The sequence below is a fragment of the Salidesulfovibrio brasiliensis JCM 12178 genome, assembly GCF_001311825.1.
GTDB lineage: Bacteria > Desulfobacterota > Desulfovibrionia > Desulfovibrionales > Desulfovibrionaceae > Pseudodesulfovibrio > Pseudodesulfovibrio brasiliensis.
Genome location: NZ_BBCB01000012.1, coordinates 1 through 55,064, shown reverse-complemented (window position 1 = coordinate 55,064; position 55,064 = coordinate 1). Strand labels below are relative to the sequence as shown.

The 55,064-nt window shown below is 59.9% G+C and carries 57 protein-coding genes, 5 tRNA genes and 10 pseudogenes; 59 read left to right on the top strand and 13 right to left on the bottom strand.

Annotated features, from left to right (window positions below):
• On the top strand, positions 1–370 hold a 370-nt coding region (bioD, locus tag JCM12178_RS05695), incomplete at its 5' end, for an ATP-dependent dethiobiotin synthetase BioD (protein ID WP_157054774.1).
• Here bioD and JCM12178_RS05690 read toward each other — a convergent pair.
• The 6 genes from JCM12178_RS05690 to JCM12178_RS05665 all read right to left on the bottom strand — a co-directional run bounded on the left by JCM12178_RS05690 (position 359) and on the right by JCM12178_RS05665 (position 5,827).
• Positions 359–1,684, bottom strand: coding sequence for a sodium:solute symporter family protein (locus JCM12178_RS05690; protein ID WP_054649521.1), 1,326 nt, complete (start codon positions 1,682–1,684; stop codon positions 359–361). The genes bioD and JCM12178_RS05690 overlap by 12 nt on opposite strands.
• Positions 1,685–1,753: 69 nt before the next feature.
• A complete protein-coding gene (locus tag JCM12178_RS05685) occupies positions 1,754–2,356 on the bottom strand; it encodes a CDP-alcohol phosphatidyltransferase family protein (protein ID WP_054649519.1) in 603 nt (200 codons plus the stop codon).
• Between the two features lie 12 nt (positions 2,357–2,368).
• On the bottom strand, positions 2,369–3,256 hold the full coding sequence (locus JCM12178_RS05680; RefSeq protein ID WP_054649517.1) for a PHP domain-containing protein: 888 nt from the start codon (positions 3,254–3,256) through the stop codon (positions 2,369–2,371).
• A gap of 79 nt (positions 3,257–3,335) precedes the next feature.
• Positions 3,336–4,391 carry an N-acetyl-gamma-glutamyl-phosphate reductase gene (gene argC / locus JCM12178_RS05675; RefSeq protein WP_054649515.1) on the bottom strand — a complete coding sequence of 352 codons (1,056 nt, stop codon included), beginning with the start codon at positions 4,389–4,391 and terminating at the stop codon, positions 3,336–3,338.
• 1 nt (position 4,392) lies between these two features.
• Positions 4,393–4,683, bottom strand: a complete 291-nt coding sequence (locus JCM12178_RS05670; protein ID WP_054649513.1) for a DUF1844 domain-containing protein — start codon at positions 4,681–4,683, stop codon at positions 4,393–4,395.
• A gap of 88 nt (positions 4,684–4,771) precedes the next feature.
• The gene (locus tag JCM12178_RS05665) at positions 4,772–5,827 is read right to left on the bottom strand and encodes an SGNH/GDSL hydrolase family protein (protein ID WP_054649511.1); all 1,056 of its coding nucleotides are present in this window, start codon (positions 5,825–5,827) and stop codon (positions 4,772–4,774) included.
• Positions 5,828–6,506: 679 nt separating this feature from the next.
• On the opposite strand from JCM12178_RS05665, the gene JCM12178_RS05660 reads away from it, so the two are divergent.
• Positions 6,507–7,190, top strand: a complete 684-nt coding sequence (locus JCM12178_RS05660) for an anaerobic ribonucleoside-triphosphate reductase activating protein (protein WP_054649509.1) — start codon at positions 6,507–6,509, stop codon at positions 7,188–7,190.
• Positions 7,138–9,190 (top strand): annotated as a pseudogene (locus tag JCM12178_RS05655) (ribonucleoside triphosphate reductase). Before JCM12178_RS05660 ends, JCM12178_RS05655 begins: the two are co-directional and overlap by 53 nt.
• 87 nt (positions 9,191–9,277) lie before the next feature.
• On the opposite strand, the gene JCM12178_RS05650 reads toward JCM12178_RS05655, so the two are convergent.
• The 3 genes and pseudogenes from JCM12178_RS05650 to JCM12178_RS05640 form a co-directional block, all read right to left on the bottom strand.
• On the bottom strand, positions 9,278–9,715 hold the full coding sequence (locus tag JCM12178_RS05650) for an RT0821/Lpp0805 family surface protein (protein ID WP_054649507.1): 438 nt from the start codon (positions 9,713–9,715) through the stop codon (positions 9,278–9,280).
• Positions 9,716–9,795: 80 nt separating this feature from the next.
• Positions 9,796–10,757 (bottom strand): annotated as a pseudogene (locus JCM12178_RS05645) (chemotaxis protein).
• Between the two features lie 87 nt (positions 10,758–10,844).
• Entirely contained in the window at positions 10,845–11,831 is a 987-nt protein-coding gene (locus JCM12178_RS05640) for a tRNA dihydrouridine synthase (RefSeq protein ID WP_054649505.1), read from the bottom strand.
• 285 nt (positions 11,832–12,116) lie between these two features.
• Between JCM12178_RS05640 and JCM12178_RS05635 the strand changes: the two genes are divergently transcribed.
• The 48 genes and pseudogenes from JCM12178_RS05635 (at position 12,117) to JCM12178_RS05405 (ending at position 44,181) form a co-directional block, all read left to right on the top strand.
• Positions 12,117–12,192: transfer RNA gene (locus JCM12178_RS05635), tRNA-Thr, on the top strand.
• Positions 12,193–12,201: 9 nt separating this feature from the next.
• Positions 12,202–12,287 (top strand) — tRNA-Tyr (locus tag JCM12178_RS05630).
• A 58-nt stretch (positions 12,288–12,345) separates the two neighbouring features.
• Positions 12,346–12,422 (top strand) — tRNA-Gly (locus JCM12178_RS05625).
• A gap of 48 nt (positions 12,423–12,470) precedes the next feature.
• Positions 12,471–12,546, top strand: a tRNA-Thr gene (locus tag JCM12178_RS05620).
• Positions 12,547–12,602: 56 nt separating this feature from the next.
• Positions 12,603–13,796 carry an elongation factor Tu gene (tuf, locus tag JCM12178_RS05615; protein ID WP_054649503.1) on the top strand — a complete coding sequence of 398 codons (1,194 nt, stop codon included), beginning with the start codon at positions 12,603–12,605 and terminating at the stop codon, positions 13,794–13,796.
• A gap of 3 nt (positions 13,797–13,799) precedes the next feature.
• A complete protein-coding gene (gene rpmG, locus JCM12178_RS05610) occupies positions 13,800–13,949 on the top strand; it encodes a 50S ribosomal protein L33 (protein ID WP_054649501.1) in 150 nt (49 codons plus the stop codon).
• A gap of 13 nt (positions 13,950–13,962) precedes the next feature.
• Positions 13,963–14,039: transfer RNA gene (locus JCM12178_RS05605), tRNA-Trp, on the top strand.
• Positions 14,040–14,065: 26 nt separating this feature from the next.
• On the top strand, positions 14,066–14,323 hold the full coding sequence (gene secE, locus JCM12178_RS05600; protein ID WP_054649499.1) for a preprotein translocase subunit SecE: 258 nt from the start codon (positions 14,066–14,068) through the stop codon (positions 14,321–14,323).
• A gap of 20 nt (positions 14,324–14,343) precedes the next feature.
• Positions 14,344–14,907, top strand: coding sequence for a transcription termination/antitermination protein NusG (gene nusG / locus JCM12178_RS05595; protein WP_054649497.1), 564 nt, complete (start codon positions 14,344–14,346; stop codon positions 14,905–14,907).
• A gap of 54 nt (positions 14,908–14,961) precedes the next feature.
• Positions 14,962–15,387, top strand: coding sequence for a 50S ribosomal protein L11 (gene rplK / locus JCM12178_RS05590; protein WP_054649494.1), 426 nt, complete (start codon positions 14,962–14,964; stop codon positions 15,385–15,387).
• Between the two features lie 14 nt (positions 15,388–15,401).
• Positions 15,402–16,109, top strand: coding sequence for a 50S ribosomal protein L1 (gene rplA / locus JCM12178_RS05585; RefSeq protein ID WP_054649492.1), 708 nt, complete (start codon positions 15,402–15,404; stop codon positions 16,107–16,109).
• Positions 16,110–16,256: 147 nt separating this feature from the next.
• Positions 16,257–16,777, top strand: a pseudogene (gene rplJ, locus JCM12178_RS05580) (50S ribosomal protein L10).
• Positions 16,778–16,819: 42 nt separating this feature from the next.
• The gene (gene rplL, locus JCM12178_RS05575) at positions 16,820–17,206 is read left to right on the top strand and encodes a 50S ribosomal protein L7/L12 (protein ID WP_054649490.1); all 387 of its coding nucleotides are present in this window, start codon (positions 16,820–16,822) and stop codon (positions 17,204–17,206) included.
• Between the two features lie 293 nt (positions 17,207–17,499).
• Entirely contained in the window at positions 17,500–21,618 is a 4,119-nt protein-coding gene (rpoB, locus tag JCM12178_RS05570) for a DNA-directed RNA polymerase subunit beta (RefSeq protein WP_054649488.1), read from the top strand.
• A gap of 69 nt (positions 21,619–21,687) precedes the next feature.
• A pseudogene (gene rpoC / locus JCM12178_RS20250) lies at positions 21,688–25,825 on the top strand (DNA-directed RNA polymerase subunit beta').
• Between the two features lie 167 nt (positions 25,826–25,992).
• Positions 25,993–26,364, top strand: a complete 372-nt coding sequence (gene rpsL, locus JCM12178_RS05560; RefSeq protein WP_054649486.1) for a 30S ribosomal protein S12 — start codon at positions 25,993–25,995, stop codon at positions 26,362–26,364.
• 93 nt (positions 26,365–26,457) lie between these two features.
• Positions 26,458–26,927, top strand: a pseudogene (rpsG, locus tag JCM12178_RS05555) (30S ribosomal protein S7).
• 18 nt (positions 26,928–26,945) lie between these two features.
• A pseudogene (fusA, locus tag JCM12178_RS05550) lies at positions 26,946–29,017 on the top strand (elongation factor G).
• 116 nt (positions 29,018–29,133) lie between these two features.
• Positions 29,134–29,451 (top strand): 30S ribosomal protein S10, encoded by a 318-nt coding sequence (rpsJ, locus tag JCM12178_RS05545; RefSeq protein ID WP_018124752.1) that lies wholly within the window; start codon positions 29,134–29,136, stop codon positions 29,449–29,451.
• A 10-nt stretch (positions 29,452–29,461) separates the two neighbouring features.
• Entirely contained in the window at positions 29,462–30,094 is a 633-nt protein-coding gene (rplC, locus tag JCM12178_RS05540) for a 50S ribosomal protein L3 (protein WP_054649482.1), read from the top strand.
• A 20-nt stretch (positions 30,095–30,114) separates the two neighbouring features.
• A complete protein-coding gene (gene rplD, locus JCM12178_RS05535) occupies positions 30,115–30,735 on the top strand; it encodes a 50S ribosomal protein L4 (RefSeq protein ID WP_054649527.1) in 621 nt (206 codons plus the stop codon).
• Complete coding sequence (gene rplW / locus JCM12178_RS05530; RefSeq protein ID WP_054649480.1) at positions 30,735–31,025, top strand: 50S ribosomal protein L23; 291 nt, start codon at positions 30,735–30,737, stop codon at positions 31,023–31,025. The genes rplD and rplW overlap by 1 nt, the downstream gene beginning before the upstream one ends.
• Before the next feature lie 3 nt (positions 31,026–31,028).
• A complete protein-coding gene (rplB, locus tag JCM12178_RS05525; protein WP_054649478.1) occupies positions 31,029–31,859 on the top strand; it encodes a 50S ribosomal protein L2 in 831 nt (276 codons plus the stop codon).
• Positions 31,860–31,869: 10 nt separating this feature from the next.
• A complete protein-coding gene (rpsS, locus tag JCM12178_RS05520) occupies positions 31,870–32,145 on the top strand; it encodes a 30S ribosomal protein S19 (protein ID WP_054649477.1) in 276 nt (91 codons plus the stop codon).
• Between the two features lie 10 nt (positions 32,146–32,155).
• A complete protein-coding gene (gene rplV / locus JCM12178_RS05515) occupies positions 32,156–32,488 on the top strand; it encodes a 50S ribosomal protein L22 (RefSeq protein WP_054649475.1) in 333 nt (110 codons plus the stop codon).
• A 2-nt stretch (positions 32,489–32,490) separates the two neighbouring features.
• Positions 32,491–33,132, top strand: coding sequence for a 30S ribosomal protein S3 (rpsC, locus tag JCM12178_RS05510; RefSeq protein WP_054649473.1), 642 nt, complete (start codon positions 32,491–32,493; stop codon positions 33,130–33,132).
• Complete coding sequence (gene rplP, locus JCM12178_RS05505) at positions 33,132–33,548, top strand: 50S ribosomal protein L16 (RefSeq protein ID WP_054649471.1); 417 nt, start codon at positions 33,132–33,134, stop codon at positions 33,546–33,548. The genes rpsC and rplP overlap by 1 nt, the downstream gene beginning before the upstream one ends.
• Positions 33,548–33,739, top strand: a complete 192-nt coding sequence (gene rpmC / locus JCM12178_RS05500; RefSeq protein WP_054649470.1) for a 50S ribosomal protein L29 — start codon at positions 33,548–33,550, stop codon at positions 33,737–33,739. Before rplP ends, rpmC begins: the two co-directional genes overlap by 1 nt.
• 35 nt (positions 33,740–33,774) lie before the next feature.
• Positions 33,775–34,008, top strand: a complete 234-nt coding sequence (gene rpsQ / locus JCM12178_RS05495) for a 30S ribosomal protein S17 (protein WP_054649468.1) — start codon at positions 33,775–33,777, stop codon at positions 34,006–34,008.
• Between the two features lie 9 nt (positions 34,009–34,017).
• Entirely contained in the window at positions 34,018–34,386 is a 369-nt protein-coding gene (gene rplN, locus JCM12178_RS05490) for a 50S ribosomal protein L14 (RefSeq protein WP_054649466.1), read from the top strand.
• A 9-nt stretch (positions 34,387–34,395) separates the two neighbouring features.
• Positions 34,396–34,710 (top strand): 50S ribosomal protein L24, encoded by a 315-nt coding sequence (gene rplX, locus JCM12178_RS05485; RefSeq protein WP_054649464.1) that lies wholly within the window; start codon positions 34,396–34,398, stop codon positions 34,708–34,710.
• 9 nt (positions 34,711–34,719) lie between these two features.
• Positions 34,720–35,259, top strand: coding sequence for a 50S ribosomal protein L5 (rplE, locus tag JCM12178_RS05480; protein ID WP_054649462.1), 540 nt, complete (start codon positions 34,720–34,722; stop codon positions 35,257–35,259).
• Positions 35,260–35,269: 10 nt separating this feature from the next.
• Positions 35,270–35,455: a type Z 30S ribosomal protein S14 gene (locus JCM12178_RS05475; RefSeq protein ID WP_054649460.1), complete on the top strand. Its 186-nt coding sequence runs from the start codon at positions 35,270–35,272 to the stop codon at positions 35,453–35,455.
• 17 nt (positions 35,456–35,472) lie between these two features.
• Entirely contained in the window at positions 35,473–35,856 is a 384-nt protein-coding gene (gene rpsH, locus JCM12178_RS05470; protein WP_054649458.1) for a 30S ribosomal protein S8, read from the top strand.
• Positions 35,857–35,866: 10 nt separating this feature from the next.
• On the top strand, positions 35,867–36,403 hold the full coding sequence (gene rplF, locus JCM12178_RS05465; RefSeq protein ID WP_054649456.1) for a 50S ribosomal protein L6: 537 nt from the start codon (positions 35,867–35,869) through the stop codon (positions 36,401–36,403).
• Between the two features lie 13 nt (positions 36,404–36,416).
• Positions 36,417–36,770: a 50S ribosomal protein L18 gene (gene rplR, locus JCM12178_RS05460; RefSeq protein ID WP_054649454.1), complete on the top strand. Its 354-nt coding sequence runs from the start codon at positions 36,417–36,419 to the stop codon at positions 36,768–36,770.
• 14 nt (positions 36,771–36,784) lie between these two features.
• Positions 36,785–37,276: a 30S ribosomal protein S5 gene (gene rpsE / locus JCM12178_RS05455; RefSeq protein WP_083465754.1), complete on the top strand. Its 492-nt coding sequence runs from the start codon at positions 36,785–36,787 to the stop codon at positions 37,274–37,276.
• A gap of 10 nt (positions 37,277–37,286) precedes the next feature.
• Entirely contained in the window at positions 37,287–37,460 is a 174-nt protein-coding gene (rpmD, locus tag JCM12178_RS05450) for a 50S ribosomal protein L30 (protein ID WP_054649450.1), read from the top strand.
• The gene (gene rplO / locus JCM12178_RS05445; RefSeq protein ID WP_054649448.1) at positions 37,457–37,918 is read left to right on the top strand and encodes a 50S ribosomal protein L15; all 462 of its coding nucleotides are present in this window, start codon (positions 37,457–37,459) and stop codon (positions 37,916–37,918) included. The genes rpmD and rplO overlap by 4 nt, the downstream gene beginning before the upstream one ends.
• 20 nt (positions 37,919–37,938) lie before the next feature.
• Positions 37,939–39,254: pseudogene (gene secY, locus JCM12178_RS05440) on the top strand (preprotein translocase subunit SecY).
• A gap of 1 nt (position 39,255) precedes the next feature.
• Positions 39,256–40,026, top strand: coding sequence for a type I methionyl aminopeptidase (gene map / locus JCM12178_RS05435; RefSeq protein ID WP_054649446.1), 771 nt, complete (start codon positions 39,256–39,258; stop codon positions 40,024–40,026).
• 114 nt (positions 40,027–40,140) lie between these two features.
• Positions 40,141–40,255, top strand: a pseudogene (gene rpmJ / locus JCM12178_RS17615) (50S ribosomal protein L36).
• 12 nt (positions 40,256–40,267) lie between these two features.
• Positions 40,268–40,642 (top strand): 30S ribosomal protein S13, encoded by a 375-nt coding sequence (gene rpsM, locus JCM12178_RS05430; RefSeq protein WP_054649444.1) that lies wholly within the window; start codon positions 40,268–40,270, stop codon positions 40,640–40,642.
• Positions 40,643–40,686: 44 nt separating this feature from the next.
• Entirely contained in the window at positions 40,687–41,073 is a 387-nt protein-coding gene (gene rpsK, locus JCM12178_RS05425) for a 30S ribosomal protein S11 (protein ID WP_054649442.1), read from the top strand.
• Positions 41,074–41,090: 17 nt separating this feature from the next.
• The gene (rpsD, locus tag JCM12178_RS05420; protein WP_054649441.1) at positions 41,091–41,717 is read left to right on the top strand and encodes a 30S ribosomal protein S4; all 627 of its coding nucleotides are present in this window, start codon (positions 41,091–41,093) and stop codon (positions 41,715–41,717) included.
• 12 nt (positions 41,718–41,729) lie between these two features.
• Positions 41,730–42,770, top strand: a complete 1,041-nt coding sequence (locus JCM12178_RS05415; RefSeq protein WP_054649439.1) for a DNA-directed RNA polymerase subunit alpha — start codon at positions 41,730–41,732, stop codon at positions 42,768–42,770.
• A pseudogene (gene rplQ / locus JCM12178_RS05410) lies at positions 42,760–43,163 on the top strand (50S ribosomal protein L17). Before JCM12178_RS05415 ends, rplQ begins: the two are co-directional and overlap by 11 nt.
• Before the next feature lie 100 nt (positions 43,164–43,263).
• A complete protein-coding gene (locus JCM12178_RS05405) occupies positions 43,264–44,181 on the top strand; it encodes a selenium metabolism-associated LysR family transcriptional regulator (protein WP_054649437.1) in 918 nt (305 codons plus the stop codon).
• Here JCM12178_RS05405 and JCM12178_RS05400 read toward each other — a convergent pair.
• The 4 genes and pseudogenes from JCM12178_RS05400 to JCM12178_RS05385 form a co-directional block, all read right to left on the bottom strand.
• Entirely contained in the window at positions 44,165–44,998 is an 834-nt protein-coding gene (locus tag JCM12178_RS05400) for a menaquinone biosynthetic enzyme MqnA/MqnD family protein (protein WP_054649435.1), read from the bottom strand. The genes JCM12178_RS05405 and JCM12178_RS05400 overlap by 17 nt on opposite strands.
• Positions 44,995–46,061 (bottom strand): annotated as a pseudogene (gene mqnC / locus JCM12178_RS05395) (cyclic dehypoxanthinyl futalosine synthase). The gene JCM12178_RS05400 and the pseudogene mqnC overlap by 4 nt, the downstream one beginning before the upstream one ends.
• 1 nt (position 46,062) lies before the next feature.
• Positions 46,063–47,163 (bottom strand): aminofutalosine synthase MqnE, encoded by a 1,101-nt coding sequence (mqnE, locus tag JCM12178_RS05390; protein WP_054649433.1) that lies wholly within the window; start codon positions 47,161–47,163, stop codon positions 46,063–46,065.
• Positions 47,160–47,822 (bottom strand): TetR/AcrR family transcriptional regulator, encoded by a 663-nt coding sequence (locus JCM12178_RS05385; RefSeq protein ID WP_054649431.1) that lies wholly within the window; start codon positions 47,820–47,822, stop codon positions 47,160–47,162. Before JCM12178_RS05385 ends, mqnE begins: the two co-directional genes overlap by 4 nt.
• Positions 47,823–48,007: 185 nt before the next feature.
• Between JCM12178_RS05385 and JCM12178_RS05380 the strand changes: the two genes are divergently transcribed.
• From JCM12178_RS05380 to JCM12178_RS05345, 8 genes are all read left to right on the top strand, one after another.
• Positions 48,008–48,775: a 1,4-dihydroxy-6-naphtoate synthase gene (locus JCM12178_RS05380; RefSeq protein ID WP_369404465.1), complete on the top strand. Its 768-nt coding sequence runs from the start codon at positions 48,008–48,010 to the stop codon at positions 48,773–48,775.
• Between the two features lie 100 nt (positions 48,776–48,875).
• Positions 48,876–49,625 carry a tetratricopeptide repeat protein gene (locus JCM12178_RS05375; protein WP_054649429.1) on the top strand — a complete coding sequence of 250 codons (750 nt, stop codon included), beginning with the start codon at positions 48,876–48,878 and terminating at the stop codon, positions 49,623–49,625.
• 13 nt (positions 49,626–49,638) lie between these two features.
• Positions 49,639–50,988, top strand: a complete 1,350-nt coding sequence (locus JCM12178_RS05370) for a cobyrinic acid a,c-diamide synthase CobB (protein WP_054649427.1) — start codon at positions 49,639–49,641, stop codon at positions 50,986–50,988.
• 6 nt (positions 50,989–50,994) lie between these two features.
• The gene (gene dinB / locus JCM12178_RS05365; protein ID WP_157054772.1) at positions 50,995–52,170 is read left to right on the top strand and encodes a DNA polymerase IV; all 1,176 of its coding nucleotides are present in this window, start codon (positions 50,995–50,997) and stop codon (positions 52,168–52,170) included.
• Between the two features lie 131 nt (positions 52,171–52,301).
• Positions 52,302–53,609: a hypothetical protein gene (locus JCM12178_RS05360; protein WP_054649425.1), complete on the top strand. Its 1,308-nt coding sequence runs from the start codon at positions 52,302–52,304 to the stop codon at positions 53,607–53,609.
• Positions 53,610–53,681: 72 nt separating this feature from the next.
• Positions 53,682–53,861: a hypothetical protein gene (locus JCM12178_RS05355; RefSeq protein ID WP_054649423.1), complete on the top strand. Its 180-nt coding sequence runs from the start codon at positions 53,682–53,684 to the stop codon at positions 53,859–53,861.
• A 6-nt stretch (positions 53,862–53,867) separates the two neighbouring features.
• Positions 53,868–54,320, top strand: a complete 453-nt coding sequence (gene fliJ, locus JCM12178_RS05350) for a flagellar export protein FliJ (RefSeq protein ID WP_054649422.1) — start codon at positions 53,868–53,870, stop codon at positions 54,318–54,320.
• A complete protein-coding gene (locus JCM12178_RS05345; protein WP_245628639.1) occupies positions 54,265–54,912 on the top strand; it encodes a MotE family protein in 648 nt (215 codons plus the stop codon). Before fliJ ends, JCM12178_RS05345 begins: the two co-directional genes overlap by 56 nt.
• Positions 54,913–55,064 lie beyond the last annotated feature (152 nt).

Here is a 55,064-nt window from a genome sequence, read left to right as displayed (position 1 = left end):
CGCCGCGGTGGAGACGCTGCTGGTGGAAGGGGCCGGAGGGCTTGCGGTTCCGCTGACGCCGCAGTCCACCGTGCTGGATCTGCTTGAGCGCACTCGTTGGCCCGTGGTGCTGGTGACGAGCGCCCGGCTTGGCGGCATCAACCACACCCTGCTGTCGCTGGAAGCGCTGGCGGGCAGGGGTGCCCCGCTTGCCGGATTGGTCTTCAACGAGCAGCCTGCCGCAGATGACTGCATGCGTGACCATGCGCTCGAAACCTTTCGGCGCGGCCTGCGGCGTTTCGGTTTTCCAGAGCTCATAACGACAATGCCCGCCCTCAATGAGGACGGGCACGGTGTCGTGTCCTGCGATTTCGCGTCGCTATTTCGTTGAGAAGGCCGAACTGCGCGCCGTGGCGAAGCATGCGGCAACGCTCAGGATCGTGGAGCCGCCAAGCCCCGCCAGTGATATCCACGATGTCTCGGTGGCGCTTCCAATCAGGGCCATGGTCCCGCCGAGGATCGCGCCCGCCAGCAACATGGAGTGGTTGGGGCTGAAGCGGCCACGGCCGAGTAGTCCTGCTGACAGCGGCGGGACGAGTCCTGCCGTGAATATCGAATATGCCTGCAGAAGGATGTCGATGATGTCCTGTCGCTTCAGGGCCACGCCCGTGGCCGCGAGGCCGGTGAGCACCACGATTGCGCGTACGGTCTTGACGCTGCGGCTGCCCATGAGGTCCAGCGAGACGATGGATCCGACAGCCAGCAGGCAGGTGTCGGCAGAAGAGACGATGGCTGACAGTATGGCAAGAAAGAAAATGGGTGCTGCCACGCCGCTCAGGTGCGTGTTCGCGATGGTGGTCAATATGTTGCCTTCAATGCCCGGCATGGTTTGGCCTGCCCAGAGGCCGATGGCGGTGATAAGCAGGGCAATCGGGATGAGCAGGATCCCCGCTGCATGGGAAGCCCGCCTCGCTGCCTGTTCGTCCTTTGCCGTAAACAGGCGGCTGAAGATGATCGGGCAGATGAAGTACGAGCCGCCCACCACAAGAAGAAATTCCATGAGGTGGGCCGACGTGAAGAGCTCGTTGAGCATGACCGGTGTAAAGGTTTCGGGAGGCACCGGAGTGTCGGTTACAATGGTGAACAGCAGCCAGAGCAGGCCACCCGCGAGGAAGCCGAACTGAATCATGTCGGTTCTGATCACTGAATGCTGGCCGCCCAGTACCGCGTATCCGGTAATGACTGCGGCCGTGGCGAGCGTCATGGTGAGGGCGTCGAAGCCGGACATGGCCACGCCGATCTCGGCGGCGGCCACGAATTGTGCGGCCACGATGCCGGTCCAGCCAACGGCCACGACCACGGCTGCCACTTTGCGCATCCACGGTCCGGCAACGCGCTCGGCGAGGTCGGGCAGGGTGCTCGTTCCGAGAGAGCGAACCCGTCCGGAAAGCAGCGCCCCTTGCAGGATCAGTCCCACTGCCCCCGCTCCCAGCCACCAAAAGGCAGGAAAGCCTACGGAGTAGGCCAAACTTATCACGCCCATGGTGGAGCTTGCACCCACCACCGAAGCGAGAATGGAGAGCGTGACCACGGTGGCGGACTTGTCCCTGCCTGCCAACACGTATCCGTCCCAGTCCTTGGAGCGTCGCCAGTCGAAGAGGCCGATTGCCGCCAGAATCGCGAGGTAGATGATGAGCGTTTCCATGCAGGGGGGCTTAGCGGAATAGCCCCGGTACTGCAAGATGAAAACAGTTGTTACAGGCGGTTGCGGGGGTTAATCCCGGCTGTCGTCGTGGTGTCGGTAGATGCGAAGGAGGATGTTCTGTGCCTCGGCCACGTAGTAGAGAGTGATCGCCGCGCATGGCCATGAGACGAAGTCCCGGTTCAGGTGCAGCGAGAGCAGGTACAGGAGAAAGAAGAGGTACTTGAGGCGCACGAATACGCGCAGCCGGACCTGCAACTCGTTGGCGTAAAGTACCAGCGCGATGAAGATGAGGTAGGAGCTGGCGAAAAGGACCATTCCCGGTCCCCAGGCGTTCAGGTGCTGCACGGCTGCGGCAGGCAGCACGGCCACGCCCAGCTGGTCGGCCACGATGTCCATGAGCGATCCGCCGGAATGGTCGCGTCCGGTCCTTCGGGCCAGCGGACCGTCCAGACCGTCGCACAGCACGTAGAGCGCCATGAGCCCGGTGGCCGTCCATGCGTAGTCGGCAGGGGCCAGCGCGGTTGCCAGCAGAAAAAGGACGCCGACGAACGTCACCTGATTCGGCGTGACCCCGATGCGGGCGAGCAGCGAGACCACCGGCCCGAAGGCGGCGTCGCGGAAGGACGTGAAGAGCTGTCTCGAGGACCGTTCCTGAAGGTTGAAATAGTCCATTGCCGACAAATACTAGAAAAGCCGGTGCAGTGCAAAGCAGCCGAGCGTGGCCTGCGCAAGCGCGGGCGCGTGGCGGTGGGCTTTGCGGTAGCGCTTGATGGCGCCTTCCTTCAGGGTGCTGCACAGTGAGCGCAGCAGGGTGTAGTTGATGGCCATGGAGGTGGACTCCACGGGCATGAGCGGGACCTGTTCGAAACGCACGCGGCGGGCGAGGAAGTCGAAGACATCCTCGCCGGAGCGGACCACGGCGTCGGTCTTGCCTACGATGTACTGTTCGCCGGGGAAGTGGGCGTCGGACCCGACAGACCAGCCGAGGCGCTTGCCGCGCTGGTGCATAGGCAGGTCGAGGGTCCACTGCATCTTGCGGATGGTGCGCGGGAAGAGCGGCTTGGTGCAGCTTTTCTTGAGGCGCTTGTCGAGGTTCAGGGCCGAGCCGTTGTGTACCTCGATGTAGTCCGTGTTGTTCAAAAGGAGCTTGTAGGCGCGGGCGGACAGGTTGCTGCCCGCTGCGGTGACGCTGATGTGAAAGGGGTGCGGCACCACGGCCAGCGCCCCGGTGTTGCGGCGGATGTTTTTCACGTCGCGCACCGACCATGCAAAGCTCTTCACGTCGCCGAGGCCGCGTTTGAGGGCGGCTTCGTCGCGGTACAGGAAGATGATGTCGATGCCTTCGGAGGAGACGGATTCCACGCCCGGAATGATGGTGGTCCCAAGGGCGTCGGTGCTGTCGGCCAGCCGTTGGTAGGCTTCGAGCGGATTCTTGTAGGAATGCTCGGTGGAAGCGAGGTAGTCCAACTGGTGCGCTTTCAGAAATTCCACGTGCTTGAGCATGCGGCGAGCCTTGGAGCTCCGCTTCAGGCCATGCACGTTGGCGTGAAAATGCAGGTCGAACGTGGTCATTTTCTCGTTCCCCCGGGGTGCGGGTTTTGCCGCGTGGGCAAGGCGGCTATGCACCACCCGGCCTGTCTTGTCAAACCCTTTAGGGCATGAGCGGCGTTGCGGGAAGCCCGGCTTCCAGCGGCAGGCCGCAGATGAGGTTCGCGTTTGCCAGCGCCTGCCCGGAAGCGCCCCGGCACAGGTTGTCGATGGCCGAAAGGATCACCAGCCGATTGGTGCGCGGGTCCACCACGAGGCCGATGTCGCAGAACATGGTGCCGCGCACGAAGCGGGTTTCCGGCAGCTTGCCCTCGGGCAGCACCCGCACGTAGGGCTTGTCGGCGTAGAAGCTGTCGTAGGCTTCGCGCACGGCTTCGGCGGTGACGCCGTCCTTGAGCTGCGTGTAGATGGTGGCGAGGATGCCGCGGTCGATGGGCAGCAGGTGCGTGTTGAACGAGAGGGTGATGTCTGTCCCGGCCAGCGCCGAGACTTCCTGTTCGATTTCAGGGGTGTGGCGGTGCGAGGGTAGCCCGTAGGCGCGGAAGGAGTCATGCACTTCGCAGAAAAGCGAGGGGACCTTGGCGCCGCGTCCCGCGCCCGAGGTCCCGGATTTGGCGTCGATCACCACGCCGTCGGTGTGGACCAGTCCCTGTTTCATGGCCGGGGCCAGCCCGAGGATGGACGCCGTGGGGTAGCAGCCGGGGTTGGCGATGAGCGAGGCCAGCGGGATGCGGTCAGCGTAGAGTTCCGGCAGGCCGTAGACCGCGCTTTCGAGCAGTTCGGCCTGCGTGTGCTCCACGTCATACCATTGTTCGTAGACGCAGCGGTCCCTGAGGCGGAAGTCGGCGGAGAGGTCCACGACCTTGACGCCTTCGGCCAGCAGGGTGGCGGCGATCTCCATGGCCGCCTTGTGGGGTACGGCCAGAAAAACGATGTCGCAGGTGGTGGCAAGGTCTCGGGCATCGGGCTGCGTGATTTCCAGTTCGCCCAGTTCCAGCCCCTGCAGGAACGGATACAGCTCCACCAACTGCTTGCCCGCATCCGAGCGGGACGTCACGCGCACCAGTTCCATTGACGGATGCGCGGGCATGAGGCGTGCCAGTTCCATCCCGGCATAGCCGGTAACGCCGACGAGGCCGGCTGCGATCTTCTTGTTCATCCTATTCTCCGGACTTGTTCACGTATGCCATGCGCAGGTTGTAGAGCAGGTCGCACAGGAGCTTGCGTTCATCCTGCTCAAGTCCGTTGTCGAACTTGCTCTGGAGCATGCCGAGAATATCTATGGTGTGCTTGGCCAGATGCGGCTGGAACTCGACTTTTCCGCTGGCCGGGTCCGGGGCTTCGCCCAGCGCGACCATGGCCGAGGAACTCAGCGAGTATATGAAGGTGGTGAAGGACATTTCGGGCAGGGACATGCCCTTCATGGGGTTTTCTTTGCAAGTGTCGGTCATCCCTCGACTCCTTGTGGCGTTGTTGCAGTGGTGATCGGCCACAAAAAGGTAAGGTCATGCGGCGGCGGAGTCAACTCCGGGACGGCTCTTAAAGCAGACGATGCACGGTTTCGGCAATGAGCCTGCACCCTTTGGGCGAAGGGTTTCCGTCGCGGGAGTCCTGCGGGAAGATGCGTCGGGGCAGGGCGGCTGCCAGCGCGTCCGTCAATTCGTAGTGCTCGGCGCGGATGTTGTCGCATGCGTATTTGAGGCGGTTCATGGTGCGCGCCTCGGTCTGGCCGAGGGCGCGAAGCGTTTCGGGCGAGCGCACCACGGCCTCGTGCATGCGGGTGAAGGCGACGTACTCCCGGCTCGGGGCCAGAAGGATTGTCAGCTCCGCCCCGGCATCCTGCGTCATGCGGGCTATGTGCTCCAGGCAGTATTTCAGAACGGCGTGTCCGGCCTCCACGGCGTGGGTGCCGTGGGCCTGTGCCGCGCGGCAGACGTTATCCGCAAGGTAGAGGCGGGCTCCGCCGAGTTCGAAGCGGTTGAAGTCTGGGACGCCGCGATCCGCGATGACCGCCAGCAGCTCGCCGGGGTCGGCGTCGGGATTGGCCTGACGTTCCAGCCGGTAGGCTTTGGCGGCCATGTCCTTGATGAGGAGGGTGGGGACTTCGACGTTTTCATATTCCGGTTTCCAGACCGTGCGGGCAAGCTCGTGGCGCGATCGGGCCGCGCCAAGGAAGGCCCGGCGGGCATCGCACGAGTGCAGGGTCAGGATGACACGAGACGGGTTGCGCTGAAGCATTTCCTCTATGACGATGGCAGCCTGCATCGGGCCCCAGCCGCGAAACGCGGCGTTGAAGACCGTTGTGTCGCCTATCCAGCCGAGCAGCTTCGGCCAGCATTGTTCGTCCCCGACGCCCGCGCCGTAGGCGAAGGATCCGCCGAGGACGCAGATATCGGCCTCGCGCAGGGGTTGCGCATTGCGGAAGCCTTGCGGGTCATGGCCGGGATGGCGCGGGTTGCCCCTGAGGATGCAGTCGGGATCGGCCACGGCGCGCGGTGGCGACCATGCGGTACGAATGGGTTCTGCGGGAGCGGTCTCAGTCCTTCCGGGAAGGCCGAGCCGTTTCATGGCACGAGTGAAGGTGTTATTCAGCATGGGTATTGTTTCCTGCGTTTGGAACCAAAGGCATTGCCACCGAATTGGTCGGGCGTCAATAGAAGCAACCTGATCGATACGTTTTCCCGTTATTCACTCAAGGAAACTATCGAAGGTTTTTTTTAGATATAAGCAAAGGGCGTGCCCGGTTTCTTGTCCATTCAAGGGGGAATTGCCCTTCGGGATTGAATCAATCATGCAATGTCAAGGGGTTCCCGGTTTTCGGTCTTCAAACCGGGAAAATACCCTATTTTTTCTTGTGGATTTCTGGCTGAAAATTGTTTCCAGCCGAAGTGCCTTGTGATAGAAGGATTTCTCTTCGACGGCGACCGGCGATGTTACCTTTCTGTCACTGGAACCTGTCGAAATCACCTCCCGGACCCATCCAAAAAAAAAAGTTTCTAAAGTTATTCTAAAAAAAGACAAGGAATTTCACGCTCCTCTGTCTGATACGACTGTGGAAAAGTTTTCACCAGAAGCTGTAATCTGCCGTAATTGCTTTAAACGAGCTGTCAAGGGCGAAGTTTTGCAGGAGAGCGGCCGTACCCCCTGTACAAAAACCGAGGGAGCGGGTATACCAATTTGCGGTGGCCGCGTCCTTCTTCAGGAGGCTTTTTGGTCGCCGACGGCCGGGGTCGCCCGGCCCAACTTCATTATGATACGCCAAGGACAGACGAGCATGAGTGAAACGAAGAATGTATGGAACGCAGTCCGGGGATTTGAACAGTACAGCCTCTGCGACTGGCCCGGCAGGCCGTGTTCCGTCATTTTTCTCGGCGGTTGCAACCTGCGCTGCCCCACTTGCCACAACGCCACGCTCGCATGGAGCATGTCCAAGCTTCCGCCCATTTCCGGCAGCGCGGTAAAGGCCTACTTCCGGAGCCGCGCCTCCTGGCTCGACGGTGTGACCATCACCGGCGGAGAGCCGACCTGCACGCCGTACCTCGGCGAGCTTCTCTACGAACTCAAGAAGTTCAAACTGCCCGTCAAGGTGGACTCCAACGGCATGCGTCCGGAAGTCATCGAAGACATCCTCGAGTACAACCTCGCGGACGTGTTCGCCGTGGACGTCAAGGGTCCGTACAATAAATATCCCGAGCTGACCGGCATGGCCGTTTCCGAGCTGGCCGCACAGGCCAACCTCGAAAAGGTTTTCGCCATCGCCGAAAAAAGCCCCGCATCCTTCTACTTCCGGCTCACGAAGGTTCCGGGGCTCACTCAGGAAGATATCGACGTCGCCCGCAGCTATCTGCCCGCGGGCTTTTCATTGAAACTGCAGGATTACGTTGAACCGAGGAGGGAGAAGGAGAATGCCCAGCCAGATTATGAAACGAGACGGCCGGCTGGAAACGTGGTCAACTGACCGCATTGCCCAGGCCATCTTCAAGGCCCTCAAGGCCAGCGGCGTCAAGGATCCGCTCCTGGCCAAGCGACTGGGAAAAAAGGTCGAGCAGAAACTTGCCGACAAGGATATCCCCGAACAGGAACATGTTCAGGATATGGTCGAGCAGGTGCTCATGGAAGCCCGCCAGTTCGACGTAGCCAAAAAATACATCACCTACCGCGAGAAGCGTCGCGGCATCCGCTCCCAGAAGGCGGCGTTCCTGGACATCAAGGACGTCATTGACGACTATCTGGGCAAGGCTGACTGGCGCGTGAGCGAAAACGCCAACATGACCCACTCCTTTCAGGGGCTCATGCTGCATCTCTCCGGAACGGTTCAGGCCCGCTACGCCCTGGAAAAATATCCCGAGGAAATCCGGCTGGCCCATGAGCACGGCTACTTCCACATCCACGACCTCTCCTTCGGTCTGGCCGGGTACTGCGCCGGCTGGAGTCTGCGCGACCTGCTGTTGGAAGGCTTCTCCCTCGAAGGCCGCGCGTCTGCCGGACCCGCAAAGCACTTCGACACCGCCCTCGGGCAGATGAACAATTTCCTCGGCACCCTCCAGAACGAGTGGGCCGGTGCGCAGGCCTTCAACAACGTGGACACCTATCTGGCCCCGTTCGTCCGCAAGGACGGCCTGAGCTACGATCAGGTGCGGCAGGCCATGCAGAAGTTCGTGTTCAACCTGAACACCACCTCCCGCTGGGGCGGGCAGAGCCCGTTCACCAACCTGACCTTCGACCTTGTGCCGCCCAAGCACATAGCCAAGGAAGCGGTCATCGTCGGGGGCGAGTTGCAGGACGACACCTACGACGACTACCGCGAGGAAATGCTGATGATCAACAAGGCATTCCTCGAAGTCATGCTCGGCGGCGACTACCATGGCCGCATTTTCTCCTTCCCGATCCCCACCTACAACATTACCGAAGACTTTCCGTGGGATTCCGAGATAGGAGAATTGCTCCTCAAGCTCACTGCCAAGTACGGTGTTCCGTACTTCCAGAACTTCATCAACTCCGATCTTTCGCCGGAAGACGTCCGCTCCATGTGCTGCCGTTTGCAGATGGACCTGCGCGAACTGCGCAAGAAGACCGGCGGTCTCTTCGGCGCGGGCGACCTGACCGGCTCCATCGGCGTTGTCACGTTGAACCTGCCCAAGCTCGCCTACCTCGCCAACTCCGAGGACGATTTCCTCGATCTGATCAGCGAGTATGCGACCATGGCCAAGAACTCCCTCGAGTACAAGCGCAAGCTCATCAGCGACAACCTCGAGAACGGCATGTTCCCGTGGTCCAAGCGGTACCTGAAGAACGGCTACAAGGGCCACTTCTCCACCATCGGGATTCTCGGCGGCCATGAGGCCTGCATGAACCTGATCGGCAAGGGAATTCACACCGATTCCGGCATCCGGCTCATGCGCCGCACCCTGAATCACCTGCGACGCCTGACCTCCGACTTTCAGGAGGAGACCGGCAACATGTACAACCTCGAGGCCACCCCGGCGGAAGGCACCAGCTACCGTCTGGCCAAGATCGACAAGTCGCTCTACGCGGACATTCAGGCGCAGGGCAACGGCACCCCGTATTACACCAACTCCACCGCGCTGCCGGTCGGCCTGTCCGATGACGTGCTCTTCGCGCTGGAGCATCAGGATCAGTTGCAGCCCCTTTATACGGGCGCACGGTGTTCCACACCTATCTCGCGAAGCCGTGGCCGACATTGATTCCCTCAAGCGGTTCATCGTCACGGCCTTTACCAAGACCAAGATGCCCTATATCTCCATCACGCCGACCTTCTCGGTGTGCAAGGAGCACGGCTACCTGCACGGCGAGCACTTCGAGTGCCCGCAGTGCGGCGAGGAAGCCGAAGTCTATACCCGCATCGTCGGCTACTACCGCCCGGTTTCCCGCTGGAACAAGGGCAAACAGGCCGAGTACACCGATCGCGTCGTGTTCTCCGAATGCGGCTGCGATTAGGGTTACCTCGGGAATGAGGATATGGGAAAGCCCCCGTCCCGGGCAGGGACGGGGGCTTTCTCTCGTCTTGCAATCTCTTGAAAAGCGTTACTGCTTCAGGTGCCAGACCCCGTTTTCGTCGCGCCAGGCCTTGGCAACGATGCTCTTTCCGGTCTTTTCGTCCTTGATGGTGACGTCGCGGTACAGCCTGTTGTCCTGCATGTACGGCGGAGTGGGGGTTGCGGAATAGGCGTTGCCGGTATCCGGATTGGTCCAGGTGTTGGTCTGGTCAGAGCGGGTGTGCTCCAGCGTCTGCTGGACGCGCTGTTCGTCGGCCTTGTCCCATTCGTTACCCACGATGTAACCCATCATCATGCCGACACCTGCCCCGACCGCGGCACCGAGGGCTTTGTCCTTGAAGGTCAGCGCGCCGATGGTGGAGCCGGCCAGTGCGCCTATGCCCGCACCCTGCTGGGCACGGTTGGCGCAGCCGGTGGCTGTCATCAGTGAGACGATAAGAAATGTCGTGATGGCAAAACGGTTCATGAGGGCCTCCGTTGGTAGGGGGGCATGAAATGTGTCTGGTCATGCCGTGTTTGTGGCATGCCGGATGCTGACCACGGCCTCTAGATGGGGTCGCGGCCCTGAATCAGGTTGGCTGCGCGGATGGCCAACTGGGTGATCTCCGGTTTGGAAATCTGGTCGTCGGCACCCACGGACTCACCCTTGTGGCGCAGCTTCTCCGTGATGAGCGAGGAGAAGAGGATGACCGGCAGTTCGCGCAGAACGGGGTCCTCCTTGACGCGTTTGGTCAGGCTGTGGCCATCCATCATGGGCATCTCGATGTCCGAAATGATGACCTGAACATAGTCCGTGATGGGCCGCTCCTCTTCCTGTGCGCGCTGTTTGAGCTCCACGAGACGGTCCCAGCACTCGCGACCATTGTTGGTCTTTTCCACCTGAAATCCGGCCTGACGAAGCAGGTCGCGGATCATCTCGCGGATGAGCGGCGAGTCGTCGGTGATGAGGCGCGGTATCCGGAGTGCTCGTCGAAGGTCACGTTGTCGTCGAACTTGAGCTTCAGCGCCGGGTTCAGCTCGGCCACGATGCGTTCGAGGTCGAGAATGAAGACCATGCGGTCCGAGAACTTGACCACGCCGGTGATGGAGTCGCTCGACAGGGCCGAGACATACTTGTTCGGCGCCTCGACGTCTTCCCAGCTGATGCGGTGGATGCGGGTCACGCCCGAAACCATGAAGGCCGAGGTCACGTTGTTGAACTCGGTGACGATGACCTTGGGCGGTTCCTTCTCGATGCGTTTTTTCTTCAGCCAGAGGGCGAGATCCAAAAGCGGGATGATGCGGGAGCGCAGGTTGAACGCGCCGAGCACTGCCGGATGAGAAACCTCAGGCATTTCAGTGACTTCCGGCATCCGGATGATCTCGAGAACCTTGGCGACGTTGACGCCGTAGAACGCCTTGTAGGACTTGCTCTCGCCTTCCTCGCGGGGTTCTTCCTCAAGGTAGAACTCCACGATTTCGAGTTCGTTGGTACCGGCCTCGAGCAGGATGTCGGTGGTTTTGACCATGTCGGCGCTTCCTTGTTCAAATGATGAGCGATATTCAGAGTGTGCCTTATACCTAAACGCAGTGGCAGAGGTTCGTCAATACGAGGGTTACTCCCGTTCTGCCGACTTCATGTCGGCGATCTCGGCGACCGCCTCGTCCAGTTCTTCCCAGGTCTCGCATCGGGTGACGCGATTGCGAAAGTTCCTGATGCCTTCCAGCCCCTTGGCGTAGCGCGGAAGAATTGAACGTACCTTACGGAAAGATCGGCTGCTTCCGTCATACTCTTTAGTAATGGTAATATGTTCGCGAACCAGTGCCGCGAGGCGTTCGCCGTCCATGGGCTCCGGTGTCTTCCCGGCCATGAGCGTGCGGAAGCGGTTGAAGATGGCGGGATCGTGCATGGCGCCGCGTGCGAACATGATCGCGTCGATGCCCGTTTCCTGCAAACATCGAACGCCATCGGCTGCCGTGTAGAGGTCGCCTGAGCCTATCACCGGAATGGTGACGGCCTGTTTCAGTTCGGCCAGTCTGGACCAGTCCGCGCTGCCGGTGAAAACCTGTTTGCCGTATCGAGGGTGCATCGTCACCCAGTCAACACCGATGTCTTCCAACCGTCTGGCAAGGTCCACGAACGTATCCTCGCCGCGTTCGAAGCCGAGGCGGAATTTGACGCCGACGCGGCCGCCCAGAGGATGGGCCGAAGCCTTCTCCACCATGACGCGGGCGATGGACACAAGCCGGTCGGGATCTTTCATGAGCGCAACCCCGGAGCCGGACTTCAGGACCTTGCGCACGGGGCAGCCTGCGTTGAGGTCGTAGTTTCTGTACCCCTTCTCCACAAGCGATTCCATGACCGGGCGGTACAGCTCCGGCTCGGAGCCGAAGAGCTGGAGCACCATGGGGTCGTCCTCGGGGCAGGTGTCCATGAGTCGGACAGTCCCGGGGCTTTCGTAATAGAGGCCTTTGACGCTGACCATCTCGGAGCAGGCCACGGAGCATCCGTGCCGTTTGCTGAGCAGACGGAAGGGCAGGTCCGAGTAACCGGCCAGTGGGGCGAGCCACGGCTCCGCGGGGGTGATGCTGAACGTGTTCATGACGCAATGCTCATAAGCGGGAACGGCGCGGGAGTAAAGCATTCCTTTCGGATCAGGTTTGTCATGGGGCCGTTTATTGTATAAGGAATATGGTCGGCAGAACCTGCAGTCCGGGCTGCGCAGTTTTTTTGATCGATTCGCAAGAAAAGCCCGAAAGGGGGTTGACAATCGGAAGCAGTTACCAGTAAACAGCCCCGTTCTCTGGCGAAAGAGACACCCGCAGCGAGAATTTTCAGAAAGTTCTTGCGTTCTACCAAGCGAGTGGGTATAGGTCATCGCTCGCGAGCTGGCGTAGCTCAACTGGTAGAGCAGCTGACTTGTAATCAGCAGGTTGCGGGTTCAAGTCCCATCGCCAGCTCCAAAGTACAGTGGTGGGGTTCCCGAGTGGCCAAAGGGAACAGACTGTAAATCTGTCGGCATATGCCTTCGGAGGTTCGAATCCTCCCCCCACCACCACTTTTTTGAAAGCCACGCTGTAGGAGGCAGGTAGCCTGCTGACGGACTACAGGAGTGAGCGGGAATAGCTCAATTGGCTAGAGCATCAGCCTTCCAAGCTGAGGGTTGCGAGTTCGAGTCTCGTTTCCCGCTCCACCCCAGATCTACCCGTCACCCCAACCTCCCTATTAGCGAAGCTGGTGGGCCCACATAGCTCAGTAGGTAGAGCGCGTCCTTGGTAAGGACGAGGTCAGCAGTTCAATTCTGCTTGTGGGCTCCATAATTTTATAACTTTACTGAGAGAAACCTTAACGAGACTTTCAGGGGGAAACTACCATGGGAAAGGCTAAATTTGAGCGGACTAAGCCGCATGTCAACATTGGCACCGTCGGCCACATCGACCACGGCAAGACCACTCTGACCGCAGCCATCACCAAGCTGGCCGCCATGGCCGGTCACGGTGAGTTCGTGGCCTTCGACGAAATCGACAAGGCTCCGGAAGAAAAAGAGCGCGGCATCACCATCGCCACCGCTCACGTTGAGTACGAGACTGCAAACCGTCACTACGCTCACGTTGACTGCCCGGGTCACGCCGACTACATCAAGAACATGATCACTGGTGCTGCCCAGATGGACGGCGCTATCCTCGTTGTGGCCGCCACCGACGGTCCGATGCCGCAGACCCGTGAGCACATCCTGCTCGGTCGTCAGGTCGGCGTTCCGGCCATCGTCGTGTTCCTGAACAAGTGCGACATGGTCGACGACGAAGAGCTGCTCGAACTCGTTGAACTCGAAGTTCGCGAACTGCTCTCCAAATACGAATTCCCCGGCGACGACTGCCCGGTCATTCTGGGTTCCGCCCTGAAGGCCCTTGAGTGCGAGTCCGTCGACGACGAAGCTGCCAAGCCGATCTTCGAACTGCTGGAAGCCTGTGACTCCTACATCCCGGCTCCCGAGCGCGACGTCGACAAGCCGTTCCTGATGCCCATCGAAGACGTCTTCTCCATCTCCGGTCGCGGCACCGTCGTCACCGGTCGTGTCGAGCGCGGCATGATCAATGTTGGTGAAGAAATCGAAATCATCGGCATCAAGGACACCCAGAAGACTACCTGCACCGGTGTCGAAATGTTCCGCAAGATCCTCGACCAGGGTCAGGCTGGCGACAACGTCGGTCTCCTGCTTCGCGGCATCAAGCGTGACGAAGTCGAACGCGGTCAGGTTGCTGCCAAGCCGGGTTCCATCACCCCGCACACCAGATTCAAGGCAGAAGTGTTCGTCCTGTCCAAGGATGAAGGCGGACGTCACACTCCGTTCTTCTCCGGCTACCGTCCGCAGTTCTACTTCCGTACGACCGACGTCACCGGCGTCGTGACTCTGGAAGAAGGCGTCGAGATGGTCATGCCCGGCGACAGCGCGACCTTCCTGGTCGAACTGATTGCACCGATCGCCATGGAACAGGGCCTGCGCTTCGCAATTCGCGAAGGCGGCCGTACCGTCGGCGCCGGTGTCGTCACCGAAATCGTGGAGTAAGGCATGCGCGTCAACATTCAGTTGCAGTGCACCGAGTGCAAGCGTAAGAACTACGCCACTCGGAAGAACAAGAAGAACACTACTGGACGTATCGAACTGAAGAAGTACTGCCCTTGGGACAGGAAACACACGGTTCACAAAGAGTCCAAGTAGTCTTCGATAGAGCAGGGGTGTAACTCGAACGGCTAGAGTGCCGGTCTCCAAAACCGGAGGTTGGGGGTTCGAATCCCTCCACCCCTGCCACTCAATTTCACTGGGATAGAATCGCTATGGCCAAAAAAAAGGGCAGACATTCCGCCGCTCAGCAGGCTGATAAGCAGGCTGGCGGCGGTCTTGCACAAAAGGTTCGTGAGTTTGCGACCTTTTTCGAGGAATCCAAGGTCGAGATCAAGAAGGTTGTGTGGCCTTCCCGCAAGGAAACCGTCACCACCTGCATTGCCGTCCTCGTTGTGACCCTGGTCATATCGTTGTACCTGGGCATCGTTGACTTCGGCCTCACCAAGCTGGTCGAAGCAATCCTGTCCTAAAGTCCCACAGGAAGGCTGAAGTGAGCAATACAGAAGGCAGGACCGAATCCGCCGGGAAAGGACGCTGGTATATCGTCCACACCTATTCGGGATTCGAACAGCGCGTCGAGCAGACCATCCGCGAAATGATGCGGACCGGGCAGGACAAGGGCCTCATTGAGCAGGTCGTCATGCCCACCGAAAAGGTCGTGGAGATGGTCAAGGGCGAGAAGCGCACGTCTACCCGGAAATTCTATCCGGGCTACGTCATGATCAAGATGATCCTGACGGACGATTCCTGGCATCTGATTCAGTCCATTCCCCGGGTTACCGGCTTTGTGGGTGGGAAAAACAGACCCACCCCGATGCGGGACAGCGAGGCCAAGAACATTCTCAGCATGATGGAATCCCGTCAGGAGAAGCCTCGTCCCAAATACAATTTTGAACGCGGCGACGAAGTTCGCGTCATTGACGGACCGTTCAGCGGCTTCAATGGCGTGGTTGAAGAGGTCAACTACGATAAAGGCAAACTTCGCGTCTCCGTGTCCATATTCGGTCGTCAGACTCCCGTTGAGCTGGATTTCATCCAGGTCGACAAGGGATAGCGGCCGTTCCAATCGCTAAATCACTAGCGAATTTCTTCATTAAGGAACGATACGATGGCCAAGAAAGAAATCGGAAAGATCAAGCTGCAGATTCCCGCCGGCGGAGCGAACCCTTCGCCTCCGGTTGGTCCGGCTCTGGGCCAGCATGGCGTGAACATAATGGAGTTCTGCAAGGCATTCAACGCCAAGACGCAGGATCAGAAGGGTATGATCATCCCGGTGATCATCACCGTTTTTGCTGACCGCTCCTTCACTTTCATCACCAAGACCCCTCCGGCGTCCGTGCTGCTGCGCAAGGCCGCCAAGATCGAGAAGGGATCCGGTGAGCCCAACAAGAACAAGGTCGGAAAGGTCACCAAGGCTCAGATTCGCGAAATCGCCGAGCTGAAGATGCCCGATCTGAACGCCCGCGACATTGAAGCCGCCATGATTACCATCGAGGGCACTGCCCGCAGCATGGGCCTCGATGTCAAGGGTTAGTGGGGATACACGCAATGCCTAAGCACGGAAAGAACTATCGCAAAGTCGTCGAGTCCGCGGATCTCACCGCGAAGCACGAAGTCGAAGCGGGCCTCAAGCTCGCGGTCGAGGGTGCGTTTGCAAAATTCGACGAAACTGTTGACGTCGCCATCAACCTTGGTGTCGACCCCAAGTACTCCGACCAGATGGTCCGTGGTGCCGTGAGCCTGCCTCACGGTCTCGGCAAGGAAATCCGCGTCGCTGCCTTCTGTAAGGGCGACAAGGAAGCCGAAGCCAAGGACGCCGGTGCCGATATCGTCGGTGCCGAGGATCTGCTCGAGAAAATTCAGGGCGGCTGGCTCGAGTTCGACAAGGCTGTCGCAACTCCGGACATGATGGCGCTCGTGGGCCGCATCGGTAAGGTGCTCGGTCCCCGCGGCATGATGCCCAACGCCAAGACCGGCACTGTCACCTTCGAGATCGGCAACGCCATCTCCGAACTCAAGGCCGGTAAGGTCGAGTTCAAGGTCGACAAGGCCGGTGTGCTCCACGCCCCCATCGGCAAGGTCTCCTTCGGTGTCGACAAGCTGAAGGACAACCTGCGCACGCTTCTTGAAATCGTGAACCGCATGAAGCCGTCTTCCGCAAAGGGTACCTACATGAAGGCCGTGGCCATCGCCACGACCATGGGCCCCGGCGTGAAGATCGACCCCCTGACGGTTCGCCGCTTCCTGGAAGCGTAACACAAGTGGACCCTCCCGGCCGGACCTTCCGGCGGGAATCAATATAGCACGGGAAGTTGTGTCAGAGAAAGCAGGTAGGGAAACCTTTAAATCGCCTGCCGAGACAAAGCTGACTCGCTTTCCGGGCCGAACGACGAGGAGTGGTGGATGAATAGGCAAGAAAAAGCTCAGATCATCGAAAATCTCAAAGAGAGAGCTTCGAAGGCGAGCATTGCCGTCGTCACCGACTTCAAGGGCCTGAGCGTGGAAGAGATGGATTCTCTCCGCGACAAGCTCTTCGAGGTCGACGTCGACTACCAAGTCGTCAAGAATACCCTGGCCCGGTTGGCTCTGGAAGGTACCGATCACGAAAACCTCTCGGAGCATTTCAAGGAGAACTGCGCCATTGCGCTCGGGTACGACGATCCTGTCGCCTGTGCCAAGCGCTCGCCGACTATCAGAAGACTTCCAAGAAGTTCGCCCTGAAGTTCGGCTCCCTTGAAGGCAAGTTTCTTGACGAAACGGCAGTGAAAGAGCTCGCCAAGATGCCCAGCAAGCCGGAGCTTCTCAGCTCCATGCTCGGCACCATGCAGGCTGTCCCGAGAAACTTCGTGTGCCTGTTTGCCAATGTGCAGCGCAAGCTCCTGTGGGCCCTTACCGCGATTAAGGACCAGCAGGAAGCCGCGTAACCGGAACCAACTAAAAGCGAATCATTTCCCAGGAGGAAAAAAATGGCTGACATCACCAAAGAACAAGTTGTCGATTTCATCGGCAACATGACCGTTCTGGAACTCTCCGAATTCATTTCGGAACTGGAAGAAAAGTTCGGCGTTGAAGCCGCTGCCCCGGCCGCTGCCGTCATGGCTGCCCCGGCTGCTGGTGGCGACGCTCCGGCCGAAGAAGAAAAGACCGAGTTCGACGTCATCCTGAAGGGTGCCGGCGGCAACAAGATCGCCGTCATCAAGGCTGTCCGCGCCATCACCGGTCTCGGTCTCAAGGAAGCCAAGGCTCTGGTCGACGAAGCTCCGAAGCCGCTCAAGGAAGGCGCTTCCAAGGACGAAGCTGAAGAAGCCAAAAAGCAGCTTGAAGAAGCTGGCGCTGAAGTTGAAGTCAAGTAAGCTCAGCACTTTACGATATCAAGAACAAAGAGCGCGAGCCTTTGTAAAGGGGTTGCGCTCTTTGTCCTGTATCGGTATATACTGTCAGAATTCGCTTTGACTTTTGGTTTGGGAGAGACCGGTCACCGGGTGGCCGGGGCTTTTCCTTTTCGTGCCGTTTGTTCGGCATGAAAAAAACATTTGCCACCCGATTTCCATAAGTCGTTTCGGCGTCCATGGCTGAAACCGGCCGCAGAGGGCCAGCGTCCAAGCCGAGCATCCATCCCAACAGCAACCGTACGCATGAGGGTACAATGGGTCAGCTCAGAAAATATTTCGGTAAGATCGCCAATACCTTGCCTTTCCCCCACCTGCTTGAATTGCAGGTGGACTCCTACAAACGATTCCTTCAAGATGAAGTTCCTCCCGCAAGCCGGGGGGATATTGGTCTTGAGGGCGTCTTCCGTTCGGTATTTCCCATCGAGGATTTCAACCGCACGGCAAGCCTTGAGTTCGTCAGCTACGAGATTGGCGAACCCAAGTACGATGTCGATGAGTGCATCTCCAAGGGTCTCACCTACGAGACGCCCATCCGGATCAAGGTCCGGCTGGTCGTTTTCGACGTGGATGAGGAAACCGAGAACCGCACCATCCGTGACATCAAGGAGCAGGACATCTACTTCGGCACTCTGCCGTTGATGACCGAGAAGGGCACTTTTGTCATAAACGGCACCGAGCGTGTCATCGTCAACCAGCTGCAGCGCAGCCCCGGTATCATCTTCGAGCATGATTCCGGCAAGTCGCACTCCAGCCGCAAGATCCTGTACTCGGCCCGCATCATCCCGATGCGTGGTTCCTGGCTGGATTTCGACTTCGACCACAAGGACATCCTGCACGTGCGTATCGACCGCCGCCGCAAGATGCCCTGCACCGTGCTGCTCAAGGCCATGGGCATGACCAATGCCGACGTCCTGAGCACGTTCTACAAGGTCGAGGAATACAGCATCGAGAACGGCAAGGTCGAGCGCCGGGTCATCGAGGACCAGTACCGTAAGGAACCGGCCTATGTTGACCTGCAGGCTGGCGACAAAGTCGTCACCAAGAAGGGCGCGCTCATCACCAAGGGTGCATGGCGCAAGCTCGTCCGTGCCGGCGTGGAGTGGATCGAAGTCGATCCCGACGCGCCCATCGGCCTGTTTGCCGCGCGTGACATCGCCGACAACAACGGTGAGGTGATCATTCAGGCCGCAGAGGAAATCACTGCGGAAATCCTGACCAAGCTCATCGAAGCAGGCGTCACCGATCTGCCGGTTCTGCATACCAAGGGCAGTGGGGTCTCCTCCTCCATCCGCGACACGCTGATGCTGGACAAGACCACGGACGAGGAAACCGCGCAGATCGAAATCTACCGCCGCCTTCGTCCCAGCTCGCCCCCGACTGCCGAGATCGCGTCCAGCTTCTTCGAGAACCTGTTCCGCAGCTCGGATTACTACGACCTCTCCACGGTCGGCCGCTACAAGCTGAACTCCCGCCTCGGCGTCAGCGAGGACAAGGACTTCCGCACGCTGAGCAACAACGACATCATTGAGGCCATCCTTGAGCTTGTCCGTCTCAAGGACGAGCACGGCCCGGCCGATGATATCGACCACCTCGGCAACCGTCGTGTCCGCCCCGTGGGCGAACTGGTGGAAAACCAGTATCGCATCGGTCTCGTGCGCATGGAGCGCGCCATCAAGGAGCGCATGAGCCTCCAGGAAGTGGCCACCCTCATGCCGCACGACCTGATCAACCCGAAGCCCGTGGCCGCGGTGCTCAAGGAGTTCTTCGGAACCTCCCAGCTCTCGCAGTTCATGGACCAGACCAACCCGCTCTCCGAAGTGACGCACAAACGCCGTTTGTCCGCACTCGGTCCCGGCGGTCTGACCCGTGAGCGCGCAGGCTTCGAAGTCCGTGACGTGCACACCTCGCACTACGGACGCATCTGCCCGATCGAAACGCCGGAAGGCCCGAACATCGGTCTGATCGTCTCCCTGACCTGCTACGCAAAGGTCAACGACTACGGATTCATTGAAACCCCGTACCGCGTGGTCAAGGACCACAAGGTCACGGATGAAGTGATATACATGGACGCGTCCCGCGAGGCGGGTGAAGTCGTGGCACAGGCCAACTCGGTCATTGCAGACGATCGCACCTTCTCCAACCAGCGCGTCCAGACCCGCATCACCGGCGACGTCCAGATGTCGCTTCGCGAAGACGTCACGCTCATGGACATCAGCCCTTCCCAGATCGTCTCGATCTCGGCCGCGCTGATTCCCTTCCTCGAGCATGACGATGCGAACCGCGCACTCATGGGCTCCAACATGCAGCGTCAGGCAGTGCCCCTGCTTCGCGCCGAGGAGCCGCTGGTCGGAACCGGCATGGAAGGCATCGTTGCCCGCGACTCGGGTGCGTGCATCCTCGCCGAGGAGGACGGTATCGTTCACTACGTGGACGCCGAACGCCTGATCATGCGTTATGAGAACGGCTTCTCCCCGGCCACAGGCGGTACCAAGCACTACGAGCTGCAGAAGTGGCACAAGTCCAACCAGAACTCCTGCTTCGGCCAGCGCCCCCGCGTTTCCGTCGGACAGGTGGTCAAGAAGGGCGCAGTGCTCGCAGACGGTCCCGGCATCGAGGACGGCGAGCTGGCGCTCGGCAAGAACCTGCTGGTCGCCTTCATGCCCTGGTGCGGTTACAACTTCGAGGACTCCATCCTCATCTCCGAGCGCATGGTCAAGGAAGACGTGTACACCTCGATCCACATCGAGGAGTTCGAAGTCGTCGCCCGTGACACCAAGCTCGGACCCGAAGAAATAACCCGCGACATCTCGAACGTTTCCGAAGAGATGCTGCGTAACCTCGACGACTGCGGCATCATCCGCATCGGCGCTCGCGTCAAGCCCGACGACATCATGGTCGGTAAGATCACGCCCAAGGGCGAGACGCAGCTTACCCCCGAGGAAAAGCTCCTTCGCGCCATCTTTGGCGACAAGGCCCGCGACGTGAAAAACACCTCGCTGAAGGTTCCGCCGGGAATCGACGGCACCGTGGTCGACGTCAAGGTCTTCAACCGCCGCTCCGGCGAGAAGGACGAGCGCACCAAGTCCATCGAGGAATGGGAACTGGCCCGGTTCGACGCCAAGGAAGGCAAGCACATTGCCGCCCTGACCGACGAGACCCGCGACAAGATCTGGCGTGCCGCCGAAGGCACCAGCTTTGTCAAGGAACTCGTGGGTGCCCGCAAGACCGAGATCGCCAAGGCCGGTGACGCAGTGACCCGCGAAGCGGTGTTCGCCGTTCCGGTCAAGAAGCTGATCGGCGTGTTCGATACGGACGTCAACGACCAGGTCAAGCAACTCATTGCCGATTACGAAAACCAGGTCCGCGCCATCAAGAACATCTATGACGTCAAGCGCGAGAAAGTCACCGAAGGTGACGATCTGCCTCCGGGCGTCATCAAGATGGTCAAGGTCTATGTCGCCGTGAAGCGCAAGCTGAACGTGGGTGACAAAATGGCCGGCCGCCACGGGAACAAGGGCGTCGTCTCCTGCATTCTGCCGGAGGAGGACATGCCGTTCTTTGCTGACGGCACGCCCGTGGACATCGTGCTCAACCCGCTCGGCGTTCCCTCGCGTATGAACATCGGCCAGATCATGGAAACGCACCTCGGCTGGGCCGGATACGAACTCGGTCGCCAGATCAACAAGTATCTGGACGAGCACGATCAGCTTGCCGAAGTCCGTGCAGAGGTGAAAACCGTCTTCTCCTCCGATGAAATCTCTTCCCTCGTGGATGAGATGGACGACGAGGAGTTCGTCAAGGCCGTGCGCCGCGTCAAGCGCGGCATCGTCGCCAAGACCCCGGTCTTCGACGGCGCTCTTGAAGAGGAAATCTGGGGCTGGCTCGACCGCGCCGGAGTTCCCAACGACGGCAAGATGATCCTCTACGATGGACGCACCGGCGAACCGTTCCACAACAGGGTCACCGTGGGCATCATGTACATCCTGAAGCTCCACCACCTTGTTGATGAAAAGATACACGCCCGTTCCACCGGCCCCTACTCGCTGGTTACCCAGCAGCCTCTGGGCGGTAAGGCCCAGTTCGGCGGTCAGCGGCTCGGTGAAATGGAAGTCTGGGCCCTCGAGGCCTACGGCGCGGCCTATCTCCTTCAGGAGTTCCTCACCGTCAAATCCGACGATGTGCAGGGCCGCGTGAAGATGTACGAGAAGATCGTCAAGGGTGACAACTTCCTCGAGGCGGGACTCCCCGAGTCCTTCAACGTTTTGGTCAAGGAACTCATGTCCCTCGGCCTCGACGTGACCCTCATGCACGAGGAAAAGCCCGCCAAGCAGTCGGATCGCAAGCGTCCCGCTGTGGAAGTGCTGCACGACTAACAGAGAGATTCACCCGGCCCCGCGTCGCGGGGCCGGGTTTGAGATAACTTTTAGATAAGGGGTTATCAGATGACGTTGGACGACCTGTTCACCCTGCGCGGAGCTCCCAACGCCGCACTGGACGGCAAGGGACTCAAGGCGATCCAGATATCCATCGCCTCCCCTGAAAAGATCAGGGAGTGGTCCTTCGGCGAGGTCAAGAAGCCGGAGACCATCAACTACCGTACCTTCAAGCCCGAGCGTGACGGCCTCTTCTGCGCCAAGATCTTCGGGCCGGTGAAGGACTACGAATGCAACTGCGGTAAGTACAAGCGCATGAAGCACCGCGGCATCGTCTGTGAAAAGTGCGGTGTCGAAGTCATCGCCTCCAAAGTGCGTCGCGAACGCATGGGCCACATCGAGCTGGCCGCACCCGTCGCGCACATCTGGTTCCTGAAGACGCTGCCCTCCAAGATCGGCACCCTGTTGGACATCACCATGGCCGACCTTGAGAAGGTGCTGTACTTCGATTCCTATATCGTGCTGGACCCCGGCGAGACCCCGCTCAAGAAGCTGCAGGTCATCTCCGAGGATCAGTACCTTCAGGTGCTGGACCACTTCGGCGAGTACGCCGTGGAAGTGGGCATGGGCGCGGAGACCATCCGCACGCTGCTCGAGCAGATTCATCTCGAATCTCTGCGCGTGGAGTTGCGCGAGGAATCCCGCAACACCCGTTCCCAGACCAAGAAGAAGAAACTCACCAAGCGGCTCAAGATCGTCGAGGCGTTCCTGGAGTCCGGCAACAAGGCCGAGTGGATGATCATGGAAGTGATTCCGGTCATTCCGCCCGAGCTGCGCCCGCTCGTCCCTCTGGACGGCGGCCGCTTTGCCACCTCCGACCTCAACGACCTGTATCGCCGTGTCATCAACCGCAACAACCGCCTTCGCAGGCTGCTTGAGCTCGGCGCGCCCGAGATCATCATCCGCAACGAGAAGCGCATGTTGCAGGAGTCCGTCGACGCCTGTTCGACAACGGGCGCCGCGGCCGCGCCATCACCGGCACCAACGGCCGCCCGCTCAAGTCCCTCTCCGACATGATCAAGGGGAAACAGGGCCGCTTCCGTCAGAACCTGCTCGGAAAGCGCGTCGACTACTCCGGCCGTTCCGTCATCGTCGTGGGGCCGAAGCTCAAGCTGCACCAGTGCGGGCTGCCCAAGAAGATGGCGCTGGAGCTGTTCAAGCCGTTCATCTACTCCGAGCTTGAAAAGCGCGAAATAGCCACCACCATCAAGAGCGCCAAGAAGATGGTCGAACGCGAAGACCTCGTTGTCTGGGATATCCTGGAAGACGTGGTCCGCGAGTACCCGATCATGCTCAACCGCGCGCCCACGCTGCACCGCCTCGGCATTCAGGCCTTTGAGCCGCTGCTCGTCGAGGGCAAGGCCATTCAGCTGCACCCGCTCGTGTGCTCCGCATACAACGCGGACTTTGACGGTGACCAGATGGCCGTGCACGTTCCGCTCTCCGTGGAAGCGCAGATCGAGTGTCGCGTGCTGATGATGAGCTCCAACAACATCCTGAGCCCCTCCAACGGTTCGCCGGTCATCAACCCGTCGCAGGACATCGTCCTCGGGTTGTACTACCTGACCAGCCGCGTTCCTTCGAGCCGGGCGAGGGCATGGTGTTCTCCGACTCCATCGAGGTCATCCGCGCCTATGATTCCGGTATCATCGGCCTGCATTCCCGCATCAAGGTGCGTGTGGAAGGCAAGCTCGAAGACACCACCTGCGGCCGGATTCTCGTGCATGAGATCATTCCGAAAAAGCTTCCGTTCGAGCTTGTCAACTGCACGCTCAACAAGAAGAACATCGGTCGACTGGTTTCCGGCGCCTACCGTCTGGCAGGCACCAAGGCAACGGTCATCCTCTGCGACAGGCTCAAGGACCTCGGTTACGAGTTCGCCACCCGCGCAGGCGTGACCATCGCGGTCAAGGATCTCAAGATCCCCGACAACAAGCCGAAGCTCATCGGCACCGCGACCGCCGAGGTGGAAACCATCGAAAACCAGTTCCGCGACGGTATCATTACCCGCACGGAAAAATACAACAAGGTCGTCGACGTCTGGACCAAGACGACCAATGACGTCTCCAACGAAATGATGCAGGAGATGTCCATAGACATCATCACCGATCCGGTCACCGGCAAGACCGAAGAGAACCCGAGCTTCAACCCCATCTACATGATGGCCACCTCGGGCGCTCGAGGCAACCAGGACCAGATGCGTCAGCTCGCAGGCATGCGCGGCCTCATGGCCAAGCCCTCCGGCGAGATCATCGAGACCCCGATCACCGCGTCGTTCCGTGAAGGTCTGTCCATTCTGCAGTACTTCATCTCGACTCACGGCGCTCGTAAGGGTCTTGCCGACACCGCGCTCAAGACCGCAAACTCCGGGTATCTTACCCGCCGCCTCGTTGACGTCGTTCAGGACGTGACCATCGCGGAAAAGGATTGCGGAACCGTGGACGGCCTTGAGCTCACTCACTACATCAAGGGTGGTGAGATCAAGCAGCGTCTGGCGGAGCGTGTGCTCGGCCGCGTGACCATGTTCGACGTCTACGACGAAGGCACCGGGGAACTCGTGGTTCCCGCGAACCAGCTGATCGACGAAGAGTACGCCGCCAAGATCGATGCGGCGGGCATCAACTCCATCGTGATCCGCTCGGCCCTGACCTGCCGCAGCAAGCGCGGCGTCTGCGCCTACTGCTACGGCCGCGACCTTGCTCGCGGACACCTGGTCAACGTGGGTGAGACCGTCGGCATCATCGCCGCACAGTCCATCGGCGAGCCCGGCACCCAGCTGACCATGCGTACCTTCCACATCGGCGGTACCGCATCCAAGGAAATCGAGCAGTCCACCATCGAGGCGCAGCATCAGGGTCGCGTGACCTTCTCCCGCATGCGCACCGTCGCCAACTCCGAAGGGCACGTCATGGTGCTCGGTAAGAGTTGTCAGGTGGGCATCGTGGACGAACAGGGCCGCGAACGTGAAAAGTACGTGCTGCCCTCGGGCGCGCGCCTCATGGTCGAGGAAGGACAGGACGTCAAGAAGGGCACCATGCTCGCCGAGTGGGAACCGTTCATCGAACCGTTCATCACCGACGTCGCCGGTTACATTCGCTTCCACGACATCATCGAAGGCAAGACCGTGCAGGAAGACCGCACCTCGCGTTCCTCCTACACGATCACTGAATACCGCACCACCGGCCTGCGTCCCGCGATCTCCATCGTGGACAAGGACGGCAAGGTGCTTACCCGTCCCGGATCCGCTACACAGGCGCATTTCTCCATGCCCGTGGGCGCGATCCTCATGGCCAAGGACGGCGACGAAGTCCGCGCCGGTGACGTCATTGCGCGTAAGCCGCGTGAATCGTCCAAGACCAAGGACATCGTCGGCGGTCTGCCGCGCGTCGCGGAACTCTTCGAGGTCCGCAAGCCCAAGGACATGGGCGTGGTTTCCGAAATCGACGGTGTCGTCACTTTCGGTCCGGACACCAAGGGCAAGCGCAAGATCATCGTCACCCCGGAAACGGGCGAGCCCCGCGAATACCTCATTCCCAAGGGCAAGCACATCACCGTTACCGACGGCGACTTTGTCGAGGCAGGCGACCTCATGACCGAAGGCAGCCCCGAGCTGCACGACATCCTGAAGATCAAGGGCGAAAAATTCCTCGCCCGCTACCTCGTCGAGGAAATTCAGGACGTGTACCGCTTCCAGGGCGTCAACATAAACGACAAGCACATCGAGATCATCGTCCGTCAGATGCTGAAGAAGATCAGCATCGTGGATCCTGGCGAGACCAGTTTCCTGATGGGCGAACAGGTGGACAAGCAGCGGTTCCAGGACGAGAACCTGAAGGCTGTGGCCGAAGGCCGCCAGCCCGCCGTTGCCCAGAACCTCGTTCTCGGTATCACGCAGGCGTCCCTGTCCACGGACTCCTTCATCTCCGCAGCATCCTTCCAGGAAACCACCAAGGTCCTGACCGAGGCGGCGCTGCGGGGCAAGGCGGACTACCTGCGCGGTCTCAAGGAAAACGTCATCGTCGGCCGTCTGGTTCCTGCAGGAACCGGCTACCGCCGTTACGCCAATTCCGAGATCATGGTGCCCGACCAGCCCGAGCGGCCGGACAAGTTCCTCGAGGAACTCGAAGAAAGCCCGCTGCTTGTGTAACGGCACCCCATAGCGGAAATGTCGACCGGGGAAGTTCTGCTTCCCCGGTCCTTTTTTGCGGTCGGAGGGCAGGGAGAAAATCCTTGACAACGGGGACAATTTGAGAATACAGACGGTCCTCTTTGCCCTTCACGGCGAAGATGTAAGGAAACTTAACTGGAGGAAGAATGCCTACCATCAACCAACTGATCAACAAGAGTCGGAAGAAGGTGGCCAAGCGCAAGAAGACCCCTGCACTGCAGGAATGCCCGCAGCGTCGCGGCGTTTGCACCAGGGTCTACACCACGACTCCGAAGAAGCCGAACTCCGCGCTTCGCAAGGTCGCTCGTGTGCGCCTGACCAACGGTATCGAAGTGACCGCCTACATCGGCGGCGAAGGCCACAACCTGCAGGAACACTCCGTTGTTCTGATCCGTGGTGGTCGTGTCAAGGACCTTCCCGGAGTCCGTTACCACATCGTTCGCGGTTCCCTCGACACTTCCGGTGTTGCGGATCGTCGCCGCGGTCGTTCCAAGTACGGCGCCAAGCGTCCTAAGTAAGGCCCCTTTTTTTCACTGCCCGGGGTGCGATGCCAAAGTAGGACGAGGCATCCGAAATAACGTCCCCCCGGCCACAAACCTCAGGAGAAGGCTATGCCTCGTAAAGGCCCAGTACAGAAACGGCAGATTCTGCCGGACCCGGTTTACGGCAGCAAGCTCATCACGCGCTTCATCAACCGCCTGATGCTCAACGGCAAGAAGAGCACTGCCGAACGAATTTTCTATCAGCCGTCGACGCCCTGGCGGAAAAGACCAATGAAGATCCGGTCAAGGCGTTCGAAAAGGCCATGGACAACGTCAAGCCCGCGCTTGAAGTCAAGTCCCGCCGCGTAGGCGGTGCCACATACCAGGTTCCCATGGAGGTGCGTCCCGACCGTCAGGTCGCGCTCGCCATACGCTGGCTGATCGGGTACGCCCGCGGCCGCGGTGAAAAGGGCATGGTCGCCCGCCTCTCTGGTGAACTGCTGGATGCTTTCAACAATCGTGGTGGCGCCGTCAAAAAGCGCGAAGACACGCACAAGATGGCCGAAGCCAACAAGGCTTTCGCCCACTACCGCTGGTAAAGCGAGAGGAAGAGAACAGTGCCCAGACAGGTTCCCAGAGAAAGACAGCGTAATATCGGTATTATGGCCCACATTGACGCGGGCAAGACTACCACGACTGAACGCATCCTTTTCTACACCGGTGTCTCTCACAAGATCGGTGAAGTGCATGACGGCGACGCCACCATGGACTGGATGGTTCAGGAACAGGAACGCGGAATCACCATCACTTCCGCCGCCACCACGTGCTTCTGGCGTGACCACCGTGTCAACATCATTGACACCCCGGGTCACGTCGACTTCACCATGGAAGTCGAACGCGCCCTGCGCGTCCTCGACGGCGCGGTCGCGGTGTTCGACTCCGTTGCCGGCGTCGAGCCCCAGTCCGAAACCGTGTGGCGCCAGGCTGACAGGTACAAGGTTCCCCGCATCGCGTTCGTCAACAAGATGGACCGCATCGGTGCGAACTTCTTCCGCGCCTGCGACATGATCAAGAACCGCCTGGGCTCCAAGGCAGTGCCCCTGCAGATCCCCATGGGTTCCGAAGACGAGTTCTACGGTGTCGTCGACCTCATCGAAGGCAAGGCCTTCATCTATGAGGAGACCCGCGGTCTCGGCAAGGAATACCGCACCGAGGCGATCCCTGAAGAGTTCATGGAGCAGTACGAAGAGCTTCGCGGCGAAATGGTGGAAGCCATCGCCGAAGAAGACGAGTCCCTGCTCGAAAAATACCTCGGCGGCGAAGAGCTTTCCGCTGATGAGATCAAGGATGGTATCCGCAAGGCTACCAACTCCCTGGCCATCTGCCCGGTTCTTTGCGGCAGCGCATTCAAGAACAAGGGCGTGCAGATGCTGCTCGACGCCATCGTCGACTTCCTGCCGTCCCCGCTGGACATCGCACAGATGGTTGGTATCAACCCGGACAACGGTGAAGATGTCGAATGCCCCTGCGACGACGACAAGCCGCTCTCCGCTCTCGCATTCAAGCTCATGACCGACCCGTTCGTCGGCCACCTGAGCTTCCTGCGTGTCTACTCCGGCAAGCTCGTTTCCGGCGATACCGTGATCAACGGCGCTCCGGCAAGAAAGAGCGCATCGGCCGACTGCTGAAGATGCACGCCAACAAGCGTGAGGAAATAAAAGAAGCCTACGCCGGTGACATTGTCGCCGCCGTCGGCCTGAAGCACGCCGCAACCGGTGACACGCTTTGCGACCTCAAGAATCCCATCGTTCTGGAATCCCTTGACGTTCCCGAGCCGGTCATCGAAGTGGCAATCGAGCCCAAGACCAAGGCTGACCGCGATCAGCTGACCAGCGCGCTGGTCAAGCTGGCCAAGGAAGACCCCAGCTTCCGCGTCAAGACAGACGAGGAAACCGGCCAGACCCTGATCGCAGGCATGGGTGAGCTTCATCTCGAAATCATCGTCGACCGCCTGCTGCGCGAGTTCAATGTCAACGCCAACGTGGGCGCCCCGCAGGTTGCCTACCGCGAGACCATCACCAAGGCGGTGAAGGTGGACATGAAGCACGCCAAGCAGTCCGGTGGTCGTGGTCAGTACGGCCACGTTGTTCTCGAAGTCGAGCCCAACTCCGAACAGGGGTACGAGTTCTCCGACGAGATCAAAGGCGGCGTGATTCCCAAGGAATACATCCCCGCTGTTGACAAGGGTATCCAGGATGCCCTGAAGAACGGTGTTGCCGCCGGTTTCCCGGTGGTGGATGTCAAGGTAAAGCTGGTGTTCGGTTCCTACCACGAAGTCGACTCCAGCGAGCAGGCCTTCTACGTCGCCGGTTCCATGGCGATCAAGGATGCCTGTTCCAAGGCTGCTCCGGCACTTCTCGAGCCGATCATGTCTGTTGAAGTTGTCACCCCCGAGGAATACCTCGGCGATGTCATGGGTGACCTGAACGGCCGCCGCGGCCGTGTGGGCGAAATGGAAGCCCGCCCGGGCGTGCAGGTCGTCAGGTCCTATGTGCCGCTGTCCGAAATGTTCGGATACGCCACGGACCTCCGGTCCAAGACCCAGGGCAGGGCAACGTTCACCATGCAGTTCGACCACTACGAGAAGGTTCCGAACAGCTTGGCTGAGGAAATAATGAAGAAGAACTGATCGCTGAGTCTTCAAGCACCAGTCGGGCCCCTTGACAAAGGCACCCATCCGCGGATAGGGTGCCCGACCGCTTTGACTCCAGCAGTCATTCGGAGACCAACATTAGGAGAAAAGTTATGGCTTCCATGACAAGCGATCGCATCAGGATCAAACTGAAGGCGTACGATTACCGCATTCTCGACAAAGCGGTGACTGAGATCGTCGATACCGCCCGGAATACCGGGGCGGCCATCGCCGGTCCCATTCCGCTTCCGACCGAGATTCACCGCACCACTGTTCAGAAGTCGGTGCACGTTGACAAGAAGTCCCGCGAACAGTTCGAGATGCGGATTCACAAACGCCTGCTGGACATCCTTGAGCCGACCCAGCAGACCGTCGATTCTCTTGGCAAGCTTTCCCTGCCTGCCGGTGTCGACGTGGAAATCAAGCTTTAGAGAGGATATCATGCCGAAAACGCTTGGAATTCTCGGAAAGAAGCTGGGTATGACCCGCCTGTTCGCGGATGATGGCAGCATTTGCCCCGTCACCGTCATTGAGGCTGGTCCGTGCCCCGTGATGCAGATCAAGACCAACGATAAGGAAGGATACAACGCACTCCAGCTCGGCTACGACGAGCTGAAGGAACGTCTCGCCAACAAGCCGCAGAAGGGCCATCAGGCCAAGGCTGGCAAGGGTGTGCATCGGCACCTCAAAGAGTTCCGCGTTGAGAATCCTGAAGAATATGAACTCGGTCAGGAACTCACTGTCGATCTTTTTGCCCCGGGCGAAAAGGTCAAAGTGTCCGGCCGCAGCAAGGGTAAAGGCTTCCAGGGCGCGATGAAGCGCTGGAACTTTGCTGGACAGCGCGCCTCTCACGGCGCTGAAAAGGTTCACCGCGCCACCGGTTCCGTGGGTAACGCCACGTTCCCGGGCCGCATCTGGAAAGGCAAGAAGATGCCGGGCCAGATGGGTAACAAGCAGGTGACCGCTCCCAGCGTTGAAATCGTGGACGTCCGTCCCGAAGAAAACATCCTTGTGGTGAAGGGTCAGATTCCGGGGCCGAAGAACGGCTTGGTTGTGATCCGCAAAAACGGCTAGCGAGCTAGAGGTATATGATCATGGCAAACGTAAAAGTTTTCGATCAGAGTAAGAAAGAAGTGGGCGCCATCGAACTGGCTCCGGAAATCTTCGAGGTGGAAGTCCGCCCCGAGATTCTGCAGTTCGTTGTCCGTTCGCAGCTCGCCGCCCGTCGGAGTGGAACACATTCTACCAAGACCCGCTCCACGGTCCGCGGCGGCGGACGCAAGCCTTGGCGCCAGAAGGGCACCGGTCGTGCCCGTGCAGGCTCCATGCGCTCCCCGATCTGGCGTGGCGGTGCGATCACTTTTGGTCCCCTGCCCCGCGAGTACGGATTCAAGGTCAACAAGAAGGTCCGCAAGCTGGCCATGTGCATGGCCCTGTCTTCCCGCCTGAGCGAGGAGAAGCTGACGGTCCTCAACACCATCGACCTTCCGGAAATCAAGACAAAGGGTTTCGTCGAAGTCGTCAAGAGCCTTGGACTTGAAAAGGCCTTGATTGTCGTCAAGGAAGCTGATAAGAATCTCGTCCTTTCTGCCCGGAATATTCCCGGCATCAAGGTTCTCGAAGCCGAGAAACTCAATGTCTATGACGTGCTGCGCTACCCCGAGCTGGTTATGTTCGAGGGCGCGGCCAAAGACGTGCAGGAGAGGTTGAAGTAATGGATTACACCCAGATTCTTATCAAGCCCGTCATTTCCGAAAAGGCAACTGATGCCAAGGACTTCGGAAATCGCGTCTCCTTCTACGTCCACCCCGATTCCAACAAGATCGAGGTGAAAAAGGCCGTTGAAGAAGCGTTTAGCGTCAAGGTCGAATCCGTGAACATCGTCAAGAAGCGCCCTGCGGAACGCAAGCGCCACGGCCGCGTCGTCGGACATCTCAGCGGCTACAAGAAGGCGTACGTGAAGCTGGCCGAAGGCGAAAAAATCGATTTCTTCGAGGGAGTGTAACAGATGGCTACCCGTAAGCTGAAGCCGACTTCTCCGGGCCGCCGGTTCCAGACCATCTCCGATTACGCGGAGGTGACCAGGACCACTCCCGAGAAGTCCCTGACTCGCGGCCTCACCAAGAAGGCCGGTAGGAACAACAACGGTCGCATGACCTCCCGCCGTCGCGGCGGAGGCCACAAGCGTCTGTATCGTATAATCGACTTCAAGCGCGGCAAGCAGGGCATTCCGGCCAAGGTTTCCGAGATCGAATACGATCCGAACCGCAGCGCCCGCATCGCTCTGCTCACCTACGCCGATGGCGAGAAGCGCTACATCATCGCACCGGTCGGCCTGAAACAGGGCGACACGGTCATTGCCGGCCAGGGAGCCGATATCAAGCCCGGTAACGCGCTTGCCATCGCCAACATCCCGACCGGTACCGTGCTGCACAACATTGAACTGCGCCCCGGTCGCGGCGGCCAGTTCTGCCGTGCCGCTGGAACGTACGCGCAGCTCATCGCAAAGGAAGGCAAATACGGCCTCCTGCGCATGCCGTCCGGTGAAGTCCGCAAGGTGCTCGTTACCTGCATGGCCACTGTTGGCCAGGTCGGCAACGTCCACCATGAAAATATCTCCCTGGGCAAGGCCGGTCGCAATCGCTGGCTCGGTCGCCGTCCCAAGGTTCGCGGCGTGGCAATGAACCCGATCGATCACCCGCTCGGTGGTGGTGAGGGTCGTAGCTCTGGTGGTCGCCACCCGGTTTCCCCGTGGGGCATGCCGACCAAGGGCTACCGTACTCGCAACAAGAAGAAGGCCTCTTCCAAGCTTATCGTTAAGCGCCGCGGCCAGAAGTAGGAGTTGAATCATGCCTAGGTCTCTTAAAAAAGGTCCCTTCGTCGACGATCATCTGATCAAGAAGGTTGAAAGGGCATCCGAGTCCGGTGACCGCCGTGTCATCAAGACCTGGTCCCGCCGTTCCATGATCGTCCCCGATATGGTCGGTATGACTTTCGCCGTGCACAACGGCCGCAAGTTCATTCCGGTGTTCGTCACTGAAAACATGGTCGGTCATAAGCTTGGTGAGTTCTCCCCGACCCGCACTTACTACGGCCACGTCGCCGACAAGAAGAAGGGCAAGTAGGGGGTAGAAAATGGAAGCGAAAGCTGTAGCCAAGTTCATTCGAGTGTCTCCGCGCAAGACCCGTATTGTTGCGGAGACCGTCAAGGGCAAGCCGGTTGAGGACGCGCTGAACATTCTGCGCTTTACTCCCAAGAAGCCGGCTCGCATCTTGAGCAAGGTCCTGTACTCTGCCATCGCTAACGCGGAGCAAAAACCCGGTGTGGACGTGGACGCGCTTGTCATCGACAAGATCATCGTCAACGAAGGTCCCACTTGGAAGCGCATTCAGCCCCGTGCAATGGGCCGCGCATACCGCATCCGCAAACGTACGAGCCACATCACCATCGTGGTCAAGGAAGTTTAGCCATGGGTCAGAAAGTACATCCTTACGGTTTCAGGCTGGGATACAACAAGAACTGGCTTTCCCGCTGGTTCAGCAAGAAAGACTATCCCGCGTTCGTGTACCAGGACGATCAGGTCCGCAAGTACGTCAAGAAAAAACTGTATCAGGCCGGAGTCGCCCGCATCGAGATCGAGCGCGCCGGTGGCAAGATCCGCCTGATCATTCATACCGCCCGTCCCGGCATCGTTATCGGCCGCAAGGGCGTTGAGATCGAAAAGCTCCGTGAGGACCTTCGCAGGAAGTTCCAGACCGAGTTTACGATAGAGGTAAGTGAGATCCGCAGGCCCGAAATTGAAGCGCAGCTTGTTGCCGAGAATATCGCGCAGCAGCTTGAGCGCCGGATTGCCTTCCGCCGTGCCATGAAGCGCACGGTGGGCCTTGCCAGGAAGTTCGGTGCCGAAGGTATCAAGGTCGCTTGTGCCGGTCGTCTGGCCGGTGCAGAAATCGCGCGTTCCGAATGGTACCGCGATGGCCGCGTGCCGCTGCACACACTTCGTGCCGACATTGACTACGGTTACGCCCAGGCGTCTACGACGTACGGTGTCATCGGTGTCCGTGTGTGGGTCTTCAAGGGTGAAATCCTTGACAAAGAGGTCGAACAGTAATGCTTGCTCCGAGAAAGGTTAAACACCGTAAGCGGCAGAAAGGCCGCAACAGAGGCAAGGCCCAAAGGGGTAACAGTGTGTCCTTCGGCGATATCGGCCTGAAGGCACTGGAGCATGGAAAGCTGACCAGCCAGCAGATCGAGTCCGCGCGTGTCGCGATCATGCGCCACATCAAGCGTGGCGGTAAGGTTTGGATCCGCATTTTCCCTGACTACCCCATCACGTCCAAGCCCGCGGAAGTCCGCATGGGTAAGGGTAAAGGCGCCCCCGAAGGGTGGTGCGCCCCCGTGAAACCGGGCCGTATCATGTATGAAGTCAAAGGCGTTAACATCGAACTGGCACGCGAAGCGCTGAAGCGCGCTTCCTACAAGCTGCCGGTCAAGTGCGCCATCGTCGTCAAGGAGGGAACGGAGTAATGACTTCCAAAGAACTTCGTGATCTTGATGACGCCCAGCTGGGCGAAAAGCTGGTCGAAGCCCGTAAGGAGCTTTTCGACCTGCGCTTCAAGCACGCAACTGCACAGCTTGAGAATACTCGCCAGCTCATGGACGTGAAACGTAGCATCGCCCGCATCCTTACGGTTCAGCGGGAAAGGCAGGGAGCGTAGCCAATGGCTGAGCTGAACATTCAAGCAACCGGCGCATGCTGACCGGTCTCGTCATCAGCGACAAGGCCGACAAGACCATCGTCGTCCGCGTCGAGACTCTGGTCAAGCATCCGCTTCTGAAGAAGTATATCCGCCGCCGCAAGAAAGTCATGGCCCATGATCCGGCCAACGACTGCAAGTCGGGCGATAAGGTCCAGATCGTGGAATCGAGGCCCCTCAGCCGCCGTAAAAGGTGGCACCTCGTACAAATTGTTGAAAAAGCCAAGTAGGGTAGAGAGATGATTCAAGTTGAATCCAAGCTCGACGTGGCTGACAACTCGGGGGCCAAGAAAGTATCCTGCGTCAAGGTGCTTGGCGGTTCCCGTCGTCGTTATGCCAGGGTCGGAGACATCATTGTCGTTTCCGTCAAGGAGGCCATGCCCCATTCCAAGGTGAAGAAGGGCGCGGTCATGAAGGCAGTCGTTGTACGGACCAAAAAGGAAATCGGCCGAGTGGACGGTTCCTACATCAAGTTCGACAACAACTCCGCTGTTTTGTTGAACAACAACATGGAGCCTGTCGGAACCCGTATTTTCGGACCCGTTGCGCGTGAACTGCGCGCTGCCGGCTTCATGAAGATCGTTTCCCTCGCTCCCGAGGTTCTCTAAGAGGTGACCATGAAAATTCGCAAAGAAGACAAGGTCATGGTGATCGCCGGGAAGGACAAGGGGAAGATCGGCAAGGTCCTGAAGATCCTTCGCAAGAAGGACAAGGTCCTGGTTGAAAAGGTGAATATGGTCAAGCGCCACACCAAACCCAACCCGTACGTCAACCAGCCCGGCGGTATTGTTGAAAAGGAAGCTCCGATCCACGTGTCGAATGTGGCCGTCGTTTGCGACGCCTGCACCAAGCCGACTCGAATCGGGTACAAGAAGACCGAAGACGGCAAGAAGGTCCGCTACTGCAAGAAATGCAGTGAGATCTTCAAGTAAGGTGGCGTTATGACTCGTCTGGAAAGCGTATATAAAGATAAGGTCGTATCGGAACTTCAGAAGGAGTTCGGATACAAGAGCCCCATGGAAATTCCCAGGTTGGAGAAAATCTCTCTGAACATTGGCCTGGGCGAGGGCAGCCAGAACAACAAGCTGATCGAGGACGCCGTTGAGGAACTCACTCGTATCGCCGGCCAGCGCGCCGTCGTTACCCGTGCGACCAAGTCCATCGCTGCGTTCAAGCTGCGTGAAGGCATGCCTGTCGGTGTCCGCGTGACGGTCCGCGAGGATCGCATGTGGGACTTCTACGACAAGCTGGTCAACTTTGCCCTTCCGCGCGTCCGCGACTTCCGCGGCATCCCGGACCGGGGCTTTGACGGCCGTGGGAACTTCACCCTGGGCATCAAGGAACACACGATCTTCCCCGAAGTGGAAATCGACCGTGTGGAACGTGTCAAAGGCATGAACATCACTGTGGTGACGTCTGCCAAGACGGACAAGGAAGGCAAGATGCTTCTTGACCTTCTGGGAATGCCCTTCAAAAAGTAGGAGAATAACCATGGCCAGAACTGCTCTGAAAGTGAAGGCAAAGCGCAAGCCCAAGTTCAAGGTTCGCGCATACAACCGCTGCCCCATTTGCGGCCGCCCCCGCGCCTTCCTGCGCCGCTACGGCATCTGCCGTATCTGCTTCAGGAACAAGGCGCTGGCCGGTGAACTCCCCGGCGTGCGCAAGTCGAGCTGGTAATTTCCAAGGAGAATACAATGGCTGTTGTTGATCCCGTAGCCGATATGCTGACTCGTGTCAGGAACGCCTTTGGTGCATACCACACCAAGGTGTCGGTGCCCGCTTCCAAAATGAAGGAAGCCATCGCCGTAATCCTGAAGGAAGAAGGCTATATCAATGAATATACTGTCGAGAGCGGGGAAATCGTCATCACCCTCAAGTACGCGAACGGCAAACCGCTGATTTCCGGACTGAAAAGGGTGAGCTCCCCGGGCTTGCGTGTTTACGTGAGCGTCGAGGACATCCCCCGCGTCCAGAATGGCATCGGCATTTGCATCGTTTCCACGTCCAAGGGCGTGCTTGAAGGTGCGAAAGCCCGTGAAGCCAACGTGGGCGGCGAACTGCTCTGCGAAATCTGGTAACGAGGTACACATGTCCAGAATCGGTAAGAAAATCATACAGATTCCTTCGGGCGTCGACGTGAACGTCGGCGGTGAAGAGATCCAGGTGAAAGGCCCCAAGGGCTCGCTCACCACGCCGGTCCACCCGAAGGTAGTCTATACCGTTGAAGGCGGCGCGATCGAGGTCGGTCGCGTTGATGAGTCCCGTATCGCCCGTAGCCAGCACGGCCTGCGTCGTACCCTCCTTGCGAACTGCATTGAAGGTGTGACCAGTGGCTTCTCGAAGACCCTCGAGGTCATCGGTGTTGGATACAAGGTGTCTGTGCAGGGCAAGAAAGTCGTTCTCAATGTCGGATACTCCCATCCGGTCGAGTTTGATCTCCCCGCCGGAATCGACGCTGCTGTCGAGGGCAGCAAGCTGACCCTCTCCGGCATCGACAAGCAGCTTGTCGGTGAGACTGCGGCTCGAATCCGTCGCGTGCGTCCGCCGGAACCCTACAAGGGCAAGGGCATTAAGTACGCAGACGAAATCATCAAGCGCAAGGCTGGCAAGTCCGGCGCCAAGTAGGATGGGTAGCAATATGAAAAACATGAACGCAAGACACCGCAGGAAGATCCGCATTCGCAAGAAGATCTTCGGTACTGCCGAAAGGCCGAGGCTGGTTGTCTTCCGCTCCAACCAGCACATGTACGCCCAGCTCGTGGACGACAATGCCGGTAGGACCCTCTGCAGCGCATCCACGCAGGTGCTCGGCAAGGAAGAAAGCGGACTCAAGGCAAACCGGGAGTCTGCCGCAAAGGTCGGCAAGGCCATCGCGGCCAAGGCTCTTGAGCAGAAGATTGAATCGGTCGTTTTCGACCGCAACGGTTACATCTATCACGGCAAAGTCAAGGCCCTCGCCGACGGCGCCCGTGAAGGTGGCCTGAAGTTCTAGGGGTTGACGCCATGATGGAACAGAACGAATCCGGTCTCATCGAAAAGATCGTCTACCTCAATCGCGTGGCTAAGGTCGTCAAGGGCGGCCGCCGCTTCAGCTTCAGCTGCCTCGTGGTTGTCGGCGACGGTGAAGGCAATGTCGGTTATGGTCTGGGTAAGGCCAACGAAGTCCCCGAAGCAATTCGCAAGGCTTCTGAACGGGCCAAGAAAACCATGATTTCCGTGCCGCTGCTTGAAGGCACCCTGCCTTACGAGGTTCTGGGTCGCTACGGCGCCGGTCACGTGGTTCTCAAGCCCGCAAGCCGCGGTACCGGCATCATCGCCGGTGGCCCGGTGCGTGCCGTCATGGAGGCCGTTGGCGTCCATGACATCCTGACCAAGGCCATTGGAACCAACAATCCGCATAACGTGCTGCGCGCCACCATCGAAGGTCTGGCATCGCTTCGCAGCGCCGAAGAAGTTTCCGAACTTCGCGGTAAACCGGTTTCCACGCCCAGGAAGTAAGGAGACGGACATGCTGAAGGTTAAACTTATCAAGAGCAAGATCGGGTGCAAGCCCAAGCAGGTGTCCACGCTGGATGCCCTTGGCCTGCGCAAGATCCGCCAGGAAAAGACCTTTGAGGACCGTCCCGAAATCCGGGGCATGATCGAAAAAGTGAAGCACCTGGTGGAGGTTACGGAACAATGAGGCTCCATGAACTGTACCCGTTCCCGGAAGAGTACAAGAATCGCCGTCGCATCGGCCGCGGTTCCGGTTCCGGCTGGGGCAAGACCAGTGCCAAGGGCCACAAGGGTCAGAACAGCCGCTCCGGCGGTGGTGTTCGTCCCGGCTTCGAAGGCGGTCAGATGCCTCTCGCCCGCCGTCTGCCCAAGCGCGGCTTCAAGAACCGCTTCCGTGCGGAATATGCTGTCGTGAACGTGGGCCAGCTTCTGGCTCTGTTCGAAGGCAAGGATGAAATCACTCTCGTGGACATGTACGAACGCGGTCTTGCCAAGCAGGGCAGCGCCGTCAAGGTCCTCGGTGTTGGTGAAGTCGATCGCAAGGTCACTGTCGAAGCGCACCGTTTCAGCGCCTCGGCTGCCGAGAAGATCGCGAAGGCCGGCGGTACCGCCAAGGCCATCGAAGGCGACAACGCGCCTGAATAGATAACCTGGAAGGGGATCCCGTGGCACTGTCTGGAGTGGAAAATCTCGCCCGCCTGCCCGAGCTCAAAAAGAAGCTCTTGTGGACGTTCCTGCTGCTCGCTGTTTACCGCATCGGAATTCATATTCCGGTGCCGGGAGTCGACAGTAGTGCTCTCGCCGACTTCTTTGCGAACGCGCAGAACACCCTGTTCGGCCTGTTCGACATGTTCTCCGGTGGGGGCCTGAAAAATCTGTCCATCTTCGCACTGGGTATTATGCCCTACATCTCTGCGTCCATTATCCTTCAGCTGCTGACCGTGGTCAGCCCAGAGCTGAAGCGGATGCAAAAAGAGGAGGGCGAAGCCGGACGCAAGAAGATCACCCAGTACACCCGCTACGGCACGGTGCTGATTACGATCGTGCAGGGCTTCGGCATAGCCGTCGGCCTTGAAAGCATGACCTCTCCCTCCGGTGCGCCGGTGGTGATGCATGCAGGTTGGTCCTTCAAATTGATGACCATCCTTACGCTCACGGCGGGAACCGTCTTCCTTATGTGGCTGGGTGAACAGATGACGGAAAAAGGGATCGGCAACGGAATATCCCTGATAATTTTCGCAGGTATCGTTGCCGGTCTTCCTTCCGCCCTGTTCAATACCGTGCGCCTCATGACCGTTGGTGAAATCAGCCTCTTCCTGTTGCTGATCATCATGGCGGTCATGGTCGCCACCCTGGCGTTCATCGTGTTCATGGAACGCGGTCAGCGCAGGATTCCCATCCACTACGCAAAGCGTCAGATGGGACGGAAGATGTTCGGCGGGCAGACTACGCATCTGCCTCTGAGGGTCAACACCGCGGGTGTCATTCCCCCGATTTTTGCATCCTCTATTCTGCTCTTCCCGTCCACGGTGGCCAACTTCTCCAGCGTTGAGTGGCTCAAGTCCATCAGCGACATGCTGTTGCCGACGTCCATTCTCTATAACGTTGTGTACGTGGCCATCATCATATTCTTCTGTTACTTCTACACGGCGATCATCTTCGACCCGAAGGGCATCGCGAGAACATTCAGAAGCAGGGCGGCTTCATCCCGGGCATTCGTCCGGGCGCCAAGACTCGCGAGTACATCGACCGCGTTCTGGCACGCATCACGCTGTGGGGCTCCCTGTACGTATCGGCCATCTGCGTTCTGCCCATGCTCATGATCGCCCAGCTCAACGTGCCGTTCTACTTCGGCGGCACTGCGCTGCTGATTGTGGTCGGCGTGTCCATGGACGTGATGGGCCAGGTCGAATCCCATCTCATCTCCCGCCAATACGAGGGACTGATGGGCAAGGCCGGCAAAGTGAAAGGAAGGCAGTAGCTTGAAGAAATATAGAGGAATTTTCCTCAAGAACGACAAAGAGATTGGCCTCATGCGTGAGGCCAATCGAATTGTTTCCACGATTCTCGACGAGTTGGGACGGAACGTTGAGCCAGGCGTTCCCACCATTCTTTTCGAGGAGATATGCCGGGCCCGGTGCGAAGAGCACGGTGTCCGTCCGGCATTCCTGGGTTACCAGGGCTTTCCCTTTGCCCTGTGTTGCTCTGTCAACGAGGAGATCGTGCACGGCTTTCCCTCCAAGGAGCGTATCCTCAAGGAGGGCGACATCGTCAGCTTTGACATGGGTGTCGTGTATGAAGGATTCTTCGGCGATTCCGCCCGGACTTTTCCGGTGGGCCAGGTGACTGATGAGGCCCGTCAGCTTATGGACGTCACCCGCGAATCGTTGATGAAAGGGATTGAACAGGCCCGACCCGGAAACAACCTTTACGACGTCTCCGCGGCAATACAGACGTATGTTGAAGGGTATGATTTCGGAATTGTCCGGCGTTTTGTCGGACATGGGATCGGCGCGCGGCTTCATGAAAAGCCCGAGATCCCGAACTTCGTCCCTCAGGGACTGACCGGCGTTCCGCTCAAGGCGGGCATGGTTTTGGCTATCGAACCCATGGTCACGCTGGGGTCCGACGAAGTCGAGGTGCTGGAAGACAAATGGACTGCGGTGACAAAGGACAGAAAACTGTCCGCTCATTTTGAGCATACCATTGCGATCACCTCTTCCGGCCCGACGATACTGAGCCAATCCGCCTAACGGCAGGCTCGAACTAATACTTGCTCTTTTATGGTTCGTGCTGTAAAAGAGGCAGCTTCGTTTTCAAGGCCACCCCTTTGAGGGGGCGGCATAAGCTATTCACTGGAGACGGTCATGAAAGTCAGACCTTCTGTGAAAAAAAATGTGTCCTAAGTGCAAAATCATCCGGCGCAACGGTGTGTTGCGGGTTATCTGCGATAACCCCAGGCACAAGCAGCGCCAAGGCTAAAGGGGTATTACTGTGGCACGTATCGCTGGTGTAGATCTGCCCAAGAACAAGCGCATGGATATTGCGCTGACCTACATCTATGGAATCGGCCGTACCACGGCCCTGGAGATTCTCAACGCGGTCAAGGTTGACTGGCAGAAGAAGTCCGACGACCTTTCCGCCGATGAAGTCAGCGCGATCCGTAACGAGATCGAAGCCAACCACAAGGTTGAAGGTGACCTCCGTCGTGATGTCGCCGCTAACATCAAGCGTCTGATGGACATTGGCTGCTACCGCGGCCTGCGCCATCGTCGCGGGTTGCCCTGTCACGGACAGCGCACCCACACCAACGCACGCACCCGCAAGGGTCCGCGTCGTTCTGTGGTCGGCAGGAAGAAAAAGAAATAAGCGCGCAGGCGCTTCATAAATACTTACAATAGGGAGAGTCAGTAATGGCTAGACCCCGCCGTTCCGGCAAGAAGAAAGAGAAGAAGAACATACCTGTTGGCGTCGCCCACATTAAGGCCACGTTCAACAACACCATCATTACCTTCACTGATCCAAAAGGTAATGTGGTGAGCTGGGCTTCTGCCGGTGCCCACTTCAAGGGCTCCCGCAAGAGCACTCCGTTCGCCGCCCAGATCGCTGCCGAGTCCGCTGCACGCCGTGCACAGGATCAGGGCATGCGCACTGTCGGCGTACTGGTCAAGGGTCCGGGTTCCGGCCGTGAAGCCGCCATGCGCGCCATCAATGCCGCAGGCTTCAAGGTTGCGTACATTCGGGACATCACCCCGATTCCGCACAACGGCTGCCGTCCCCCCAAACGCCGCAGGGTTTAAGTTCAAGGAGATCAGTCGTGGCAAGATATACCGAAGCAAAATGCAAGCTTTGTCGTCGCGAAGGAACCAAGCTGTTCCTGAAAGGTGACCGCTGCTATACCGACAAGTGCGCATACGACAAGCGTCCGTACCCTCCGGGGCACGCCGGCCGCATGCGCAAGAAGATGAGCGACTACGCCATCCAGCTGCGCGAAAAGCAGAAGGTTCGCCGCATGTACGGCATCCTGGAAGGCCAGTTCCGCAAATATTACGTACGCGCCGACGCCATGAAGGGCCACACGGGTCACAACCTGCTGGCTCTGCTTGAGCGCCGTCTTGACAATGTGGTGTACCGTCTCGGTTACGCCAACTCCCGCGATCAGGCCCGTCAGCTCGTGCTGCACGGCGTGTTCAAGCTGAACGGTCGCCGGGTGAACATCCCGTCCATGATGGTCAAGCCCGGCGATGAGATTGTCGTGCGCGAAGAATCCCGCAAGATTCCCGTGATCGGCGAGGCTCAGGAAGTGATCGCACGCCGCGGTTGCCCCGAATGGCTCGAAGTGGACGGTGATAACTTCAAGGGTGCTGTCAAGGCACTGCCCAAGAGGGAAGACATCACGTTCCCCATCAACGAGCAGCTCATCGTCGAGCTTTACTCCAAATAACAGGTGGGTTGAATGCTTATTCAGAACGACGACAAACTGGTCAACACCAGAAACTGGACTTTGCTGGAAAAGCCCGAAAAGCTGGTTCGCGACCCCAAGTCTTCCGAGACCTACGGGAAGTTCATCTGCGAGCCGCTTGAGCGCGGGTATGCAACCACCATCGGTAACGCGCTTCGTCGCGTTCTCCTGTCTTCCCTGCAGGGTTCGGCCATCGTCGCCGCCCGCATCGAAGGGGTGCAGCATGAGTTCACTACCGTCCCCGGCATCATGGAAGACATGACCGAGGTCGTTCTGAACCTGAAGCAGGTCCGACTGGCCATGACCACCGATGAGGCACAGATTCTGACGCTTGAAGCGGACAAGAAGGGTGCCGTCACGGCCGGTATGATTCAGGAGAACCAGAACGTCTCGGTTCTCAACCCCGATCAGGTCATCTGCACCCTGTCCGAAGACAGGCCGCTCAAGATGGAACTGGAAGTGCGCATGGGCAAGGGATACCTGCCCGCCGAGATGCACGATGGTCTTGCCGATGAAATCGGCCTGATGATCCTCGATGCGAGCTTCTCGCCCATCAGCAAGGTCGCCTACAGCGTCGAACAGGCGCGTGTCGGCCAGATGACCAACTATGACAAGCTGATCCTCGAGGTCTGGACCGATGGCTCCGTCTCCCCTGAAGATGCTTGCGCTTACGCAGCCAAGATCATCAAGGACCAGGTTTCCGTGTTCATCAATTTCGATGAAGTGAACTCGGAGGCCGCCAAGGAAGACGAAGAGACCATCGACCTGAACCCGAACCTCTTCAAGAGCATCGACGAGCTTGAACTCTCCGTGCGAGCCACCAACTGCCTCAAGGCCGCCAACATCCAGCTCGTGGGTGAACTGGTGCAGCGCACCGAGGCCCAGATGCTCAAGACCAAAAACTTCGGTCGCAAATCTCTCGACGAGATTCGCCGTGTCCTGGACGGCATGAACCTGAAGTTCGGAATGACCTTTGAGGACTTCGACAAGAAATATCAGGAATGGCTGAAGAGGAAGGAAAAAAATGAGGCATAGAAAAGCCGGACGCAAGCTCAACAGGAGTGATTCGCACCGTAAGGCCATGTTCCGCAATATGGCCAAGTCTCTTCTGACGTACGAGCGCATTCGCACCACCGAGGCAAAGGCCAAGGAACTTCGCCGCGTGGTTGAAAAACTCATCACCACCGCACTGAAGAACGATCTGCACGCCCGCAGGCAGGCCTACAAGACCCTCAACAACCACCAGCTGGTGCAGCGTCTCTTTGACGAGATCGCTCCCCGCTTTCAGGGTGGCAACGGCGGATACACCCGTATCGTCAAGCTGTCCACCCCCCGCAAGGCGACTGCGCGCCCATGGTCATCATCGAGCTGACCAAGCGCGCCGAGCCTGAAGCTGCCCCCGAGGCCGAAGAGGCCAAGGCCGAGTAGCCGGGATCACATAGAAAAGAAGAAAGGCAGGTCACTTGACCTGCCTTTCTTTTGTCGTTATCCATAGAGCCCATCTATTGAATTCAATCGAGGGTTACCCATGGATATCCGCAAGCTCGAAGCATTCTGCAAGGTCTATGAACTCCGCAGTTTCTCCAAGGCAGGTAAGGAACTGTTTCTTTCCCAGCCCACCATCAGCTCCCATATCTCCCATCTTGAGGATGAATTGGGCATACTGCTTTTCGACAGGCTTGGCCGTCGCACCGTGCCGACGCAGCCTGCCGAAATTCTTTACGAGACGGCCAGTTCCCTGTTCAACAGCCTGGATCAGGTTCGCTCGGAAATACACATGCTCCGAGACAATGTCGTGGGCGAACTGCACATCGGCGGCAGCACCATCCCGGCCAACCTGATCCTTCCGCGCCTTGTGGCCGGCTTCACCGCGCAGCACCCGGACGTCACCTTCGACATCGATGTGGGTGACACCGAGAGTATCGCCACCCGCGTTTTCAACGGTGATCTCGTGATGGGGCTTGTCGGCTCGCGGCCGGATCTTCCCGGGCTGGAATCCTGGCTTTTGATGGAGGACGACACCGCGCTGGTGGCTCCCAAGTCCTTTGTCGAATCAATGGAACTCGACGGTCCGTTGAAGCTGGCCGACGTACTCAAAATGCCATGGGTCATGCGTGAGAAAGGGTCTGGAACGCGCAAGTCGCTCGAAGAGGCGCTGGAGAACAAGGGCGGTATCAAGCACCTCGACATCCGCGCGCATGTGGGCAGCACCACGGCCGTCATCGAGTGCGTGCTGGCCGGGGTGGGCATCAGCACTACATCCATGCTGGCTGCGAAACGGTATGTGGAGAGCGGTGACCTGATGGTTCTCGACGTGCCCGAGCTTCGTACCAAGCGACAGTTTTACGTGACCTACCTCGAAGACCGTCGCATGTACCCGGCCATGCAGGCCTTCCTCACCTACATGAAGCACGCTGGCTCATCTGCCCTTAAAGGGCTCCAGTAGGCAGAAAGTTCAAGGGCGGGGCTGACGTGATGAGTCCCGCCTCGACCAATTCCGCATAAAACCGTTTCAGCCCGTCCTGCTCCGCCTCGCCGAGGTCGTAGACAAGCCCGTCGAAGTAGGAGCGCATCTCGTCCGTGTCCAGACAGCTGTTCTCGCAGGCAATGTGGCACATCTCTTCGATGTGTTCGCGGCCGTGCGCTTTGGCTTGTTGCAGGAGATGACAGGCTTTGGTCACGGCTCCGGGCCGGGCTGCGAAGTCGCTTCGCTGTGCGACCCATACCCCGAAGATGAACGGCAGGCCGGTCTGGTCCCGCCATGCCTCTCCAAGGTCCACGCGGACAGGATAATCCGGATGATAACGCAGGTTCAGGGCCTCGTCGCCGATGGCGAGGATTGCCTGAGGCCGGTCGCCGCGGCTGAGCGTGCTGGTGGCGTCGCCCGTGGTGTAGGTGGGCGTTATGCCCCAGTGACGGAAGAGCACCTTCAGCAGGGCCGCCGAGGTGTGCGTCTGGGAGCTGACAAGAATATCCCTGCCATCCAGTTCGTTGACGGGAACGCGGGAAAGCAGCAGGACGCTCTGCACCGGTCCGCAGCTGCCGATGGCCAGATTTGGCACCAGCCAATAGCGCTCCGGATGCCGGGCGTATTCAATGCTTGAAGTGGCGGACACGTCGAGCCTGCCGTCGGCCATCAGCCTGTTGAGTTCGGCCGGGGGACCGGAGACGATGTGGAAGTCGCCTTCGAACCGCCCGCTCTCGATGGGATGATAGATGGGCAGGACGTTGAGGTAGCCGATTTTGCCGAGCCGGACGGTCATGCGTTCTCCAGCAGGGAGTAGTCCATTGTCCGCTGGCGCGGCGTGAAGCCCGCGTCCGAGACGAGGCGGTGAATCTCTTGCCGCGAAAGGCGGAAGCAACGCCTGCGGCCTTGACCACGTTCTCCTCGATCATGGTGGAGCCGAAGTCGTTGCCGCCGAAGAACAGGGCAAGCTGGGCGATGTCCGGCCCCATGGTCACCCACGAGACCTGCACGTTGTCCACGTTGTCGAGCACGATGCGCGAGACGGCGAGCATGCGCAGGTATTCCACGCTGGTCAGCTTGCGGCAGTGGGAGAGGGCGGTGTGGTCGGGCTGGAAGGTCCACGGGATGAACGCGGTGAATCCCCCGGTGCGATCCTGTACCTCGCGAACCGCGAAGAGGTGTTCAAGCCGCTGCTCCGGGGTCTCCACATGGCCGAACATCATCGTCGCCGTGGTGCGAAGCCCCTGATTGTGCGCCTCTTCCATGACGCCGAGCCATTCTCCGGTCGGGCACTTGCGCGGCGCGATCTCGCTTCTGACCTTGTCCACGAGAATCTCCGCGCCGCCGCCGGGGATGGAGTCCAGCCCTGCGGCCCGCAGTCTGCGGATGACCTCGGCGGGTTCCAGTCCGTTCAGCTCACTGAAATACATGATCTCCGGCGGCGAGAAGGCATGGACGTGCACCGGATGGTTGTCCTTGATATGCCGAAGCATGTCCTCGTACCACGAGAGCGGCAGATCCGGGTGGTGCCCGCCCTGCATGAGAATCTGCGTGCCGCCGAGGGCTACGGTTTCGGCTATCTTGCGGTCGAGTTCGTCGAAATCGAGCACGTAGCCGCCTTCGGCTCCCGGCGCGGCGTAGAACGCGCAGAACTTGCAGCCGCAGGTGCAGATGTTGGAGTAGTTGATGTTGCGGTCCACCACGTAGGTGACGTTCGGCTCGGGGTGTTTGCGGAGCCGCACGGCGTGGGCCAGCGCGCCGAGTTCGTGGAAGTCGGCTTCAAGGTAGAGCGTGCGGGCTTCGTCAAAGCCGATGCGCTTTCCGTCAAGCACGGCGGTGAAAATGGCGTCAAGGCGCATGCTATCCCTCCACCGCGTTGAAGTATGAGTCGCGCTCCACCGGAGTGAAACCGCAGCCGCGGATCATGCCCCGGATTTCCTCGCGGGTCATGCCCTGCGTGGTGGAAGCCCCGGCTCCATGGCCGATCTTTTCCTCGACCACGGTTCCATCGAAATCGTCCGCCCCGAACTTGAGCGCGGCCTGCGCCTCCTTGACGCCAAGCATGACCCAGTAGGCCTTGATGTGCGGGACGTTGTCGAGCATCAGCCTGCTTATGGCGATGGTCTTGAGCTTCTCCAGCCCGGTCAGCGGGTTGTCGATGGTGAGCGCGCTGTTTTCGGTCAGGAAGGGCAGGGGGATGAAGCAGACGAAGCCGCCGTGCTCGTCCTGCAGTTCGCGCAGCCTGATCAGGTGGTCGAGGCGGTCGTCGATGGATTCGATATGGCCGAAGAGCATGGTGCAGTTGGTCTTCATGCCCATGGCGTGTGCCTTGCGATGCACGTCCAGCCATTCGTCGCCGTTCAGCTTGCGCGGGCAGACCTGCTCACGGACGTCCGGGGCAAATATTTCCGCGCCGCCGCCCGGAAGCATGTCGAGTCCAGCGGCCTGAAGGCGTTTCAGAGCCTCTTCTATGCTTACGCCTTCCAGCTTGGCGAAGTGGCCGATCTCCACGGCCGTGAAACACTTGAGCACGGTGTCGGGGTACTGGCTGCGGATGGCGGAGAGCATCTCCTCGAAATAGCTGAGCGGTAGCTTGGGGTGGCAGCCGCCAACAATGTGCACCTCGCGCGGGGCCACGGGGCTGGCGGCCAGCTTGTCGAGAGCGTCCTGCGCGGTGAGCACGAACGCGCCTTCCTGCTCGTCGTCCTCGCGTTGGTAGGCGCAGAAGGAGCAGGCGTTGACGCAGACGTTGGTGTAGTTGATGTGGCGGTTGGCCACGAAAAACGCCTTGTCCCCGTGCATGCGGCGGCGGACCTCGTTGGCCAGCGCGCCCACGGCCAGCGGCTCGGGACAGTTGAAAAGGGCGCGGCCGTCGTCCATGCTCAGGCGCTCGCCGTCCATGACCTTGCGGCGCACGTCGGCAAGTCCGAGGCTGTGGTAGAAATCGGTATTGAAGATCATTGCTGCTCCGTGGGCGGGACCTCGCGGGCGAGGCCGAGCCGGATGATGTCGAGCTGTTCGTCGAGCCGGGCGGCCAGCGCCTCCCGGTCGTGGATGTCGAGGCCGCCGTCCATGCCCGGCACGAGCGCGGCCTGCAGCAGACGGTCTATGAGCGCCTGCACGTGAAAGATGACCGCGGTGCGCGGGAGCGACTCCCGGAGTTCGCCGGTCGAGCGGGCGTGGTCCACCATGGGGCCGAGAAAGTCCGCGAACTCGTCGCGCACTGCCCGGAGCACGGTGTCCCGCATGGGAAAGTCTTCCTGAAAGAGCATCTTCAGGTAGATGCGATATGCCCTCGGATGCGCGGCCACGAAGTCGGCCACGGCCAGCGACACGGCCCGCAGGCGGAGGAAGAAGTCCATGCCTTCGGTCTCGGCGCGGACGTTCTTGAGCGGGGCCTTGATGTGCTTGAGCGCGCGTTGGAACAGGTACTCGAAAAGCCCCTGCTTGGTGCCGAAGTACTTGAAGAGCGACCCCTTGGCGATGCCGATGCTGCCGACCATGCGGTTGACGCTGGCCTTGTGGAAGCCGTGCTGCGCGAACTCCTCGGCGGCGGCGTCCATGATCCGCTCCCGTTTGTCGCCGTCAAGGCGCTCGAATGTGTCGATGCCGTGTGCCATGTCTTGCCTTTCCGGTTGGTCGGATGTATTTGGTGACCGGGTGGTCACTTCTTATATCCGCCGCCCCAGCGTGTCAAACCGAGAATCACCGCCACGGGAGAAGAAACGCATGCCCCGCACCCTTTCCATAGACATATCGCCGTGTCCCAACGACACGTTCATTTTTCACGCCCTGCTGCACGCTGGTGGAAACCCCGCTCTCGTTCCACCCCACCCTCGCGGATGTGGAGGCGCTCAACGCCATGGCCGCACAGGGCGGGCCGGACGTCTGCAAGGTCTCGGTGGCTGCCGCTGCCGGGCTGCTGGACGAGTATGTGCTGATCCGCTGCGGCGGGGCCATGGGGTACGGCGTGGGGCCGGTGCTGGTGGGATGCGAGGGCGGGACGCTTGCTGCCCTTGACGGGGCGCGGGTAGCCATCCCCGGACGAATGACCACGGCAAATCTGCTCTTCGGCCTCTGCTGCCGGGAGAAGGGTGTTACCCCGGACCGGGTGGAGATGGTCTATGACGAGGTCATGCCCGCCATACACAGCGGACAGGTGCAGGCGGGCGTGGTTATCCACGAGGGCCGCTTCACCTTTGCCGAGCACGGCCTCGTCAGGCTTCTCGATCTCGGCGCATGGTGGGAGGAGAGCCGCGGGCTGCCCATCCCGCTGGGTGCCATCGTGGTGCGCCGTTCTCTGGGTGATGAAGTCATCGGTGAAGTGGAACGCGCCGTGCGCGAGAGTATTCGATACGCCCGGCAGAACCCGGAGGCCGGTCAGGCGTGGATTCGCGAAAACGCGCAGGAGATGGACGACGCCGTGATCGCGCGGCACATCGAGACCTTTGTCACCGAGCACAGCCTTGACATCGGGACCGAGGGTGAGCGGGCCATCGCCGCGCTGCTGGACGAAGCTGCGCGGGAACAGGGAGTGCGTTTGAGTGGTAAGATGCTGTTTTCAGGAGCATAATGACAGATTTTTCTGCCTGCTTTTCTTGTGCCTCATTTGGGGCTATGATGCCCGGACGACGTTTGGTCGCCAACGTACATCGTGAAAACGGAGACTGCGAATGCCATCCCTTCCCAATGTCGAAAACGACGACTACATCAAAGGCGTCTTCTCCATAGAGAAAACCGCGAAGATCGGTTCGGGCACCACTGCCCGGCGCGTGAAGCAGCAGGTATATTTCTTTGCCCAGCAGGTGGATGACAATCTGGTCTATCTTCAGGGGCTCAACCATGAAAACGTCCCCTTCGGCCGCAAGACCGAGATCACCAAGGACGAACTCCTGCAGGACTATCTGCCCGAACCCTCCCTCTATAACGAGGTCATGTCCAAGCTGCGCGAGGTGCAGAAGGCGCTCGCCCGCGGGGAAAAGTTCCGCAAGCGCGGCGAAACCTTCACGGCCGAGTTCGAGTTCAACAAGGCTCTTGAGCTTGACGAGCAGAACGTTCGCGCCAACTTCGGCATCGGCATGTGCTACATGCAGCGCGGCGAGGAGGACAAGGCCCGCGAGGTTTTTGACCGCATCATCAAGATCGACGCCGCCTTCGAGGACGAGCACAAGCATCTCTTCAACGAGTACGGCATCACTCTGCGCAAGAAGAAGATGTATCAGGAAGCTGCTGACTACTACCAGCGTGCCATCGAACTCTCCGCGGACGACGAGAACCTCTATTACAACCTCGCCCGCGCCGAGTTCGAGAACGAGAACTACAAGTCCAGCCTCTACGCGGTGCTGCAATGCCTGACCATCGCCCCAGAGCATCCCGAGGGATTGAAACTCAAGGCCTACATCGAGAAAAAAGGGCTGGCGTAACCCAGGAGGGAGCATGGCCCGAGCGTTCGTCATCGCCGGAACGCACAGCGGGTGCGGCAAGACGTCCGTGTCACTCGGACTCATGGCCGCCCTTGCGCGCCGTGGCGTGACCGTCCAGCCCTTCAAGTGCGGGCCGGACTTCATCGACCCCGGCCACCACGCGCGGGCCTGTGGACGCCCTTCCATCAACCTCGACGGCTGGATGCAGGACCCCGCCGTCATCCCCGACCTCTTCCACCGCCACGCCCGTGGCGCGGAGACCGTGATCCTCGAAGGGGTCATGGGCCTCTATGACGGCGCGTCCGGTTCGGACGAAACCGGCTCCACGGCCCAGCTCGCCAAGCTGCTGGACCTGCCGGTGGTGCTGGTGGCGGACGTGCGCAGCATGGCCCGCTCCGCAGCCGCGCTTGTGAGCGGCTACATGCATTTCGACAGGGACGTGAACGTGGCGGGCGTCATTCTCAACAGAGTGGGCAGCGCCAATCATGAGGACCTGCTCCGCGAGGCGATGGACGCCGCCGGTATCCCTGTGCTCGGCTGCCTGCGACGAGACGAGGCCGTGGCCGTCCCTTCCCGTCATCTGGGCCTGCATCTGGCCTGCGAGGAAGACAGCGAGACATATACGCGGCTGGCGGACTGGATTGAGGCGGAGCTGGACCTTGACGCGCTCCTTGACGCCGTTCCGGACCATCCGGTTTCCGAGCCGGAAGAAATGCCGAGGGTTGCTCCCTGTGTTCGCATCGGCGTGGCCCGCGACGAGGCCTTCTGTTTTTATTATCAGGAAAACCTGCGGCTATTACGCATGGCCGGGGCCGAGTTGGTGGAGTTCTCGCCCATTCACGACAAACGGCTGCCCGATGACCTCGACGCCCTTTACATCGGCGGCGGCTACCCCGAGCTGTACGGCTACGAGTTGGGGCAGAATTCCCGGATGCGGAAGGATATCCGCAGATATTCACAGGACGGCGGCTGTATCTATGCGGAGTGCGGCGGCTTCATGTACCTGATGAACGATCTGGTCACGGACCGGGGGCGCTTTGCCATGTGCGGCGTGTTTCCGGTGCGGGCGGCCATGAACGAAAAGCGGCGCGCGCTCGGTTACCGGGAGATCACCACCCTGCGGGACTGTCCCCTCGGTCCCGAAGGCACGGTGGTGCGCGGCCATGAATTTCATTACTCCTCCATCGAGACCGCCTTTCTGCCCGAGGACATGCCCGCCGTGTACGCCACTTCGGACCGCAAGGGCGACACCGCCGGGGCCGAGGGATTTCTGGTCGGCAACACGCTCGGCTCCTACATTCACCTGCATTTCGCCAGCAACCCCGCCGTTGCGGAGCATCTCGTCAACGCAGCAAAAGGGTAGTCCCCCATGAAGACGTGGATCATGCACATCGACATGGACGCCTTCTTTGCGTCCGTGGAGCAGCTGGACAATCCCGACCTGCGCGGCCTGCCCGTGGCCGTGGGCGGCGACTCGGAGCGCGGGGTGGTCTCGGCCGCGTCCTACGAGGCCCGCAAGTTCGGGGTCCGTTCGGCCATGAGCATGGTCAAGGCCAAGCGGCTGTGCCCACACCTCAGGATCGTGCGCGGCAACATGCGGCGTTACAAGGAGATATCCCGCGCGGTCATGGGCGTTCTCGGTGAATTTTCCCCTGTTGTGGAACCGGCCAGCATCGACGAGGCCTATGTGGACGGGACCGGGCTGGAACGGCTTTTCGGTCCCATCGAGGCTGTGGGGCGCGGCATCAAGGAGCGTGTCCGGGCCGAGACCGGGTTGACCTGCTCGGTGGGAGCGGCCCCGGTGCGCTTCGTGGCCAAGATCGCTTCGGACCTCGACAAGCCGGACGGGCTGTCCGTCATCCGGCACGAGGATATGCGGTCGTTTCTGCGCGAGTTGCCGGTAGGCAAGATTCCCGGAGTGGGCAAGCGCGGGCTGGACATGCTGCGTTCCTTCCGCGTCTTTACCTGCGGCGATGTGCTCAGGCGGCCGCGCGAGGAGTGGGAGCGGCGGCTCGGCAAGATGGGCGGGGTGCTGCATGACCGCGCACGGGGCATCGACCCCAACGGCGTGGTGCCGGGCGGCCCGGCCAAGTCGTGCAGCGCGGAGAACACCTTCGAGCAGGATACCACCAACCGCGACACCCTGAAAAAGTGGCTGCTGGCACAGGCCGAGCGCGTGGGAGCGGACCTGCGCCGACACGGGTACAAGGGCCGCACCGTAACCCTCAAGGTCAAGTTTTCGGACTACAAGTCCATCACCCGAAGCCGCAGCCTCGACACCGCCACGGACCGGACCGGCGTGATCTACGCCATCGGCGTGGAGTTGCTGGACGCGCTTGAGCTGCGCCTCCCGGTTCGGCTCATCGGCCTCGGGGTTTCCAATTTCGGGGATAAACCCCGCCAGCTTTCATTTTTCGAGGAGCCTGAGGTCCAGACCGCAGCCCGTCCCGGGCTGGACAAGGCCGTGGACTCCATCCGCGAACGCTTTGGTACAGAGGCGTTGATGCGTGGGGAGCTTTTGGAGTTCAAAAAACCGAAAAAGTAGCCGCTGCCATGTGGAGTGCCGTGGAAGTCCCGCCAGTGCTGGACTTGCGCCGCTTCCGCTTGCCAAGTGACCGGAAGATGCTTACACTCTGACGAGTTAAGCAGTAACCATTCTCAGAGAGGTCGGAATCCATGAAATCCATCCCGGCGTTGAGCCGGTTTTTCCTTGTTGTGGCCCTGATCGCGGTCGGGCTGTTCGCTGCCCCGGCAGCACAGGCCGAGCCCCGTGACGTCGAGCTGGAGAAGTTCGGCGAGGACCTTGACCCGGCCGTGGACGCCGGACTGGCGCATCTCTTCGAGATGCTGAACGACCCCGGTCTTGCGCTTGATCCCGCCAGGCTGAATCCGCTTGCAGACTACGTCATCGCCTGCGACGACGATCCGCGCGCATTCGAGCCCGAGGAGCGCACCGGGCAGGGCATCATCTACAAGACCGAGCTGAAGCAGCCCATCGAGAAGGTCATCCGGTACCTTTATGACCCTGAAATTCCCAACTACGTCATGGTCCCGAGCGTCCTGCGCATCTCAGGCTGGTATCCGGACAGCGAGATATTCAAGGCCGAGCGGGGCGTGTGGCAGGAGCTTGACCGCGAGGATCCCTACATCGTGCGCGGCAGGGAGTTCGAGGAGTGCACGCCCGACTCCTTTGCCGGGGCGTACTACCGCTATGACCTGAACCGCATGATCGTGGTCTACCCGTACAAGGGCCGCAAGCTGGTTTTTTCCGTGTCCGAGCAGCCCGAGGAATCCAAGGCCGGGCACAAGGGCGCCATCATTGACGACGCCAAATGGCGGTACTTCTATTCCGGCATTCAGGGTATCGACAAGGGCCTGTTCAGCTGGATGGACACCTACATGTACGGCTCCTCGTCGGTGCAGGCCTTCGTGGACCTCCCGGACGGCGGCACCAGAAACATGCTCTTCAAGTGGCTCAGCGCGGGCTGGGGCGGCATGAACGTCGTCCTGCGCACGCATATCTACGAGGGCAGCATGCGCTTTTCCGAGGCTTTTAAGGAAGTGCTGGAGTCCGAGGCCCTGCCCGATTCCGAGCAGATCGCCGGGTATGTCCGCGACATCCGGGCCATGCCCGAGGAAGCGGTGAACGCGAAGATCGCCGAGTATGCCACCGCCTTTGAAAAGGCCAGCGCGGAGAACGAGGCCATGGACGGCGGCGACTTCGCCGACATCATCAAGGATGGCGGCTACGCCGAGGTGTTGGACCGCGAGGACCGCGTCGGTATACTGGTTCTGGAGAGGCTTCGCTGTGCGCTGGGGCTGGACGCGCTGGTGGACATGTGCGAGCCTGAGGCGACGCCCGCCGTGGCGAACACTCCGGCGGAGCCTGATGCCGTGCAGCCCGAGGCGGCTGCCGATGAGCCGGTTGACGCTTCGGAACCCGTGGCCAAGTCCGAAACCGTCGAACCGGTGACGGGCAGCTAGAGCGGTTCCGGTGACGATATTCACGCGGCGCGTCCACCGGGCGCGCCGTTTTTGCTACAAGGAGATGAAACCATGCTGCTTACGGAAAACGAAGCCAAGTTCAAGTTCTGTCCGCTGCTCAAGACGCGCGATGACAAGATGAAGATGTGCATGGGGTCCCAGTGCATGTACTGGCGCTGGGAAAACGAAAACGCACCGGAAAAGGGCTACTGCGGCGTGGCCGGGAAGCCGGTGGCCGTGTCTGGAGCCTAGCTGCGGATGGCGAAGAAGTTCATCTTCCGGCTGGACCGCGTGCTGGATTTGCGCGCCCAGTTGGAGGATCAGGCCAGAATGATGCTCGCCCGGGCGCAGGGCGAGCACGACGAGCAGGAGCGGGTGCTCTCCGACCTGCGCGACAAGCTCGCCGAGCACATGGGCAAGCAGGCCGAGGCCCGCAAGTCCAGCGGCGAGCTCTGGCTGTGGGAGAACTACAAGCGGGCGCTGGAGAACGACGTTGCCGAGGCGCAGGTCAGGCTCCGTGAGTTGGCCCTCAAATTGCAAAAAGCCCGCAAGGAAGCCGTGGACCGATCCCGCGACCGCAAGCTGCTCGAGAAACTCAAGGAAACACAGGCCAGGAAACATGATGAAGAAGAATACCTCCGAGAACAAAAGGACAATGACGAAATGGCAACGCTTCGGGGCAAACCTTCGGATCTCAAGGATTCTTCTTAGCCTGATCTTTCTGGCGTTTTTGAAGCTCGCCGTGTTCGGCGTCATGGGTGTCGATTCTCTGACGGCCAAGGTGGCCGATGCTGTGTTGGCCACTCCGGTCGCGGAGCAGGCCATGGCCGCCGACGAAGAGGAGGCTCCCAAGGAAGAGGCTGCCGCCACGGAAGAGGCCGGGCAGCAACCCGCACAGCAGCAGGACGCCGCCGCGCAGGAGGGCGTGACCGACTGGAAGGCCCTCAAGAAGAAGGAAGAGCGGCTTGCCGACAAGGAGCGCGAACTGCGCGAACTGGAGGCGGGCATCAAGCGGCAGCTTGAGGAACTCACCGAGATGCGCAACGAGATCAAGGCGATGCTCGATGAAGCCAAGGGCGTCAAGGACAAGAAGGTCCGTCAGTTGGTCGACATGATCTCCAACACCAAGGCCAAGAAGGCAGCACAGATTCTGGAGAACATGGATGAAGACCTTGCGGTCAAGGTTCTCTCCGGAATGCGCGGACGTCAGGCAGGGGAGATTCTCTCCTTCGTGGCAACCGAGAAGGCGGCCACCCTGTCCGAGCGGCTGACCAATCTCCAGATTCCCTTCGAGGACAACTAGTGCCGCGCGTCCGTCTGGTGGTGGCTTACGAAGGGACCGGGTTTTGCGGCTGGCAGTTGCAGGCGGGCGACCGGACGGTTCAGGGCGACCTCGAGGCCGCTATCGGCCGCATCGTGAACGCACCCGTCAGGTGCACGGCTCGGGCCGCACCG

Coding starts and splice junctions, on each gene's coding strand:
- rplL (WP_054649490.1), top strand. CDS start 16,820: ATGGCTGACATCACCAAAGAACAAGTTGTCGATTTCATCGGCAACATG.
- JCM12178_RS05475 (WP_054649460.1), top strand. CDS start 35,270: ATGGCCAGAACTGCTCTGAAAGTGAAGGCAAAGCGCAAGCCCAAGTTC.
- JCM12178_RS05355 (WP_054649423.1), top strand. CDS start 53,682: ATGCTGCTTACGGAAAACGAAGCCAAGTTCAAGTTCTGTCCGCTGCTC.
- JCM12178_RS05360 (WP_054649425.1), top strand. CDS start 52,302: ATGAAATCCATCCCGGCGTTGAGCCGGTTTTTCCTTGTTGTGGCCCTG.
- JCM12178_RS05385 (WP_054649431.1), bottom strand. CDS start 47,822: ATGGCACACGGCATCGACACATTCGAGCGCCTTGACGGCGACAAACGG.
- rplB (WP_054649478.1), top strand. CDS start 31,029: ATGGCTACCCGTAAGCTGAAGCCGACTTCTCCGGGCCGCCGGTTCCAG.
- rpsE (WP_083465754.1), top strand. CDS start 36,785: ATGGAACAGAACGAATCCGGTCTCATCGAAAAGATCGTCTACCTCAAT.
- JCM12178_RS05660 (WP_054649509.1), top strand. CDS start 6,507: ATGAGTGAAACGAAGAATGTATGGAACGCAGTCCGGGGATTTGAACAG.
- rpsJ (WP_018124752.1), top strand. CDS start 29,134: ATGGCTTCCATGACAAGCGATCGCATCAGGATCAAACTGAAGGCGTAC.
- JCM12178_RS05370 (WP_054649427.1), top strand. CDS start 49,639: ATGGCCCGAGCGTTCGTCATCGCCGGAACGCACAGCGGGTGCGGCAAG.
- JCM12178_RS05680 (WP_054649517.1), bottom strand. CDS start 3,256: ATGACCACGTTCGACCTGCATTTTCACGCCAACGTGCATGGCCTGAAG.
- rplE (WP_054649462.1), top strand. CDS start 34,720: ATGACTCGTCTGGAAAGCGTATATAAAGATAAGGTCGTATCGGAACTT.
- tuf (WP_054649503.1), top strand. CDS start 12,603: ATGGGAAAGGCTAAATTTGAGCGGACTAAGCCGCATGTCAACATTGGC.
- rplC (WP_054649482.1), top strand. CDS start 29,462: ATGCCGAAAACGCTTGGAATTCTCGGAAAGAAGCTGGGTATGACCCGC.
- mqnE (WP_054649433.1), bottom strand. CDS start 47,163: ATGATCTTCAATACCGATTTCTACCACAGCCTCGGACTTGCCGACGTG.
- rplP (WP_054649471.1), top strand. CDS start 33,132: ATGCTTGCTCCGAGAAAGGTTAAACACCGTAAGCGGCAGAAAGGCCGC.
- argC (WP_054649515.1), bottom strand. CDS start 4,391: ATGAACAAGAAGATCGCAGCCGGCCTCGTCGGCGTTACCGGCTATGCC.
- JCM12178_RS05690 (WP_054649521.1), bottom strand. CDS start 1,684: ATGGAAACGCTCATCATCTACCTCGCGATTCTGGCGGCAATCGGCCTC.
- JCM12178_RS05640 (WP_054649505.1), bottom strand. CDS start 11,831: ATGAACACGTTCAGCATCACCCCCGCGGAGCCGTGGCTCGCCCCACTG.
- rplV (WP_054649475.1), top strand. CDS start 32,156: ATGGAAGCGAAAGCTGTAGCCAAGTTCATTCGAGTGTCTCCGCGCAAG.
- rplK (WP_054649494.1), top strand. CDS start 14,962: ATGGCCAAGAAAGAAATCGGAAAGATCAAGCTGCAGATTCCCGCCGGC.
- rpmC (WP_054649470.1), top strand. CDS start 33,548: ATGACTTCCAAAGAACTTCGTGATCTTGATGACGCCCAGCTGGGCGAA.
- JCM12178_RS05665 (WP_054649511.1), bottom strand. CDS start 5,827: ATGCTGAATAACACCTTCACTCGTGCCATGAAACGGCTCGGCCTTCCC.
- secE (WP_054649499.1), top strand. CDS start 14,066: ATGGCCAAAAAAAAGGGCAGACATTCCGCCGCTCAGCAGGCTGATAAG.
- rpoB (WP_054649488.1), top strand. CDS start 17,500: ATGGGTCAGCTCAGAAAATATTTCGGTAAGATCGCCAATACCTTGCCT.
- rplR (WP_054649454.1), top strand. CDS start 36,417: ATGAAAAACATGAACGCAAGACACCGCAGGAAGATCCGCATTCGCAAG.
- rplF (WP_054649456.1), top strand. CDS start 35,867: ATGTCCAGAATCGGTAAGAAAATCATACAGATTCCTTCGGGCGTCGAC.
- JCM12178_RS05685 (WP_054649519.1), bottom strand. CDS start 2,356: ATGGACTATTTCAACCTTCAGGAACGGTCCTCGAGACAGCTCTTCACG.
- JCM12178_RS05400 (WP_054649435.1), bottom strand. CDS start 44,998: ATGACCGTCCGGCTCGGCAAAATCGGCTACCTCAACGTCCTGCCCATC.
- JCM12178_RS05415 (WP_054649439.1), top strand. CDS start 41,730: ATGCTTATTCAGAACGACGACAAACTGGTCAACACCAGAAACTGGACT.
- JCM12178_RS05405 (WP_054649437.1), top strand. CDS start 43,264: ATGGATATCCGCAAGCTCGAAGCATTCTGCAAGGTCTATGAACTCCGC.
- dinB (WP_157054772.1), top strand. CDS start 50,995: ATGAAGACGTGGATCATGCACATCGACATGGACGCCTTCTTTGCGTCC.
- rplN (WP_054649466.1), top strand. CDS start 34,018: ATGATTCAAGTTGAATCCAAGCTCGACGTGGCTGACAACTCGGGGGCC.
- JCM12178_RS05650 (WP_054649507.1), bottom strand. CDS start 9,715: ATGAACCGTTTTGCCATCACGACATTTCTTATCGTCTCACTGATGACA.
- rpsC (WP_054649473.1), top strand. CDS start 32,491: ATGGGTCAGAAAGTACATCCTTACGGTTTCAGGCTGGGATACAACAAG.
- rplX (WP_054649464.1), top strand. CDS start 34,396: ATGAAAATTCGCAAAGAAGACAAGGTCATGGTGATCGCCGGGAAGGAC.
- rpsH (WP_054649458.1), top strand. CDS start 35,473: ATGGCTGTTGTTGATCCCGTAGCCGATATGCTGACTCGTGTCAGGAAC.
- rpsS (WP_054649477.1), top strand. CDS start 31,870: ATGCCTAGGTCTCTTAAAAAAGGTCCCTTCGTCGACGATCATCTGATC.
- rpsK (WP_054649442.1), top strand. CDS start 40,687: ATGGCTAGACCCCGCCGTTCCGGCAAGAAGAAAGAGAAGAAGAACATA.
- rplO (WP_054649448.1), top strand. CDS start 37,457: ATGAGGCTCCATGAACTGTACCCGTTCCCGGAAGAGTACAAGAATCGC.
- JCM12178_RS05670 (WP_054649513.1), bottom strand. CDS start 4,683: ATGACCGACACTTGCAAAGAAAACCCCATGAAGGGCATGTCCCTGCCC.
- rpsQ (WP_054649468.1), top strand. CDS start 33,775: ATGCTGACCGGTCTCGTCATCAGCGACAAGGCCGACAAGACCATCGTC.
- rplW (WP_054649480.1), top strand. CDS start 30,735: ATGGATTACACCCAGATTCTTATCAAGCCCGTCATTTCCGAAAAGGCA.
- rpmG (WP_054649501.1), top strand. CDS start 13,800: ATGCGCGTCAACATTCAGTTGCAGTGCACCGAGTGCAAGCGTAAGAAC.
- rplA (WP_054649492.1), top strand. CDS start 15,402: ATGCCTAAGCACGGAAAGAACTATCGCAAAGTCGTCGAGTCCGCGGAT.
- rpsL (WP_054649486.1), top strand. CDS start 25,993: ATGCCTACCATCAACCAACTGATCAACAAGAGTCGGAAGAAGGTGGCC.
- JCM12178_RS05375 (WP_054649429.1), top strand. CDS start 48,876: ATGCCATCCCTTCCCAATGTCGAAAACGACGACTACATCAAAGGCGTC.
- rplD (WP_054649527.1), top strand. CDS start 30,115: ATGGCAAACGTAAAAGTTTTCGATCAGAGTAAGAAAGAAGTGGGCGCC.
- JCM12178_RS05345 (WP_245628639.1), top strand. CDS start 54,265: ATGACGAAATGGCAACGCTTCGGGGCAAACCTTCGGATCTCAAGGATT.
- rpmD (WP_054649450.1), top strand. CDS start 37,287: ATGCTGAAGGTTAAACTTATCAAGAGCAAGATCGGGTGCAAGCCCAAG.
- fliJ (WP_054649422.1), top strand. CDS start 53,868: ATGGCGAAGAAGTTCATCTTCCGGCTGGACCGCGTGCTGGATTTGCGC.